The following is a 53,258-nucleotide window of genomic DNA, read 5'->3' on the forward strand; positions in this document are numbered from 1 at the left end:
GTATCAGCAGCTTTTACTACAAACTTTGATATGTGAAAACAAAGCTTAACTCTTTCCTTTGGCTGCTATTTTTAATCAGGTTTAATTGATTCATATCGCGTCCCTTAAGCTTACTTTTACACGCCAAGCCACTTTTATTTTTAGTGTTGTTTCACTTTATGATACTAATAAAGTGCCTTTGTACATTTGCATTTGGCAATGAAAAGCGTACTCCCCCGCTTGAAGTGCGGGTAGTTTTACGGTGTTATTTTCATTCATGGCCAGCGTTTTACTTATATCGAGTGCTGGAAATATAACCGTTTCGGCACACGGAGTGCCGTCTAGTCTATTAAAAGTCAGCTCTACTTCTTTATTAGCAGCCACTTTAATGTGTGCAGGCGAATAAACGCCGTTATTTACCGTTATGGTTATTTTATTATTAGTGCTTTGTACTTGTTGAGGCTTATATAACCAAAACCAGTAAATAATTGCGGCTATTAACAAGGCGCCTAGTATATTAATCATCAGCATAGTGATTACTCCTACCTATAAAATTACGATTTACTGGGTTTAAAAAAGCGTAAGCGGTTTGCATTACTTACTACGGTAAGTGATGACATTGCCATGGCAGCTCCCGCTACAACTGGATTTAGTAAAATACCAAAAAATGGGTATAACAGCCCTGCAGCAAGCGGAATACCGGCCACGTTATAAATAAATGCTCCAAATAAGTTTTGTTTGATGTTTACTATGGTGGCATTACTGACAGCAATTGCATCGCTAAGGCCATGCAATGAGCCACGCATTAACGTTATATCTGCACTTTCAATGGCGACATCAGTACCGGTGCCAATGGCAAAACCAACGTCGGCTTGCGCCAGTGCGGGGGCATCATTTATACCATCGCCGGTCATCCCTACTATTTCACCTTTGGCCTGGTGTTTGGTGACTTCGCTGGCTTTATCATCAGGCATAACCTCTGCTATAAAGTCATCAACGCCCACTTTTTTTGCCACTGCTTGTGCGGTTACTTGGTTATCACCCGTGAGCATAACAATGCGTATACCTTTGCTTTTCAGTCGCTTAATTGCTTTTTCTGAATCTTCTTTGATGGGATCAGCCACGGCTATAATTGCTTGCAGCTGTGTATCTGTTGCGAAGTACATAGGCGTTTTAGCGGCGTTGGCTAATTCCTTAGCTTGTGCTTGCGCTTCTTTGATATTGATATTGTGCTGGCTCATTAGCGCTTCGTTGCCAAGCAATAGGGTTTTTCCATCAAATTTACCGATGACACCTTGGCCGGTTATGGCTTCAAAGTCTGTGACTTTTTCAAGCGCTATATCATTGTTTTTAGCATAATTAACAATGGCTTCAGCTAAGGGGTGTTCAGAACCTCCTTCAAGGCTAGCGGCAAGCTTTAAGGTCTCTGCTTTATCGCTGTTATGAAAATTAATTACATCGGTAACGGTTGGCTGACCTTGGGTGATGGTACCTGTTTTGTCTAAAATCATAGTCGTTATTTTAGAGGTTGTTTGCAGCGCTTCACCATTACGAATAAGTATGCCCGACTCTGCGGCTTTACCAATACCTACCATTATTGACATAGGCGTTGCTAAACCCAATGCGCAAGGGCAGGCAATAATAAGTACTGTGGTAACGGCCACAACCGCATAAGCGATAGTGGGTTCCGGGCCAAAGTTTAACCAAGCAAGACCAGCTAACACTGCGATAATCATTACGGTAGGGACAAATACGCTTGATATCACATCAGCTAAACGGCCTATTGAAGGTTTAGAGTTTTGCGCGCGTTTTACCATATTAATAATATTGGCGAGAGTGGTTTCGCTGCCAATATGTGTGGCTTTGAATAACAATGTGCCACTTTTATTAATACTCCCGGCCACGACGGTGTCGCCTTCGCTTTTGTTTATGGGCATTGGCTCGCCAGTGAGCATTGATTCATCAACAGTGCTACTGCCTTCGAGTACTTCACCATCTACTGATATTTTTTCACCGGGGCGGACACGCACGGTATCATTTTTTAATACCTCACTAATATCAACATCTTGTTCTTGGTTATCTCGAACAACACGAGCTGTTTTGGGTTGTAAGCCAATTAAGCGTTTTATAGCCTCGGAAGTACGCCCTCTGGCTTTTACTTCAAAGGCCAGACCTAGACTTATTAAGCCAATGATCATCGCTGAGGCTTCAAAATAAACGTGTCTAGCGACCTCGGGTAATATACTTGGTGCAATAACAACTACCATAGAGTATAACCAAGCAGTCCCTGTGCCTAAGGCGATGAGGGTGTCCATATTTGCGGTGTGATTTTTAAAAGACTGCCACGCTCCGTTATAAAACTGTTTACCTGCAACGGTCATCACCGCTAAGGTAACTATGCCGACAATAAACCAACCAATACGCTGGACATGGGTTGTTACACTCATATCAAAAATAAGTCCATAAAGCATAAGAGGTACACCTACGCCTAAGGCTAATACCATGTTACGCATTAGCTTTTTGTAATGCGCGTTATCGGCTTCGGCTTTTTCATCAAGGGCGTCTTGCTCCGACTCGCTATTGATTGGCTTAGCTTTATAGCCTATAGCCTCGACCGCTTGTATAAGTTGATCTGAAGCTGTATTACCCTCAACTTGAACAGTACGATCAGCAAAATTCATTTCAACATGTTGCGCACCTTCCACAGCTCCAAGGGCTTTTTCAATTTTAGCAACGCAGCTGCCGCAGTTAGCGCCTTCAATCATAAAATTTTGCACTGTGTCTTTACTATGACTCATTTTGCTTCCTCGGTATTAACTTGTTCGTTAAGGGGATCAATAAAGGTTTCAATTAAGCTGCATACATCCGCACTAGCTACAGCATTGTCTGAGTTTTGCCATTGTTTTGCAGCGGCTTGCATGCGGGTTCTTAGTTTGAGTGTTTCTTGGAATAGCTGCTCTGTTTCTGCGAGCCGCTTGGTTATTATTTTACGAGTGAGTGGGCACGGGCAATTGCCTTGTTCCGACTCTGCAACTATTTGTTGAATATCTTTAATAGAGAAACCAAGTTGACGCGCACTTATAATAAATTTTAAACGTTGTTGGTCGTCTGTGGTATATATTTGATAACCATTACTTTCGCTACGAATTGGGTTAAGTAACTTTACACGGGTATAATGGCGCACAGTATCTTGGGTCACTTTCATGGTTTTAGCTAATTGTTTTACGTACATAACCTAACTCCATCGTTATTTAATGGTGATATAATAAACCTATGAGCAACACATAGGTCAACCACTATTTTAAAATGAATACTTTTGTTATTTTTGATTTATATATAAAATTTCATCATTTACTCATAGCATTAAGAATGCAGTAGTAACTTTGCAGTTACTGTTGAAATATGCGTGAACTCGGTGTTGATTTATAGCACAAATTAACTGTAGTTTAGTGTTCCTCACTACGCGATGTTTAAGTGTTAAACTTAATTGTTCTGTATCTTTTGAGCTTCAGGCCTAGAAACACCTCGCGCTGCACTAAAAGTGAAACTTTATAGGTTGGTTTTGACCGCAATAATGCGCATAAATGCCGTGTAACCGCCATGATCTGAAGTTCCAATATAAATTTTAACTTTTACGGGTTAGGCAATTACAGAAAATCCAACTCAGCCTTAATTTTCTAGGTTTTTCGTTCGATGTGGTGAATTGTTCTATCATAGCTAAAACGTTACACTATTTTTTCTTACTAGCTTTGTTTTAAACATTTAAAACAGTAAGTTAAATGTTTAAGTTGAACTAAGCATTGAGATTTTATCTTTGTGTCTTTTTTGGTTCTAAAAAAGGTAAAGTGAATTTAATTTACAAATAAATTAATAGGATGGTGATGTTTTAGGTTATTGTATGCCATGGACTTTAAATTTTTTAGAGTGGCAATTCTTACTTTAACTCACATAAGGGTATAAATTTACAGTATGTTTGTAATTGATAATATCATTCTCGTTAGTGCTATTTTAATTTTACTTGGGGTGATCTCGAGTAAGTTGTCGGCACGTGTGGGTTTACCTGTGCTAGTGCTATTTTTACTTGTGGGGATGCTTGCAGGTGAAGACGGTATTGCTGGTATTTCATTTAATAATGCAGAGGCTGCACATGCTCTGGGTACTTTAGCGCTTGCCATTATTTTGTTTGATGGGGGGTTACAAACGCCTACCAGTTCCATTAAACAAGTATGGAAACCAGCCTCTGCCTTAGCAACGGTGGGTGTGTTATTCACTGCTATTATCACTGGTCTTGTGGCAACTTACATTTTAGGACTTCCTGTATTACAAGGTATTTTATTAGGGGCGATCGTTGGTTCTACCGATGCCGCAGCGGTGTTTGCTTTACTACGAAGTGCGGGCATTCATTTAAATAAAAAGCTTAAGTCTACTCTAGAAATTGAAAGTGCCTCAAATGATCCTATGGCTATTTTTCTAACAGTTGGCTTATTAGAAATACTTATGAATGAGATGCCTATGGGCATGGGGTTACTCCTTTTATTTGTTCAGCAAATGGGTGTGGGCGCTATCTGTGGTTTGCTAACGGGTAAATTAGCTGTTTGGTTCGTTAATAGTATTAAGTTAAATGCATCGGGCTTGTATTTGGTTATGGTAACTGCATTTGGATTACTATCTTTTGGCCTTTCGTCAACGCTCGGTGGTAGCGGTTTCTTAGCTGTATTCATAACCGGTGTTATTTTAGGTAATAGTAAGTTTGTATATAAACGCGGTATTTTCCTTTTTCATGATGGTTTAGCATGGTTAGGGCAAATAACCATGTTTGTTGTACTAGGATTACTAATAAACCCATCATCGTTAGTTGATGTATGGTTAGAAGGGTTGCTTATTGCACTTGCACTAATTTTTGTTGCAAGACCACTGGCGGTTGCACCTATATTAAAATTATTTGGTTTTAATAATCGAGAAACCTTTTTTGTATCTTGGGTTGGCCTACGTGGCTCAGTGCCGATTATTTTAGCTATATTCCCATTACTGTTTGGCCTTTCGGGGGCTGATCTTATTTTTAATGTAGTTTTCTTTGTGGTGTTAATTTCAGCAACATTGCAAGGCTCAACGATGCCTTGGCTTGCTAATAAATTAAATCTTGTTGAAACACCGCCTGATTTAGCTGCTGCAACGCTCGAAATTACCGCTTTAAATGATATTGATATAGAGATTGTGGAATATACCTTAAGTGATGTTTCTCGCGCCTCTGGGCGTCGATTGTCAAGAGCAGCACTACCAGAAAGTGTGGTAGTGGCTATGATCACACGAGGGCCGTCAATCATCCCACCAAGGGGGTCAACTAAGTTAAAACCAAACGACCACTTGTTTGTTGTTTTAAAGCCAGCTAATAGACCTTTTGTAGATTTAGTGTTTACTGCAACGGATAAAACAAGTCATCAAGATAGCCACTTGGCTCACAACGAGCTTAGAGTTAAAGGCGTTACTTTGGTGGGGGATATATTTTACTCTTATAATATGAAAATAGATGAGCGAGAAGAGCTTAGCTTGGAAGAGGTCATTAACCAAAAAGTTTCACCACCGCTTTGCAAAGGCTCTATAGTGGTTATCGATAACATTCAATTAAGAGTCATAACTATGGTGCATTCACGTATTGTTACCATTGGTTTAAAGTATTTGAAGCAACCAAAAAAAATTCTTAAACTCAAATCATAAATGCATAACTTAACATGCATTAATTTATACGGTATTTGCCACTAAAAGGTGTGGTAAATTAAAAGGGTGAAATATTTTTAAAAAGCTTCGTCATTGCGTGCTCTGATTGGCTACAATGGCGACTCTGAATTTAGGTTTAATTTTACTAGGCTATTATGCAACTGATTGAAATTAATAAATCGCGTTATCGTAAGCATTTAAATCGCGTGATTGTTGGCTGTGGTCTTGCGTTAGCAGCTGGTAGCTTAGCTATTTCACAAACACTTATTACGTTATTCCCAGATGAAAGTGGTAGTCATTTTCATTGGAATTTGTTGGGCGTGATAGTGACAAGCCTTATGATTGCGTATGCGCTTAATAAATACCGTACACACAATTATATGACTGAGGTTGTATATGTGTGGGAGCTTAAACAGGCGCTTAATAAAATTACTCGTAAAATGGCTAAGCTAAAAGCAGCCGGGCGTGAGGGTGACCCACAAGCGCTACTTGCTATTCATTACAGTTATGCGGGCTCACGGTTATTGTGGCAGCTTGATGATAACACTATCACCATGGATGAATTAGCTATTAAACAGGCAGAGCTTGATAGTGTTGCTGAAAAATTTAATGTGACCTTAAACGCTGACGATTACAATGAAGCTATTTTAAAGCAATACTAACGCGGCTTGTTTAGCTAAACTTAATCAGTTTTATAAACGTACAAATATTCAACTACTATTTATAAGGTTTATAGAGCGGATGAAAAATAAAGTAGCGCCCAAAAAGCTCCTACATAGTAAATGGACGGCCGTAACACCTATCAATAAAGAAAAACACTTCATGATCACAGATATGGAACTTGATGACGAGGGTAATGTTTTATATTGTGAGATTGAGGCTGTGATGTCTAAGCGCACGCAAGCTATCGATTGGCAACAATTAAAAGAGCAAAGTTTGTGGTTACAAGGCTGGAAATAATAAGCTGTGGTATTATTAGGGCCTGTTGACCTTTCAAGATTGAATTTGCAGTAGTCTGTTTGGTATTTAGGCAAGGCAGCGCCTATGTGGTGTAGTTATTTCGCATAAATAGGCGGTAACGCAGCATTAATGTCAAACAGGCGCTGCCCGAAGGGTTCTGCCTAGGGGCGATTAACTCTTTGTTGCCTACATGGATGTAGGTAAGGGGCGTGAGCAGGACGCGTAAGCTTTGCTCGGCTTTTACTTAGCCCACTAGGTTACAAACCTCGCGCCGTGATTAAATCTCCCCTAGTTTGAACGAATTTTAATCCGCAAAGGTCAACAGGCCTTATATTTTTACTTTAAAAGGCTTTTTAAAAAATGTTGAATACTAAGCTTTACAAAAGCGTACTTAATTTAGCCGGCGATCTTGTTGAAGCCGCACAACGAAAAAACCAAACACAGTTTGATGCGCTTTACACCAGGCTAGAAAATATCTGTATTGAGAACGAAAATACCGATAAAGACCATCCAGTACAGTGGGAAACACTTGCTGATTTTACCGATGACTTTGCAAAAGCTATTCAGCTTTATGAAAAAGCTCTAGTAAAAGCCACGGCGATTAACGCTAAAGACTATATGTCATCAATTGGTTATTCACTGGCTACTATGCACGTTGAACTTGGCCAAACAGATGCGGCTATCGCCAGCCTTAAAGAAGCCAAAGTAAGTGCTAATAAAATTGCTGATAAAGAACTAAAAGCTGAAATTGATGAACTGTTAGCAGATCTAAAAAGTAAACAAACAAGGAGCTAACTCATGAAAAAGATACTTGTTGTGTGCATGGGTAACATTTGCCGCTCTCCAACGGCTGAAGCCGTATTAAAAGCCAAGGCCAGTCAGCAAGGAATACCCATAGAGATAGACTCAGCAGGCACTATTGGTTACCACCAAGGGAACCCGCCAGATAAACGTTCGCAAGAAGCCGCGTTAAAGCGAGGTTATGATTTTGCAGGGATCACGTCGCGTAAAGTAATTGATGATGACTTTAGTTATTTTGATTTAATACTCGCTGCAGACAAACAAAACCTAGCCGATTTAAAGGCGCGTTGCCCTGAGAACTTACACGATAAGTTAGGGTTGTTTTTAAGTTATGCTAATAGCAGTACGGATGAAGTTCCTGATCCCTATTACGGTGAAGGCGATGGCTTTGAACTGGTGCTCGATTTAATCGAGAGTGCCAGTGATGAGCTATTAAAAAAGCTGTAAATAACCCCTTTTGGGCTACTTACAGCAGGGTTTACTAATTGATTTTAAAATCTAATTTAACTTGGCTGGTGGCAACCACGGCTTGACCATTTTCAAACTTAGGTGCATAACGCCATTTTTTCATAGCATCCACGGCTTCTCGTTCAAATACGCTGCCGCCCTCAGAATTTAGCACTTTTATGTTTTCAACAAAGCCGCTTTTGGTTACATCAAACTCCATCTGTACTGAGCCACCTCTGCGTTGTTTTACTTTGCTCATTGGGTATTCAGGGTTTTGGCGATAAAGTGGGGTTTGCTCTTGGCTTTCTTGCCACGGCACCATTTTAGCAATAGCAATACAGTGCTTGGTAGCCTCGTCACCTTTGCCGGTACGTTCATAAAGCGCCACTAGTTTAGAATGAGCGGCGAGTTCGGTGCTGTGATCAAACTCAAGTGCTTGGTCAAAAACAGCCACTACTTTATTGAGCCTTAAGATAGCTTCATCATAATCTTTTCGTCCTTCAGCAAAGGCTGCGACTAAAAAGTTAGCTTTAACACGCTCAATCTCATTTTCAGGCAAATTAGCTTGATAGTATTCATCTGCTTCTAAATAGTTTCGGGCGGTTATAAATCGTTCAGCGGTGTGATTTCGAGCTAGGTGTTGCGCCGCTGCAAACTTCATATCCATAGCTAATTTAGGATTTTCATTTTGTTCCGCAATATCAATAAGCTCTTTAAAGTAATTATTAGACTTATACGCAGATGGCGCAGTTTCGGCCATGCCAAGCAAGGCATCCATAACTATTAAATCACTTTCATTATGGTTAGCAACAAGTACGGTGTAAGCTTGCTTATATAAAGCAAAGCGTTGCTCGATAATTTTATTATCATAAGTACCCATTTCATTAGCGTAATTAACCGCTAAATTTGCAGTGTTATCTGCTTGCACACCAAATAATTTTTTACCGCGTTGATAGGCTTGCTTTGCTTGCGCTTTAGCCCCTTCAGGCGCGTTTTGAGCTGTTAAGTAGCTCTGATAAGCGGTTTTAAATTGTGCTTGCAAGTTTTCGTCAGCAAATGTTGTCGCACTATAGGTAAGACCAAGGCAAAGCATTCAAATAGAGGCTTTCATAATATTCCTTATTATTATCAGGTTTTGAGATTAGAAAAGGGGGACATAGTTGTCACCTTTTGAGGCTAACCTCTCAAATTATTATAAGTTAAACTAAATTCAATATTCAGGCTTATCTCTATGGGTTATAATGCTTGAATTATCGGTAACTACCTCAATATAGTTATTCACTATTGCGATGAAAGTTCATTAAGTTTCATGTTGTGATACTATCACAATTAAGTTATCGCATTTATTTTCAAATTTGGATTTTTCGTGGCAGAAGTAAGAGCTAGAGTCCAGCTAAACGTTGGCAAAAACAGTGATATTCCCGCAGAAATTGTTTCTTTTAGCGGTTTAAACGATGGTCAAGAGCATGTTGCCTTTGTGTTCAACCAAGCTGATACAATGCAAACTGTGCCGCTAATTCGCATGCATTCAGAGTGTTTAACGGGTGATGTGTTTCATTCTTCGCGCTGTGATTGTGGCGAGCAACTTAATGAATCCGTTGAAGCTATGCATGAACAAGGCGGAGTGCTGTTGTATTTACGGCAAGAAGGGCGTGGTATCGGTTTATATAACAAGATTGATGCCTATGTATTGCAATCTCAGGGTATGAATACATATGAAGCAAATAACCATTTAGGCTTTGCTGATGATTTACGTGATTTTTCTGATGGGGTACTCATGCTTGAGGCGCTTGGCTTGAATCACGTAAAATTAATGACTAATAACCCTAACAAGCTTAATGCACTGCGTGACGCAGGTATTGAGGTTGATACCGTGGTGGGCACGCATGCCCATATTAAAGCGGGGTTAGTCGGTAATCGTGCTTATTTAGAAACAAAAATTAAACATGGTGCGCACATGTTAGATATTAAGAAGATTAAAAAACCTTAATTTTCAGCGCTTGTCTATGTAATCCCAATCCACGCCGAGTTATACTCGGCGTGTTTCGTCGTTAAGTTAAGAGCAATTATGTCAATTGAGTTACGGGTATTTAAGGCCGATGCAGGCTTGAAATGGTTTAAAGCAGGGTGGCTTATTTTTAAAACTCAGCCACTTACCTTTATTTTTATGCATTTATTTATCGGCATCATCGGATTAATTTCATTATTTTTACCGTTGCTGCAAATTGTCGCAGCACTTGCTACGCCATTTTTAACTGCGGGCTTTTACCAAGCAGTGATTACCAAACAGCAGGGCGGAAAAATTATGCTGGCCGATATTCTAAAGCCGTTTTCAAATAAAGGAAATCGCGTCGGTTTATTGCGTTTAGGGCTTTATCAAATGGCGGCAGGGGTTTTAATGGCTTTATTGGCTAACGGTTTATTTGCTGATGCTGTTGCGATTATGACCCAGCAAGATATTGACCCAAATGTCGCGCTTGAACAAATGCTAGCGTCCATATCCATGGCTAATGTTGTGCTGTTTTTAATTGCGTTAAGTATCTATTTAACTGCGTTTGCCTATGCTGTACCGCTGATTTACTTTAATCAGCAAAAGCGTATCTTTGAAGTTTTAAAGAGTTCATTTATGGTGTTTTATCATAATATAGGTGCGCTTAGTGTATATGGTGCAATATGTGCATTTTTTATGGTGTTGTCGATGTTCTTGTCGTTCTTGCCGCTGTTGATTTTAATGCCAATTTGCTACATTAGCTTTTTTGTATCGTATCAGGCTATTTTTATGCCGCTTGTACCTGCTGCACCAGAAGAAAACAGTACCAGTGACAATGACGATAATCAATCAGGCCGCTTTGACGCTTAATGGTTTATTAAATGGATGATGCACTAAAAAAGAAATTAAAAAATTATGTTTTGTGGTTGCTAGGTCGCCAAGATTATTCGCGCAGAGAGCTCACCACAAAGCTTAAGAGTAAAGAGGCAACCCCCGAATTTATCGAAAGCTTATTAGATTGGTGCGAAGAGCACAATTTTATTAATGAGCAACGTTATTGTGAAGGGTTTGTTCGCCGCCACCTAGCCAAATACCATGGTTTAAAGCGTATTAAAAGCGAAGCGGTGGGCAAAGGGATTGATACTTACTTGCTTGAGCAGGTAATTGAAAACCAAGAAGTTGACTGGTTTGAACTTGCGCAGGAAGCGTACAATAAAAAATATTCAACAACACAGACAGACTTCGACTACAAAGAAAAAACAAGGCGCGTACGCTACTTGATGTACCGAGGTTTTAGTTACGAACAAATCGATTTTGCAATGCAAGCACAGTAAAAAAACGGGTGAGACTTTCACATGCAACAAATAACTACCGCACAGATCAGGCAACAATTTTTAGACTTTTTTGCCAATAAACAACACCAAATTGTTCCATCAAGTTCGCTTATTCCGGGGAACGATGCCACTTTATTATTTAATAATGCCGGTATGGTGCAATTTAAAGATGTATTTTTAGGCGGCGAAAGTCGTCCTTATAATCGTGCAACCAGCTCACAACGCTGTGTCCGTGCCGGTGGTAAGCACAATGATTTAGAAAACGTAGGTTACACTGCACGTCACCATACCTTTTTTGAAATGCTAGGTAACTTTAGTTTTGGTGATTACTTTAAGCGTGAAGCGATTAAGTTTGCTTGGGAGTTTTTAACTGAGCAAGTAAACCTGCCTAAAGAAAAGTTACTCGTTACTATTTACCATGATGATGAAGAAGCTTTTGATATTTGGGCTAATGATGTAGGTATTGCTGAAGATCGTATTATTCGTATTGCAACGGCTGATAATTTTTGGTCGATGGGTGATACAGGCCCATGCGGGCCGTGCTCAGAAATATTTTACGATCACGGTGAAGATATTTGGGGGGGGCCTCCGGGAACGCCAGAAGAAGACGGCGACCGTTTCATTGAAATTTGGAATCTTGTCTTCATGCAATACAACCGCCATGGAGATGGTGAAATGGAGCCTCTTCCTAAGCAGTCAGTTGATACTGGTATGGGCCTTGAACGTATTTCTGCTATTTTACAGGGAGTACACTCAAACTATGAAATTGACTTATTTCAGGCACTAATTAAAGCTGCGGCACAGATCACCAATGCCCAAGATTTAGATGACAAGTCATTACGTGTAGTGGCTGATCATATTCGTTCGTGTGCGTTTTTAATATCTGATGGCGTAATGCCTTCAAACGAAGGGCGTGGTTATGTGTTGCGTCGCATTATTCGTCGCGCTGTGCGCCATGGTAATAAATTAGGTGCGCAGGGTGCGTTTTTCTACAAGCTGGTTGCGGCATTAATTGAACAAATGGGCCAAGCCTACCCAGAGCTTGCTAAGCAGCAAGAGATCATTGAAAAAGTACTACGTATCGAAGAGGAGCAGTTTGGTAAAACGCTTGAACGTGGTTTAGCTATTTTAGAAGAAAGCTTAAATGAATTAAGCGGTGATGTGATCCCCGGAGACTTAGTGTTTAAGCTTTACGATACGTATGGTTTCCCTGCTGATTTAACAGCCGATGTAGCTCGTGAACGCTGTATGAGTATTGACGAGCAAGGCTTTGAAGAGTGTATGGCTGTACAACGCAAAACAGCCCAGCAAGCGGGTAAGTTTGGTGCCGATTACAATCAACAGTTAAAGTCAGACAAGCATACTGATTTTAAAGGCTACGATAGCGAACATCACACCGGTACTGTAATTGAGCTATTTGCCGATGGCCAAGCGGTGTCTGCGCTCGAAGATGGTCAGCAAGGTATTGTGATTTTAGACCGTACACCATTTTATGCAGAGTCGGGCGGTCAAACTGGCGATACGGGTAGCTTAAAAGTAGCAGGCGGTGAGTTTGTCGTAACAAATACTACTAAACTAGGCAGTGCATTTGCGCATCATGGGCAAGTACAAGGGCGCATTGGTACTAACGACAAAGTCGATGCTAACATTGATGGCGCCCGCCGCGACCGAATTAAGAAAAACCATACCGCAACCCATATTTTACATGAAGCGCTGCGCAAAATATTAGGTGAGCATGTGAATCAAAAAGGTTCATTGGTAGAGCCAGATCGCATGCGTTTTGACTTCTCACACTTTGAAGCCGTAACTAAAGATGAACTGCGCCAAATTGAAGCTGCGGTTAATGATGAAGTGCGTCGTAACTTTGCACTTAATACTGAGTTAATGGCAATTGATGACGCCAAAGCAAAAGGGGCGATGGCACTATTTGGTGAAAAATACGATGACGAAGTGCGCGTCGTAACCATTGGTGATTATTCTATCGAACTTTGTGGTGGTACTCACGTTGAGCGCACCGGAGATATTGGCTTATTTAAAATAGTATCAGAAAGTGGTATTGCTGCGGGTGTACGCCGTATTGAGGCGGTAACTGGCGGTGATGCAATAGCCTATATTAGTGAGCAGGAGCAGCAGCTAAGTAAAGTGGCGGCATTGGTAAAAGGTGATAACGTTTCTGTACTTGAAAAAGTCAGCGCATTGCTTGAAAAATCAAAAGGCTTTGAAAAGCAAATTGCGCAGCTTAATGACAAACTAGCCAGCGCAGCAGGAGCTTCTTTGCTTGATAACGTAGTTGAAATCAATGGTATTAAGCTATTGGTTGCAAACGTCGAAGGCACTGAACCTAAAGCATTACGTGGTATGGTTGATGACCTCAAAAATAAGATTGGCTCAGGTGTTATCGCGCTCGGTGTTGCCAGCGGCGATAAAGTTAGTTTAATTGCGGGTGTAACTAAAGATTTAACTGGCAAAGTAAAAGCTGGTGAACTGGTCAATCATATGGCATCACAAGTAGGTGGTAAAGGTGGCGGACGTCCTGATATGGCGCAAGCTGGTGGCTCTGAGCCAGAAAACCTCGCCGCAGCACTTGATAGCGTCACTTCGTGGTTTACTGAGCGTACTTAAACTTAAGTGGCGCTTATAGTACAAAAATTCGGCGGCACCTCGGTGGGTTCAACAGAGCGCATTGAGGCGGTCGCCGATTTGGTTATTAAAACCAGGCAACAAAGTCACCAAGTCGTGGTGGTGTTGTCGGCTATGTCGGGTGAAACGAATCGACTAATGAGCCTTGCCAAACAAATAGATGCTCGGCCGAGTGCTCGTGAACTAGATGTTTTACTTACAGCCGGTGAGCAGGTTTCTGTTTCATTGCTTGCCATGGCGATTATAAAGCGTGGACATTCCGCAGTGAGTTTATTAGCCGATCAAGTAAACATTCGCACTGATAATATGTTTGGTAAAGCGCGAGTAGAAGAAATTGCTGCAACGCGTTTAAAACATGAACTAGAACATAACCGTATTGCCATAATAGCGGGCTTTCAAGGCCGTGATATCGAAGGTAATATTACTACGTTAGGCCGTGGTGGTACTGATACTTCTGCGGTTGAAATTGCCGGCGCTATCGGCGCTGATGAATGCCAAATTTATACCGATGTAGATGGTGTATACACCACTGATCCGCGTATTGAACCAAAAGCACGGCGCATGAGCCATGTTACCTTTGAAGAAATGCTTGAAATGGCAAGTTTGGGTGCAAAGGTATTACATATTCGCTCAGTTGAAGCTGCGGGTAAATATAACTTGCCTTTACGCGTGCTTTCAAGCTTTGCACCAGACGAAGGAACCTTGATAAGTTTTGAAGAAAGTAATATGAAAACCAATATTGTCTCAGGGATTGCCTTTAACCGCGATGAAAGCTTGCTCCAAATAAATAATGTACCGCAAGGCACTGCAAATTTAGCGATTATATTGAAACTTTTTGCTGATAATGGCATCGAAATAGATATGATTAATCAAGTTAATCAGAAGTTTGGAAAAGTAGATTATGCTTTAACAGTGCACACTATTGATTTTGAAGCCGCACTTGAAGTACTTAACAGTAATCACCATTATATAGAGAGTGAAGGTATTTTAGGCAATAATTCAGTTGCGAAAGTATCGGCCGTTGGTGTGGGTATGAAGTCACACTCAGGTGTGGCGAGTTTGTTTTTTGAAGCCCTTGCACAAGAAAATATTAATGTATTATTGGTGTCTACATCAGAGATAAAAATTTCTGTATTAATAGATGAAAAATACTTAGAGTTGGCAGTACGTGCATTGCACAAAGTTTTTTTAACAGAAAATGAATAGAATTGGAGTTTTTACTTACTTTTAAGGCTAATTTTATTTAATATGTGAACGCGGAATCTTTTAATTTATTGGAACATGGGAGCAAGAGAATGCTAATACTAACTCGTCGAGTAGGTGAGACCCTAATGATTGGTGATGAAGTCACGGTTACAGTATTAGGCGTAAAGGGAAATCAAGTTCGTATCGGTGTTAATGCACCAAAAGATGTATCTGTACATCGCGAAGAGATTTATATGCGTATCCAAGCTGAAAAGTCTAACCCAGATCCGGGCAATGCTTAATTAACTATTTTTATTTTAAAGATAAATAGAAAGCGTCACAGTTGTGGCGCTTTTTTTATGAAAAAAATAACCTCATCAGTTAATATTTGCTTTGAAATATATTGCATGCCGCGTTTATTTTTAAGTAATAGCCCTTGATGTGTTTCAATAACTTCATCAACTTGTTGCCAATTAAGCTGATAGCTTTTATATGGATTGCTAGCTGTGATGCCAACATCATTTATTACTAGTTCAACATCAGAACCAGAAGCACGGCTAAGCATTTGACGTGTTACCCACCATGGTCTGCGATAGTAAAATGCGACGCACTCTAAAACCGCCATCATGATCATAAAGCTACCAAGGTAATGTCTATTCAATACATAAAAGCTAACCAAACCCAGTATCGTTAATAGTACTAATAAAAGGTATTTGGGTTTAGCTTGGGTACTATAAGCTAATGACTCATCAAAACACTCGTAAAAATAAGGTTTATCCAGGGTATAAGTTGCAGTAAATAACATAGCCACTCTGAGAGTTTTTAGTATGGTGCTTATTTTAGCAAGGTAATGACAAAATAGCCGTTGTTTTTGGTATTCATTTAGCGTAATCGCGAAAGATTATATTTTAAACTGGGCATTAAGAGTCATAACTATGCTAGGTGTAGTGGCATTACTTACCAGTAGTGCTTTTTTAATGTCCCAAGAGGTTAATTAGCCAGTGATATCACTAAATTTTAAATGCTAAAACCCCAGAGAAAAGCGCGTTAAACTGACATTACTGCCGAGGTAACAGGGCTTTCGCTTATACGTTTGCGTCGTTAATACCGGCATCAAGCATTAAGTTCTCAAGCTCGTCTTGTAATTCAAACAATTCAGGTTCGACATGGCTTAACTCGCAGTTATTCTTAAGTGCTGTTTCAAGTGTTTCGGCCAGAGACTTCAATTTGGGTACGCCCGTGTAGCAACAAGCACCATGAAATTTATGAATAATATTGAGTACGTGTTCGCAATCTTGTTTTTTTATTGCCGTATTAAGCAGTCGCAGAGTTTCAGGTACACTGAGCAGTAGCATGTTGAGCATTTCAATAGCTAGCTCATGTTTGCCGCCTGCGCGTTGTAGCGCTAATGACCAATCCAGTCGAGTGCTCTTAAATGGTGGCTCAAAAGCAGGTTGCTCAGGCTTATTTTTATCTCGTCTAACAGGTAACTGCGGACTATGATCGCAAATGGTTTGCTTAAGCATGTCTTCATCAATGGGTTTTGTTAGGTAACCTTTAAAGCCATCTTTAAGCAGTTGTTCTTTTTCACCGGCTAAGGCATGAGCAGTGACTGCTATGATTGGTGTGTCTTCATTTAGTGATGATTCTTTAATCAGTTTACAGGCTGTAATGCCATCCATAATGGGCATTTGTATATCCATAAATATTATGTCGTACTTATGGCTTTTACTTAAGCTATAAGCCTGGGAGCCATTGTGAGCGGTGTCAATAAACTCTATTTGTTCGTTTAATAGCGTACAGATAAGTTTTAAGTTTGCATCGTTATCATCAACCACTAATGCTTTAAGGGGTAATAATTTATCACCTCCTTGTTCGATATTATGCACAGGGTGATCGAGGCGATAAGGCGCTGCGAGTATTTCACATAATTTACGGTGGTTTAACGGTTTACTCAAACAAGCATCAACGCCACTGCCAATATAAGCCTCACGCATATTATGCGAAACAGTGTTAAGCATTAAGTACAGGTAATCGGTCGAGCCGCGCACGGCTTTAACATAGCTTTTAATGCGCTGCATTTCATCGACCGAAGCCACGTGACCAATTAAGCAAATGTCATAATTAAAGTCGTTCTTAAGCTCGTTAAAAAAGGCTTTTTCGTTAAAGCACGCTGTAACTTTAGTGTCCCAATCGCCAAGAAGTTCAACAACAGCGTGATGGGTATGCTCATGGGGTTCAAGATATAAAATACGTTTATTTGCTAATGATTTACTGGGGAGATCGCTAGTGAATTTATGATTAGGCAACCTAAATACGCCATTAAAAGTAAAACAAGTACCATTTCCGGGTGCTGAGTTTAAGGTGATGTGACCATTCATCGCCTCGACAATATGTTTGGTAATAATTAGGCCAAGACCAGTGCCTCCAAACTTACGAGTAATACTCGAATCAGCTTGGCCAAACGGTGTAAATAGCGTGTCTTGTTTGTCCATCGGAATACCAACACCCGTGTCAGTGACGGAGACTAAGATTGAAACACGCTCTTCGTCTAATAAGCGATGGCTAATATCAATTTTAATGGCGCCTTTTTCAGTAAATTTAATGGCATTACTAATTAGGTTTATCAGTACTTGTTTAAAGCGAGTCGGATCACCGGTTAAGTGGTCGGGCACGTGGGAGTTGATATAAATCGACAATTCTAAATTTTTATCATCGGCGCTTGGTGCTAGTAAAGTCAGTACTTCATTGATGGTGTCACGTAATTGAAATTGAATAGATTCAAGTTCCATAGCACCGGCTTCAAGTTTAGAAAAATCTAAAATGTCACTGATAATGGTCATTAAGCTATTGGCTGATAGCTCAATAGTATCTAAGTAATCCTTTTGATGCTTATTAAGCGGAGTTTTATGTAGCTGACGAGTAAAGCCAATGACACCATTGAGGGGAGTACGCAGTTCGTGACTCATCTTGGCTAAAAAGTCAGACTTAACCCGGTTAGCGTCTTGGGCCTCTTTTTTGGCAAAGTTAAGTTGAATATTAGATGTTTCATATTGCTCTAGCGTTTCGCGGTAATCACTGGTAGCCAAATCAATTTGCTTTTGCATTTCATCTTTTTGCATCACCATTGAATCAGAAATGGTGTTTAAGCCTTGGCGTAATAAATCAAACTCTCCTATCATCGGCTCGCTTAGACCGGTTTCTCTTTTACCTTCTATCAATTTATCGGTAGCAAGTACTAGCTTATTAAGTGGGTAGATAAACATTCGGCTCAGTTTTATAGCCAGTAAAACGGCAAATACCAATGCAAAAACAATCACAATACCACTCACTAAAAGCGCCCGCTGTTGATTAATAATGGCTTGGTTTTTATTAAGCTGTATGACTAGTGTACCTATTGAAGTTTGAAAGCTGTCACTTCCCCATTGGGTGTCGGTAGTTGAATGATTAATAACAGGTGTAAAAAAGGTTATTAAGTCCTCACTTTCAATGACCTTGGTCATTTGTAATTGTTGAAGCTTTTTTGAATGCAACAAGTCATCAAAATCGCGATGGTAGTTACTGGTTAATAACAGTTTATTGTTTTGGTCAAAAATCGTGATCGACTTAATAGCGGGCGAATGTTTATTGTGGGTATGGCTAATTAAACTATTAAGTAGTTGTTTATCTTTAATAAGTAGTGGTTGCTCTATGGCAATGGCCAGTGGCTCTGAGATGGTTGTACCGTGCTGATATAAAATTTCATCGAGCTCTATATAACGATTTATAGTAAAATAGCTGCCTAATAGCAGCCCGATTAGTACGGTAGGAATTAATGTCAGCGCTAACACAGAATCGCGCAAACCAAGTTTAGTCATAATTAGGCATTGTTATCATTATTTATATGGTTAAAGAGTATATACTTATATCCAAGTAATCAATGTTATCAAACTACCTCGTATCATCAATATCTAAGGTGTTGCCCAATGGCGCAGTTCTTCCAAGCAAAAAAGAAACCCCTTGTAGCTCAATCTGTCACACTTAGCATTAGTGGCATGGACCACCAAGGCCGCGGTATAGCTAAGCATCATAACAAAGTTTGTTTTGTTGATGGCGCCTTACCCAACGAGCAAGTAAAAGCCAAACTCGTACAAGACAAGGCGCGTTTTAGCGTGGCTAAGACTCAAAAGCTACTTATTGCGAGTGAATATAGAGAGCCGCCTTTTTGTCCCCATTATAGTTTGTGCGGTGGCTGTCAGTTACAACATTTTCGCCTTGATAGACAGTTAGTTGAAAAGCAAATTGCGGTTAGCCAATTATTTGCAAAATTTAGTCGTATTGAAGACTTACCTTGGCAAGCGCCATTGCAAAGTAAACCAAAGCATTATAGGCGCAGTGCGCGATTGGCTGTAATGGCAGATAAAACGAGCAAGCGGATGAAGCTAGGTTATCGTCAGCAAGGATCAAAAAATATTATTAGTGTTACAGAGTGCGCTGTTTTAGATGAAGCATTTAGTGCCGTTTTTACGGTGTTTGATGGGTTATTGAATCAATATGCGGGGCTAAAATCGGTCAGTCATTTGCAGCTGTGTAAATCGGAGCAGCAAAGTATCATTATTATTCGCCATACTAAAACAATAAATGAGACGCTAAAAAGTATGGTTGCTGACGTTGCCGCAAACTATGATTGGCAATTGATTTGGCAAAATGAGAGTCATGTTATTGATCATCAACATATTGCTACACCATATTATAATTTGCCTGAGTTTGATTTGAAGCTCGAATTTAGCCTTAATAACTTTATTCAAGTGAATGCTGATGTAAATCACGCTATGCTTAAGCAAGCGGTTGAATGGCTTAAATTAAATGGCGACGAGCAAGTGCTTGATCTATTTTGTGGTGTGGGTAACTTTTCACTGGTTTTAGCTAAATATGTTGATTCGGTTGTTGGTATTGAAGGGGTTGACTCGGCAGTTGCAATGGCTAAGCAAAATGCGCAAACTAACAGTATTACAAATGCGCAATTTCATTGCTTTGATTTAACCGAAGACATGCAATCTGCGCCTTGGTTTAATCGAGGACTTAATAAAAACCCTAGAGGGTTTGATGTGCTCATCCTAGACCCGTCTCGTACTGGCGCAATAGCGATACTTGAACAATTACCATTAAAGCAATTTAAAACAATTTTATATGTTTCTTGCGACCCTGTTACTTTAGCCCGTGACAGTGCCATTATTACGCAAGCAGGCTTTTCAGTTGAAAAAATAGGGCTAATGAATATGTTTCCCCATACTGGACATATTGAAACAATGGCGTTATTTCAAAGGAGGTAGAACGTATTATGGTCGCTACTCGACAATCACACCAGCAAGATGAACTGGTTGATTTTGCTACACGCTTAAATGAGCTTAACGTTTCTCAAGACAAGCGAGAACTGTTAGAAAAAGCATATGCTCTTTGCGCTTTTTGTGAAAACCATAAGCACCAAAATAATGCTATTGAAATGGTCGAAATTTTGGTCGAGATGAATCTTGATGCAGACACTTTAGCGACCGCTTATTTAACGCCTTATTTTTTAGCTGACCTTATTACTATCGATACCGTTACTGATGAGCTTGGTAGCCATATTGCGATGCTATTGACGGGGGTAGGGCAAATGGTAACGATCAGTACACTTGCGCATCAAGGAAAGGGAACGGTTCAGGTGGATAATATTCGCCGTATGTTGCTTGCTATGGTTGAAGATGTCAGAGCGGTAGTGATAAAACTTGCCGAGCAAGTATGCCATTTACGTGAAGTTAAAAATGCAGATGAAGAAGAGCGAGTAATTGCGGCAAAAGCCACTGTGGATATTTTTGCACCACTAGCAAACCGTTTAGGAATTGGACAACTAAAGTGGGAGTTGGAAGATTTATCGTTTCGTTACTTGCATCCCGACACCTATAAAAATATAGCTAAGCAGCTAGACGATAAACGCTTAGGCCGAGAAGCCTACATGGCTGATATGGTTGAGCAAATTAAAACAAAGCTAGCCAACGCGGGGATCAAGGCTGAGGTATACGGCCGACCTAAACACATCTACAGTATTTATAAAAAAATGATGCAAAAGCATTATGAGTTTGATCAGCTATTTGATATTCGCGCTATGCGTATTGTGGTTGATGAACTACAAGATTGCTATGGAACACTGGGTATTGTGCATACAAACTGGCGTCACCTTAATAAAGAATTTGACGACTACATAGCCACCCCTAAACAAAATGGCTATCAGTCAATTCATACGGTCGTATTTGGTCCAGAAGGCAAAACCGTCGAAATACAAATTCGTACTCACGCTATGCATCAAGATGCGGAGCTCGGTGTTGCTGCCCACTGGATGTATAAAGAAGGCGCATTACCTGGACGTGGTTCGGGTTATGAACAAAAAATCAGTTGGCTGCGTAAACTATTGCAATGGCAAGAGGAAGTGGTTGATGGCAGTGACTTAGCTGATGAGCTTAAAAATCAAGTGGTTGAAGATCGTGTTTATATATTTACCCCGCGGGGTGATATTTTCGATTTACCGCTCGGTGCCACTCCTCTTGATTTTGCCTATTACATTCATTCTAATGTGGGGCATCGTTGTATTGGTGCAAAGGTTTTTGGCAAAATAGTGCCATTTACGCATCAATTAAACACTGGCGACCAAGTCGAAATTTTAACTCAAAAACAGCCTAACCCCAGCCGTGACTGGTTAAACCCATCTTTAGGGTATATTAAATCATCACGAGCACGGGCTAAAATTCATCATTGGTTTAAGCAGCTAGACCGCGATAAAAACTTAAGTGCAGGTAAAGAAATTCTCGATAGTGAATTACAAAAGCTTGACTTAACTCATAAAGATTTAGCTCCCGCTATTAAGCGTTATAACTTTAAAGAGTTAGATGACTTAATGGTCGCTATTGGCGCCGGTGATGTACGTTTAAATCAATTGCTTAATTTTATAACTGATCGTCATGAAAACGAACCAGTGATCCGTTTTAAAAATCCCACGAAAATGAGTGGTGATAAAAACGGCATAGTGGTTGATGGTGTCGGCAGCTTAATGAGCCATGTTGCTAAATGCTGCCGCCCAGTTCCGGGTGAACCCATTATTGGCTATATAACACAAGGTAGAGGCATTGCCGTACACAGGGATGACTGTGACTCATTTGAGCGGCTACATGAGAAACACCCAGAGCGGGTTCTGGCTGTCAGCTGGTCAGATGAAATTAACGGCTCGTATAGTTTAACAATTAAAGTTGAGGCCGATGATCGACCTGGTATTTTGCGGGACATTAGTTCGATATTAGCGAACGAAAAAGTTAATGTGCTGAATATGAATGTGAACACTTTAGAAGATAAGCAGTTAGCGCTATTTACTATGCAAGTTGAAGTGCATGATTTATCAAGCACCAATCGATTGCTATCTAAATTACAGCAAATTGATGGTGTACATAATGCTAAGCGTGGGCAATAAAAACGGGCTAACACCATTATCTATTTAAGAGTTAAATTATGGAGCGCTATTTTAAGCGGACAATGCTGTTGATCTTTTTATTGCTAAGTGGCTGCGTTGTTGTGCCTGCAGTTGATAATTTACATACCAGTCGATGTGAGATTTCTAGTGATCGTAAAACATTAAAAGTAATCGATTTAGCTAAACAAACTAATAGCTATTACTCCATAAGTGGCTTGGTTTTATACCCAATTACAGGCGTTATTTCTGGTGTATTTGTGGCAGTTAATAATGTTTATCATTATGGAGAAGAAGAAATTTTTTGTAGTTCCAAAAAAGAGATTGCGTGTAGCTCTTATGAAACGATTACCTGTCGCTCAAGTGCTACCCCATCTAAAGGCAGTGATATTTAATGAATGTAAACGACAGCGCCTCTATTGATAAACTACTTGCAATAATGTCTCAACTGCGCGATCCAAAAGTAGGGTGCGGCTGGGATTTAAAGCAAGATTTTAAATCTATTGTGCCTCACACCCTTGAAGAAGCTTACGAAGTTGCAGATTGCATCGAGCGGGGGGACTTCAGCGAGCTTAAAAGTGAACTGGGTGATTTGTTATTTCAAGTTATATTTTATGCGCAATTAGCCCATGAGCAGCAGTTGTTTGATTTTAATGATGTGGTCAGTTCGCTTAACGATAAGTTAGTGCGCCGCCACCCTCATGTTTTTGATAACCAGCAAACCTTAAGTGATGAACAGCTGAGCGCACAGTGGCAGGCGATTAAAGCTAAAGAACGGGCAGAAAAAGCCCCTAAACAGCCGTCACTTTGGCAAGATATTCCAGCGATGATACCTAGTTTAAGTAAAGCTAAAAAAATTCAGCAACGCGTATCCTCCCTTGGCTTTGATTGGCCCACTTACCACGGTGCTTTAGATAAAGTAGCCGAAGAAGTTGATGAAGTAAAAGAAGCCCTTGCTGTTAACCCACAATCAGATCATAGCGCAGAAGAAATTGGCGATTTACTGTTTGCCACCGTTAATGTTGCGCGCCATATTAAACGCGATCCAGAGCAGCTATTACGCAGTGCTAATGATAAGTTTTCAGCACGCTTTGAAAAAGTACAAGGCTATTTAATTGCCCATGGAAAAAACTTAGAAAGCGCAACTATTGATGAAATGAACGCGGCGTGGGAAGTAATTAAAAAAGACAGCCGTTAATAACTATTTTACCGTACTTTAGGTTACTTCAAAGTAAGTGTTCTTTTTATAGTCGGATATGCTATTTATCTCTGGATTGATGGCAGGGGCTTTGCTATAATTTCGCCCCGTCTTGATTATATTCCAAAATCACTTATTTGGGTATTATATTCCTTTTAATTCCTGATATTCTAGGGTTCGCATGAGTACAAAATTTATCTTCGTTACTGGCGGAGTTGTTTCTTCGTTGGGTAAAGGTATTGCAGCAGCATCACTAGCCGCCATTTTAGAAGCCCGTGGCTTAAACGTTACCATTTTAAAGCTGGATCCTTACATTAACGTTGACCCAGGCACAATGAGCCCAATTCAACATGGTGAAGTATACGTTACAGAAGACGGCGCAGAAACAGACCTTGATTTAGGTCACTATGAGCGTTTTATTCGTACCAAAATGACTAGTCGTAATAACTTCACACAAGGGCGTGTATATGAAGACGTATTACGTCGCGAGCGCCGTGGTGAATATCTAGGTGCTACAATTCAGGTTATTCCACATATCACAAATGATATTAAGCAACGTGTATTCGACGGTGCTGAAGGTCATGATATTGCTATTGTAGAGATTGGCGGCACGGTAGGTGATATAGAATCACAACCGTTTATAGAAGCGATTCGTCAAATGGGAACTGAAATTGGTCGCGAACGCGCATTGTTTATTCACTTAACGCTAGTGCCATTTTTAGGCCCTGCAGGTGAAGTGAAAACTAAACCAACTCAGCATTCTGTTAAAGAACTGCGTTCAATTGGTATTCAACCCGATATTCTTATCTGTCGTTCTGATCGTAAGTTACCACTTAATGAGCGTGCAAAGATCTCATTATTCACTAACGTGGAAGAAAAAGCGGTTATTTCATTACCTGATGTCGACAGCATTTATAAAATTCCAGCCTTGTTAAAATCACAAGAGCTAGATAATTTTGTATGTCGTCGATTCCACTTAGATGCACCTGAAGCAGACTTAGTTGAGTGGGAACAAGTGTTGTATCAAGAGTCAAATCCGACAGGGGAAGTGACCATTGGTATGGTAGGTAAATATATAGAATTACCTGATGCATATAAATCAGTTAATGAAGCATTAAAACATGCAGGCCTTAAAAACCGTTTAACCATTAATATTGAGTATGTTGATTCGCAAGACCTTGAAAACAAAGGCACTGAGCTGCTTTCTCATCTTGATGCTATTTTAGTACCAGGTGGTTTTGGTAGTCGTGGTGTTGAAGGTAAAATTTTAGCGGCTAAATACGCCCGTGAAAATAAAGTACCCTACCTTGGTATTTGTTTAGGCATGCAAGTTGCGCTTATTGAGTATGCACGTAATGTAGCCGGCCTTGTTGATGCAAACTCTACTGAGTTCAACTTAAAATCTTCTAATGCAGTTGTTGGTTTAATTACAGAATGGCAAGATGCTGAAGGCAAGATTGAAGTACGTGATGAAGGCTCGGATTTAGGTGGCACAATGCGTTTAGGCGCACAAAAATGCTATTTAAAAGCTGGTTCTAAAGTACATGATATTTATGGCAGTGACGAAATTGTTGAACGTCATCGTCACCGCTACGAAGTGAACAACAACTATGTTGAAAAACTTGAGCAAGCTGGGTTAAACTTCACTGGTTTATCAGAAGATAAAAAACTAGTGGAAATTATCGAAAATAAAGATCACCCGTGGTTTATTGCGGCGCAGTTCCATCCGGAATTCACCTCGACACCGCGTGATGGTCACCCGTTATTTGAAGGATTTGTAGCTGCGGCTCATATTCATCAAAAAGCGTCATCGTAATTTGAATAAGCCGTGCACTATGTACGGCTTATTTGTTTAAAGCGGCAGAATTAAGGAAAATTAATAAAGCCGACAAACTCATTATTTGGGAAAGAGGAATCAAAATGTCAAATATCGTAAAAGTGATCGGTCGCGAAATTATGGACTCGCGTGGTAACCCAACTGTAGAAGCTGATGTTCATTTAGCTGATGGTTCTTGGGGTCGCGCAGCTGCACCATCGGGTGCATCAACAGGTACTCGCGAAGCGCTAGAGCTACGTGATGGTGATAAAGCTCGTTATTTAGGTAAAGGTGTATTAAAAGCAGTTGGTTTTATTAATAATGAAATCGCTTCTGCTTTAGAAGGGCAAAGTGCATTAGAGCAAAGTGCTGTTGATAAAGTAATGCTAGATTTAGATGGCACTGAAAACAAAGAAAAACTAGGCGCCAATGCAATCTTAGCTGTATCACTTGCTACAGCCAAAGCGGCTGCCCAATCTAAAAAAGTTGAGCTTTATGAGCACATTGCTGATTTAAACGGCACACCAGGTGTTTATTCTATGCCACTGCCTATGATGAATATCATTAATGGTGGTGAGCACGCTGATAACTCAGTAGATATTCAAGAATTTATGATCCAACCAGTTGGTGCACCTAGCTTTCGCGAAGGTTTACGTATGGGCGCTGAAGTATTTCATAGCCTTGCTAAAGTACTTAAAGCTGACGGTCATTCAACTGCGGTTGGTGATGAAGGTGGTTTTGCACCAAATCTTGCCTCTAACGAAGCGGCGCTTGCTGCAATTAAAGTGGCTGTTGCCAATGCAGGTTACGAGCTAGGCAAAGATATTACACTTGCTATGGATTGCGCTGCATCAGAGTTTTATGACAAAGAAGCAAATATCTACGATCTTAAAGGTGAAGGTAAAAAATTCACTTCAGAAGAGTTTAACTACTTCCTTAAAGATTTGACTGAGCAATACCCAATCGTATCTATCGAAGACGGTCTTGATGAGTCAGACTGGGATGGCTTTGCGCATCAAACTAAATTAATGGGTGACAAAGTCCAATTAGTAGGCGACGATTTATTCGTAACCAATACTAAGATTTTAAAGCGCGGTATCGACAACGGTATTGCTAACTCTATCTTAATCAAATTTAACCAAATTGGTTCTCTAACAGAAACGTTAGCAGCAATTAAAATGGCTAAAGATGCCGGCTTTACAGTTGTTATCTCACATCGCTCAGGCGAAACTGAAGATGCAACAATTGCAGACTTAGCTGTAGGTACTGCGGCAGGGCAAATAAAAACGGGTTCATTAAGCCGCTCGGATCGTGTTGCTAAATATAACCAGCTACTTCGTATTGAAGAAGTACTAGGTTCAAAAGCTCCTTATAAAGGTCTTAAAGAAGTTAAAGGTCAGTAATTCTTTAATTAGAAAATGATTTTTTAATCTTAGGAAATCCTCACCTCGGTGGGGATTTTTTGTTTTTATAGGTGGGATCTCACATCGCGACTTTTATCAAGCAATAAACCAAAACATGCACGAAACAAGTTTCTGCCTATAAGGTAGTTGTGCTGGTAATTACAGTTGAAATTGCTGCTTTAAAATTTCTCTCGTAAAGCTGGTTTTTAAATAAAAACCGCGGGGTAGGGTTTTGATTATTTGTCCGTTTGGACCTATCGCGTCAGTGATGACTTTGCTGTTGGCAGCTTTTGGTCGTATTTGCATAGCATCGCCTAAGTGCCCTGATATTTCGCCAATTCGGCCAAGCGCGATTAATTCCATTTGTTCTTCCCAGTCACGTTGTAACTGTGCGTCCTGGCAGGGCGTGGGCTGCCACAAAAAACCACTGCCGATGGCACGCTCAAAAGGAGGAATTTCACGTTCACCTAAAATAGGTAACCATAGAACATGATTGAGCTTTTTACGTACATTACTTTGCTTCCAAGTCATGCCGGTCACATTTAATAGCGGTGTGACAGAAACAAATGTGGTTTCGAGTGGTTTACCTTTATACGAAATAGGCAATGTTTTTAGCTCGACGCCTAACTCTTCAAAATCAGGAGTCGGTTTAGAGCCTGCACTAGCACCTAATACGTACTCAATAAGTTGCCCAGTCCAGCCTTTCTCTTTAAGTAAATCTTCGGGAGTTTTAAATTGATACTGCTGTGCGACTTGGCCTAAAGTTAACCCTGCAATATTATTGACTCGGTTCATTAATTCATTGATTGAGTTTGGTTTTTCTGGACGCATAGCTTATTAATCGATTGTAAGTTTGACAGTACCATGATAGCAAAGTGACTACGCCGTGAATATATTTGTATTTGGGTGTTTTTTGCCCAGGGGGGTTCTGGAGCTATTTTAAACAGCGCTTAAATTGCTGTGATTAAGCTCAAACCTCTGTTATTTATGGTTTTTTTATTTTTATTGAGCTATTCATCGGCGATTTATATAAAACTTGTCTGGATAAATACAGTTATATAAACATGTTTATCCACAGAATCTGTGGAGAAAGGCATTTATCAGTAGCTGTATTGTGGATTCGTTTGCAAAATAAGCATAGTTAATAAAGGTTATGCACAAGCTGTGGGTAAGATGCGGAAAAAATGTAATAGTATTTGCCGTATTGCAGCTAATGTGGAACAATCATTAAAAATCGACTTACAAATGAGGCACTAAGGTGATTGATGCCGAAGGTTTTCGTGCCAATGTCGGAATTGTAATTTGCAATAATCAAGGACAGGTTTTTTGGGCTAGACGATATGGTCAGCACTCTTGGCAATTCCCGCAAGGCGGTGTCGACAGTGGCGAAACTCCCGAACAAACTATGTATCGAGAATTACACGAAGAGGTTGGTTTACGACCTGAAGATGTAGAAATTGTAGCAAATTCAAAACATTGGTTGCGTTATAAGTTACCCAAGCGTTTGATCCGCCGAGACTCAAGTCCGGTGTGTATTGGGCAAAAACAAAAATGGTTTTTATTAAAACTGCGTTGTAAAGATGAAGATGTAAACTTACTTAAAACCCATCATCCGGAATTTGATGATTGGCGTTGGGTTAGTTATTGGTATCCAGTAAGGCAAGTCGTGTCGTTTAAGCGTGATGTTTACAGACGTGTGATGAAAGAGTTTGCCCCATTTGCGATGCCGTTTAATAAACGTGAACAGCATAATGATACATGGCGTCATAAAGGTAGATGATGCAATAAGGGCTAATGAGAAGTTAAATACATAGGAGCAGCATAATGCTGGCAACACTGAGATCTATCGCTGAGTCGGTATCGCGTCAAGCGAGCCTAGACAGTGCGTTGTCATGCTTTGTGACAATGGTTAAAGATGCCATGCAAACACAGTGCTGTTCTATTTATTTTGCCGATTACAGTCAAGATAACTTTGTATTGATGGCTACCGAAGGTTTAAACCCTGACGCAGTTGGTAAATTTAGAATTGGTTTTACCGAAGGTTTAGTGGGCTTGGTTGCACAGCGTGAAGAGCCTATTAATATTGCATTTGCAAAATCACACCCCCGTTTTAAACTCTCCCCTGAAGTGAATGAAGAAGGCTATAATGCCTTTTTGTCTGTGCCGGTTGTGCATCAAAAAAAGGTATTGGGTGTTATTGTTGTTCAGCAAAAAATAGCTCGTGTATTTAGCCAAGACGAAGAGTCCTTTTTAATTACTCTTTCTGCACAGCTAGCCTCACAACTAGCACATGCTGAAATAAAAGAAGTATTACGGCTTGATGAGTCTTCTCATCAAACATCGGTTTTAAAAGGGGTTTCAAGTGCGCCAGGAATTGCAATAGGGCAAGCGTTTGTTGTGCTTCCTAAGCTTGATTTTAAATCTATCGAGCTTAAGCATGATGATAACACCACAGAACAGCGACGTTTATTTACGCAAGCCGTATCTGCTACGCGCAAAGAGTTTAATACTTTATCGCTCACTTTAAGTGACTCGATTCCCCAAGAAGCCCTTGCCGTATTTGATGTTTATCAGCAATTATTAGATGCAAAAAGTTTAGGCCAAAATGTTGAAGCTGAGCTTAAAGAAGGCTGGAGTGCGCAAAGTGCATTAAAAATTGTTATAGAGCGTTTAATTGCGCAGTTTAACGCCATGCAAGATCCTTATATTAAAGAGCGCGCAGTTGATGTTAAAGACATTGGCTTGCGGGTTTTACATCACTTAATTAATACTGAGCGTGCGGTTAAAGACTACCCCCAAGATACTATTTTAATTGCTAATACGTTAACGCCTGCCATGCTTGCCGAAGTACCCAAAGGGCATTTAGCGGGGGTGGTAAGTGTTAACGGTGCTGCTAATAGCCATGCCTCTATATTAACTCGTGCTATGGGTATCCCTGCTATTTGGGGTATTGAAGACTTACCGTTACTACAATTTAATGCCAAAGCGATGATCTTAGATGCCTACGCGGGGCGCTTATATATCTCGCCTTCGCAAATGCTTAAAGACGAATACACTCGGATGCAATATCAAGAAACAATCTTGAATGATAAGTTTGTTGCTGAACAAGATTTTGAGGCTATTACGCTTGATGGCGAACATATTAGCTTATTGCTTAATGCGGGGCTCGATCTTAATACTGATAACAATAACGACAAAATATGTGATGGTGTTGGCCTTTATCGAACTGAAGCATGGTTTATGCAAAAAGGACAATTCCCCTCGCAGTCTGAGCAAGAAAAATGGTATCGCGAAGTTTTAGCTAGTTATCATCCAGAACCCGTTGTGATGCGTACTTTAGACATTGGTGGCGATAAAGTACTTGATTACTTTGATATTAGTGAAGAAAACCCTTTTTTAGGTTGGCGTGGTATACGGATAACGCTTGATCATCCTGAGCTTTTTTCAGCTCAACTCAAAGCTATGCTAAAAGCAAATGTTGGCTTAGGTAATTTGAAAATTATGCTACCGATGATAAGCGGCGCAGAAGAGGTGGATGAAGCGTTAGGATTATTAGAGCAAGCCTATTTTGAACTTTCAGAAAAGTACCCAGAGACAGTTATTGAACGTCCTGAAATAGGTATTATGTTAGAAGTCCCTTCAAGCGTATTTTTACTGCCAGAATGGTCTAATAAAGTTGATTTTTGTTCGGTGGGTAGTAACGATTTAACCCAGTACATGTTAGCGGTAGATCGTTCTAATGCGCGCGTAGCTGAGCTATTTAATCCTTATCACCCTGGAGTATTACGAGTACTACATAAAGTCGCTAAAGAATGTTTAGCTCTTGAATTACCCTTTAGCTTATGTGGTGAGCTGGGTGGCGATCCTGAAGGTGCATTATTATTAATCGCCATGGGATATCGGCGCTTAAGTATGAACTATTCATCATTGAATAAAATGAAATGGGTAATTAGGCGCTTAAAAGTAAGTGATATGGAAAAATTGTTAGCTGAGTGTCTAGCACAATCAAATGCCAAACAAGTCTTAAGGCTTACCCGTAACTTTATGCTTGAACACCAGTTAGGTGACTTATTTTATACGCCTAACAAACAAACGAGTGACTAAAGGTAAGTAAAGTTTTCTTTTAAATAAGTGATATATTGCATTAGTATATGCATATAACTAAAAATAAAAGAGTTTGCTATGCATGACTCAGTATTACTTATAATTGGCTGCGCAGTACTTGGTAGCGTAGTTGGTTTTTTAGCGGGTTTATTAGGTATTGGTGGTGGACTTATCATCGTGCCAGTATTAAGCGCTTTATTAGTGCACTTTAATGTGGCCTCAATAGAGCATGTTATGGTGATTGCCATTGCGACATCGCTTGCCTCTATTATATTTACTTCAACATCTTCAGCTCTCGCTCATCATAAAAATAGTAACGTACCTTGGCATCTTGCTCCTTGGGTAATGAGTGGGGTGGGCTTAGGTGCTTTAATAAGTGGTTTTGCAGCCAGTTATATGCCAGAAAAAATGCTCCGTGTGGTGTTTGCTATAAGTGTTGTATTTATTGCAGCAAGAATGGTGCACTCAACACGCAGAAAGATTATTCACGAGCGCCCATTACCTAAAGGCCCCATATTAGGAAGCATTTGTGCCCTAATGGGCGCACTAGCAGGGTTAATTGGCATTGGCGGCGGGGCATTAATTGTACCGCTGTTAAATTATTTCTCAGTGGATATTAAAAAATCCATAGGCTGCGCTGCGGCTTGTGGTATCGTCATTGCGCTATTTGGTTCGGTTGGGTATATTTCTGCTGGTTGGAAGGTTACTGACTTATCGCATGGCTTTATCGGCTTTGTGTATTTACCCGCATTATTAGGAATTGTTACTACTTCGTGGTTTATGGCTCCTGTTGGTGCGAAGGCGACACATTATTTACCGGTTTCAACAATTAAAAAATTCTTCGCGGGGTTATTAATAATCATCGCGCTGCAAATGGTTTTTAGCTAAAGGTTTATTTATATGGCACTTGAGTTTCCAGAAATTGATCCGATCATTTTTTCAGTCGGGCCACTGAGCGTACGTTGGTATGGATTAATGTATTTAATAGGGTTTGCTTTTGCGATGTGGTGGGCGAACCGCCAAGCTGCCAAACCCAACTCAGGCTGGAGTAAAGAACAAGTAAGTGACTTACTCTTTTATAGCATGCTAGGGGTGATTTTAGGTGGTCGTATTGGTTATGTGCTATTTTATCAATTTAGTTACTTTTTAGAAAATCCGCTGTACTTATTTAGAATTGATCAAGGCGGAATGTCTTTCCATGGCGGTACTTTAGGGGTGATAACTGCTATATTTGTATTTGCTTGGACGCGTAAAAAATCAATATTTGCCGTCGGTGACTTTGTTGTGCCATTAGTACCTGTTGGCCTACTTGCTGGGCGTATTGGTAATTTTATTAATGGCGAGTTGTGGGGGCGCACCACTGACGTACCTTGGGCAATGGTATTCCCAACTGGCGGACCATTACCGCGCCATCCATCGCAGCTTTATGAAGCCTTTTTTGAAGGGGTAGTGTTATTTATTATTTTGTATGTTTTTGCTAAAAAACCACGCCCAGCGGGCAGTATTGCCGGCGTATTTTTACTAGGCTATGGGGTATTTCGCTTTGCGATTGAATACTTCAGAGAGCCCGATGCGCACTTAGGCTTATTTGCTGGGTTTATTTCAATGGGGCAAATTTTATCGCTACCTATGGTTGTTGGTGGGTTAGGTTTGATTATTTGGGCTTATAAAAAGCCACAGCCTGTTTTAGCAAATAAAGCTTAAGAGTTAAAAATGAAACAATATTTAGAGTTATGTCAGCGTATTGTTGATGAAGGTATTTGGGTTGAAAATAAGCGTACAGGAACGCGTTGTTTAACAGTAATTAATGCTGAACTTGAATACGATGTAGCTAATAATCGCTTTCCAATGATTACGACTCGTAAAAGTTATTATAAAGCAGCAATTGCAGAGCTACTAGGCTATTTACGTGGTTATAGCAGCGCTGCGCAATTTCGCGAGATTGGCTGTATGACTTGGAATGCTAACGCCAACGAAAACCAGGCTTGGTTAAATAACCCACATCGTAAAGGCGAAGACGATATGGGGCGTGTATATGGTGTGCAGGGTAGAGCATGGCAAAAGCCCGACGGCACGCCACTTGATCAATTGAAAAAAGTCATCGATAACTTAAAAAGTGGTGTTGATGATCGCGGCGAAATAATTACGTTTTATAACCCTGGTGAGTTTGAGTTAGGCTGTCTGCGCCCATGTATGCATACGCATACTTTTTCATTGTTAGGCGATACGTTGTATTTAACTTCGTATCAGCGCAGTTGTGATGTCCCGCTTGGCTTAAACTTCAACCAAATTCAATGCTTTGTATTATTAGCATTGGTTGCACAGATTACCGGCCATAAAGCAGGTAAGGCGTATCATAAAATTGTTAACGCCCATATTTACGAAAATCAGCTTGAGTTAATGCGTGATGTGCAATTAATACGTGAGCCGTTTGAGTCTCCAACGCTTAGCATTAACCCAGAGATTAAAACTCTTGAAGATATAGAAACCTGGGTTACCCGTGATGACTTTAAAGTAGATAACTATCAATGTCATGACGCAATAAAATACCCATTTTCAGTTTAAAATTTATCAATAATCACTTTTAAGGAAAAACACATGAAAGCAGTGATCCCAGTAGCAGGACTTGGCACACGTATGTTGCCAGCAACTAAAGCAATTCCAAAAGAAATGCTACCTATCGTAGACAAGCCATTAATTCAATATGTTGTTAATGAAGCGGTTGCCGCAGGTGTTAAAGAAATTGTATTAGTAACGCATTCAAGTAAAAATTCGATTGAAAACCATTTTGATACTAGTTTTGAACTTGAAGCAACGCTCGAAAAACGCGTAAAGCGTCAATTATTAGCTGAAGTACAAGCAATTTGCCCTGATGATGTGACCATTTTGCATGTACGTCAAGGTGAAGCTAAAGGGCTAGGTCACGCTATAAATTGCGCAGCACCGATTATTGGTGATGAACCATTTATAGTTATTTTACCTGATGTGATAATAGATGAAGTAGAAAGCGATCTTAAAAAAGATAACCTTGCTGAAATGATCTCCCGCTTTGAAGAAACCAGCGAAAGCCAAATTATGGTTGAAGCCGTACCAAAGGAAGATGTAGATAAGTTTGGTGTGGTTGATTTAGGGGATGTTAACTTAGAGCAAGGTCAAAGTTCAGCTATTTTTAACATGGTTGAAAAGCCACCAGTAGATAAAGCACCATCGAATTTAGCGGTTGTAGGGCGTTATGTGTTAAGCAAAAACATTTGGCCGCTACTTGCTAAAACACCTAAAGGCGCGGGTGATGAAATTCAACTGACCGATGCCATAGCTATGCTTATGAAAACAGAAACCGTAGATGCTTATGCTATCAAAGGCCGTAGCCATGATTGCGGTAGTAAGTTAGGTTACTTAAAAGCAAATATTGAATTTGCATTGCGTCGTGAAGAATTTAAAGATGAGCTTACGCCATTCATTAAATCACTGCTTTAATAGACTTACCTTATATAAAATAAAAAGAGTGCCATCGGCACTTTTTTTATTTTTAGGTTCAACTTTGAAAGCATACTTATAAAATATTGAATTATTTTAACCGCTTGATTTAAAAAATAAGTGGCGGTTATAATAGCCAAGGTATATCACTCTTCATGGCCTCTTAGTTAAATGGATATAACGGCCCCCTCCTAAGGGGCAGTTGCAAGTTCGATTCTTGCAGGGGCTACCAGTTTGGTAGGTACAAATAATAGATTTATGAATTCACAAATAAAGGAGGCTGTGGCCTCCTTTATTTAAGTAAATTGAGTTTAGTTACCAGGACCGCATTCTAGGCACTGATTAACAATGTCTGGACCAAATTTAAGCTTGGCGTTTACGTTACGAAGTGCAGTACGTAGGCCTTCTTCAATTACTGGGTGATAAAATGGCATGTCGAGCATTTGTGGTACGGTCATTTTGTTTTGTACCGCCCAAGCCAATAAATGAGCTATATGTTCGGCTTGTGGTCCGATAAACTCCGCACCTAAGAATAGTCCGGTGCCTTGCTCTGCGTAAACATGCATGTGACCTTTGTTTTTTAGCATTACGCGGCTACGGCCTTGATTTTCAAAGCTCACTTCACCAACTTCAAAACAACCACATTCACCTAAGCGATCAGTGATTTGTTTGTAGGTTTCACCGACCATAGCAATTTGCGGGTCGCTGAATACGGCGGAAATAGAGGCACGGCGTAAGCCATTACGTATATCAGGGAAGCGTCCGGCATTTTGTCCTGCAATAGTGCCTTGATCGCTTGCTTCGTGCAGTAGTGGCAGCATGTTACTGGCATCACCGGCAATAAATATATTTGAATCGCCGCACTGCATGGTGTGCTTATCAGCTAGAGGAACGCCACGTTCGTTAAGCTCTATGCCTGTGTTTTCAAGACCCAGTTTATCGGTATTTGGTACGCGGCCAGTGGCAGCGAGTACATAATCAAATTGTTCGGTTTGTTTGTTACCATTTTTATCTGTATAGGTAAGTTGTGCTTTATTGCCAACTTGTTTCATGTCAGAAACGTCAGAGTCAGTATCAACATAGAACTCTTCGGCAAATACGGTATTTGCGTAATCTTTAATAGCAGGGTCGGTTATGGGGCCTATTGCGCCACCAACCCCAAATAGTTTTACTTTAACACCTAAGCGGTGCAGGGCTTGGCCAATTTCAAGGCCAATAACGCCGGGACCAAATACAGCAACTGATTCTGGTAGGTCTTGCCAATCAAAGACATCATCGTTGATGATTAATCGATCGCCAAAGTTATTAAATACACCTGGGTAGGCTGGGCGAGAGCCGGTGGCGATTACAAAACGTTTAGCGGTAATAATAGTGTGATCGTCAATTTGTATACGGTTGGTATCTAAAAATGTTGCATGACCACGAATTTTATCTTCACTTGGAAGTTCCTCAACAGTTTCAACAACAAAGCCTGCAAAACGATCACGTTCGCTGCGTACGCGTGCCATAACCGCTTTACCGTCTATTTCTGGTGTTGAGCTATGAACGCCAAATGCCGGAGCTGCTTCAATTGCGTGCGCTGCTTCAGCCGCCGCAATTAACAATTTACTCGGCATACAACCAACGCGAGCACACGTAGTACCATAAGGACCTGATTCAATCATTAATACGTTGGCAGTATGTTGTTTTGCGTTACGGTAGGCGCTTAAGCCAGCAGTGCCTGCGCCAATTACTACTACGTCAGTTTGCAGTTCTTTCATTGTATTTCCTTAAAATAAAAAAGGGGCTAACAGCCCCTTTTAATAGCATTGGGAGTGTTAAATACTAAGCAAAGTATTTTTCTAAATCGTCAGAGCCACCGATGTGCTTACCACCAATAAATATTTGCGGTACTGTTTCACGACCTGAAATTGCTTTTAAGCTTGTTAACGAAGTGCCAGCACCCATGGTGATTTCTTCATAAACAAGGCCTTTGCTGTGTAATAGCTCTTTCGCTTTTTTGCAAAATGGGCAGCCTGGTTTAGTAAATACGCTTACTGCTTCTGGTTTAACTTGCTCAGGGTTGATGTAGTCAAGCATGGTATCAGCGTCTGATACTTCAAACGGGTCGCCTGGCTTCTCTGGTTCGATGAACATTTTTTCAATTACGCCATCTTTTACCAGCATAGAATAGCGCCAGCTGCGTTTGCCAAAACCTAGGTCATTTTTATCTACTAACATGCCCATGCCGTCAGTAAATTCACCGTTACCATCAGGAAGTAGGGTAATGTTTTGTGCTTCTTGGTTTTCAGCCCATGCATTCATTACAAAGGTATCATTTACGGATAAACATACAATATCATCAACACCATTTTGCTTAAGTACACCAGCTAACTCGTTATAGCGTGGTAAGTGTGTTGATGAGCAAGTTGGTGTAAATGCCCCCGGTAATGAAAACATAACAACCGTTTTACCTTTGAAAATGTCATCTGTAGATACTGATTTCCATTCGTCATTTTGGCGCGTTGCGAATGTAACTTGTGGTACTTTTTTGCCTTCAATATTGTTTAACATATTTTAGTTCCTCTTGATTTGTTGATAATCATTATGCGTTTAAATTAACGATAGGTCTAATCATTTGTTTGTATTAGATTGATTTGTAAAATCGATTGAATGATTGTTGTTATATAATTGGTGCTTTGCTGTTATATAACTGCGTTACTAAACGAATGTAAAGTAATAGCGTTTTTTTAGTTTAATTGCTAGGCAATATAATAAAACGACATGAAGATTTATTGACAATTACCTTAACAAACTGAGCTGAACTTAAACTTTATCAATGAGATAAGCTTAGAATAAGGAGGAATAATATCGAATGGTGCTAATGCAAAAATAGATTGAAGAGGAGTTAAAGCGGCTTATACCCATATATAGGTATAAAAGCCGCTACTTTATATTTAATGAGGTACTTATTGACTTACTAATTCAACCACATCATTTATTTGTACGTTGGGTAGCGGTTGGTCATCAATGCTTATCGCAATGGCTGATTGTTGATATAGCTGCATCACTTTAATTTTATTTAATGTGGTAATACGATTAGACACTTTATTACCTGCAGCGTCGGTTAAATAATTGCGATGAGCAATACTGAGTACTTGGCCTTGCTGTAAGCCATTGTAGATTGTAGGTGGTAGGCAATTGTTTGCTGAAAATATTTGCTGAACACATCAATCAATTCCACTTTCTCAAAAGCACTGATACCCCATCGTAATAGAGGGAGTCAGTATTTTCCCACAAGATATACTGAACGACTTGTTGAAGTAGGCAGTCTGCAGGTAACCCAATAACAAAATCGATAAATTATTGATTTAAAGTGGAAAATATTCATATTAACACCACGTGGAGAAACGTTGATGCTGTTGAATATGCGACCTTAGAGTGGGTCAGTTGGTTTAACAATCAATGGTTATATCTTCAATTAGGTCTGTTTCACTAGTTTAATGTGAAGCAAACTACTCGTTTTAATTTAAGCGAGTCAGGTAAAGTGGCCTAACTTAAATAAATGGGTCTGCGATAAACTCGGGGCGATTCATATTCGTATTACCCTACCATTATGGTAAACTAACGCCTAATTTTGGTTAAGAGAATAGTTATCTTGTTACACATTAAGTCCGTCTCCTGCATCAAGCAAGAACGTTGTTTGTTTGCGGATCTTAATTTTAGCCTGAAATCAGGTCAAATCATGCAATTGGCGGGGCCTAACGGCGCTGGTAAAACATCTTTATTGCGTATAATTGCGGGTTTTGCTACGCCTGATGAAGGGCAGATTTTGTTTCAAGATAAACCAATTGATTGTCACTATGATGAATTTGCCCGCGAGTTATTATTTATTGGCCATAAAACGGGAGTCAATACTCAGCTCAGTGCCATTGAAAATGTACGTTTTTGGTTACAGATACAAGGTTATACCTGCCCAGCGGATCTTTATCCGGTGATGGCTAAAATTGGCTTGGTTGGTTTGGAAGATGTACCTGTTAGAACTTTATCTGCGGGTCAGCAACGCCGAGTCGCGTTAACCCGATTATGGCTCAGTGATGCCAAGGTTTGGGTATTAGATGAACCTTTCACTGCACTCGATAAAGCAGGGGTAAGTTACCTTCAGCAGCGTTTTATTGAACATTTGGATAATGGTGGTGCTATTTTGCTTACTACTCATCAAGATTTAACCGCTCAGTTTAGTGAACTAAAAACTGTGACGTTGGAGTACCACCACTAATGATTCGTCAGCATTCATATTGGCGCTTATTTTGCGCTGTATTGAACAAAGACTTACGTTTGGCGTTTCGCAAGCGTGCAGAAATTGTTAATCCCATATTATTCTTTTTAATTGTTATTACTTTATTTCCGTTAGCAATTGGCCCAGAACCCGGTCTACTTGCTCGTATGGCGCCGGGTATAATTTGGGTTGCGGCCTTATTATCGACTATGTTGGGGCTTGATAAGTTGTTTCGTGATGATTACCACGATGGCAGCTTAGAGCAACTTATTGCCTCGTCCTATCCATTACCTGTTACTGTATTAGCTAAAGTGACAGCGCACTGGGTCATTACTGGTTTGCCGTTGGTACTTATGACGCCAGTGTTTGCATTATTACTCAATTTAGAGACAACGGCGCTCAGCGCTACAGTACTTACCTTGTTGCTAGGCACACCATTATTAAGTTTTATAGGTGCTATTGGTGCAGGGCTTACTGTGGGTCTACACAAGGGGGGCATTTTAATGAGTTTACTCGTCTTACCTTTGTATATTCCGGTACTTATTTTTGCAACATCTGCTATTGATACCAGTGCAATGTCATTGGATTACAGCGGACAGCTTGCCATCCTTGGTGCTATGTTAGTGGTTGCAACCCTTAGCGCACCAATCGCCATATCGTCAGCATTGAAAGTGAGTGTAAGTTAATATGTGGAAATGGTTACATCCCTATGCAAAAGCAGAACGTGCCTACCAATTGTGTAACACGTTGTTGCCTTATTTTGCCGTTGTTACGGTGATCTGTATGTTAGTTGGTTGGGTGTGGGGACTTGCCTATGCCCCTGCAGATTATCAACAAAAAGACAGTTACCGAATTATTTTTATTCATGTGCCTTCAGCTATATTATCAATGGGAGCGTACTCGTCGATGGCGATTGCTGCGGTGGTTGCGCTAGTGTGGCAGTTACGTAATGCCGAGCTTGCGGTGATAGCGATCGCGCCAGTAGGTGCTTGTATTACGGCTATCGCACTTATTACCGGTGCTGCGTGGGGAAAGCCTATGTGGGGAGCTTGGTGGGTGTGGGACGCGCGTTTAACCTCTGAGCTTATTTTGTTATTTTTATATTTAGGGGTGCTGTCTTTATATCATGCTTTTGAAGATAAAAAAGCGGCAGGGCGTGCCGCATCAATACTCGCGATTGTTGGAGTAATTAACTTACCTATCATCCACTTTTCAGTGGAGTGGTGGAATACCTTACATCAAGGTGCCACTATCACTAAATTTGATACAGAAGCTATTGATTCTAGTATGTTTTGGCCATTAATGGTTAACATTGTTGCGTTTGCAGCCTTTGTTGGTACGGTGACATTAATGCGCTTAAAAAATGAGATTCTTCAACGTGAGAAACAACGCCCTTGGGTGCGTCAGCTTGCGGATAAGGGCTAATTATGCAGTTTGATTCTTTTTCTGATTTTATTGCCATGGGTGGCTATGGCTTTTACGTATGGTTATCGTTTGGTAGCTGTGCATTAATTTTATTAGGTATTTTGTTTATGTCTCGTAATGATACCAAACGTATTTTAACCGATGTTAAGCAGCAAATGATTCGTGAAGAGCGTATCAAAAAGGCCAAGCAGGAGCAGCAATTATGAACCCAAGGCGTAAGAAGCGTTTACTAGCGGTTGTGGCTATTATTTTTGGGGTTGGCGCAACGATTGGTTTAGTATTGTATGCTTTACAAGAAAATATAAATTTATTTTATACCCCAAGTGAGCTTATAGAAGGTAAAGGCCCAAATAAAGAAAAGCCATTTGTAGGTCAAAAATTACGTATTGGAGGCATGGTTGTACCAGGCTCTGTGGTGCGTAATGAAACGAGTCTTAACGTGAGCTTTAAACTTATTGATACAGGCCCGCTTGTGACTATTAAATACCAAGGGATTTTGCCTGATTTATTTCGTGAAGGACAAGGTATTGTTGCACAAGGTGTGCTGATAGAACCAAATGTAATAGAAGCATTTGAAGTACTTGCTAAGCATGATGAAGAGTATATGCCTGCAGAAGTCGCCGAGGCTGTTAAAGGCATTAAGCACGAGAAACCGAAATATAATATAGATTACGGTAATTAAATATGATCCCAGAAATCGGATATTTTTCCTTAACACTAGCGATGGTGCTCAGTGTTTTACTGTGTATTTTTCCTTTATGGGGAGCTCATACGGGTAACTTACGGCTAATGCGAGCAGCGCCCTCGTTGGCAATTGGTCAATTTGGCTTTGTGGTTATTGCATTTGCGGCGCTTATATATGCAAGTTTAACGGATGATTTTACTGTTTCTTATGTGGCCTATCATTCAAGTAGTACCTTACCTTGGTATTATAAGATCACTTCAACATGGGGTGGCCATGAAGGCGCTATTTTATTATGGCTGGTGATGCAAGCTGGCTGGACAGCACTTGTTGCTGCGCGTTCTAAATCATTACCTTGGGTACTGCGTGCTCGAGTACTCGGTGTACTGGGCTTTTTAGGTGTGGGCTTTATGCTTTATACCTTATTGCTTTCTAGTCCATTTGAACGTTTATTACCCTATTTTCCTGTTGAAGGGCGTGACTTAAATCCATTATTGCAAGATCCTGGGATGATAATTCATCCGCCACTTTTGTATATGGGTTATGTTGGCTTATCTGTTTCATTTGCATTTGCTATTGCTGCTCTATTAACTGGTAAATTAGATAATACGTGGGCTAAGTGGTCACGTCCTTGGACAATGACAGCATGGGGATTTTTAACCTTAGGTATTACTATTGGCAGCTGGTGGGCTTATTCTGAGCTTGGCTGGGGTGGCTGGTGGTTTTGGGATCCTGTCGAAAATGCATCATTAATGCCTTGGCTTGTAGCTACTGCATTACTGCATTCGCTAACGGTGACTGAAAAGCGGGGGGTGTTTAAGTCGTGGACGGTATTACTAGCCATCGCTGCATTTTCATTAAGCTTATTAGGCACGTTTATTGTACGCTCAGGTATTATTGTATCGGTGCATGCATTTGCTACCGATCCTGATCGTGGTTTATTTATCTTGGCCTTTTTGGGCATCGTAGTGGGTGGGGCTTTAACCTTGTACGCCTTACGTGTATCACAAGTGCGCAGTGAAGGACGCTATAAATTTATGTCACGCGAAGTGGCGTTATGGCTCAATAATATATTTTTAATTGTGGCCACATTAATTGTTTTACTAGGTACCTTATTACCGATGGTTCATAAAGAAATGGGGCTGGGTAGTATATCAATTGGCGAACCGTTCTTTAATAAGATGTTTGCGATTTTAATTGTGCCATTCGTTATTTTAATGGGTATTGGTCCATTACTTCGCTGGAAGCAAAATAAACTTATTTCACTACGTAATAAACTGATGTTCGCAGCATCTATGAGTGTGATCGTTACTGCTACGTGGTTATATTCAAGCTATGACGTAGTTGCACCACTGACTATGCTGGCAACAACCTTGGCCGTTTGGATTTTATTCGCTACTGGTGCTGATCTGTATAGTAAAGTATCGGTGCAAACAAGCCTAAAAGAAGGCTTTAAGCGTTTAACACTTAGCTACTGGGCAATGGTACTTGGCCATGTTGGTTTAGCGTTTGTGATTGCTGGTGTAACATTAACCTCTGCTTATTCTGTCGAGCGTGATGTGGCAATGGACCCCGGCGATGTTGTGCAGTTGAATCAATATGAATACCGTTTTGAAGGTGTAAACACCATTCGTGGCCCTAATTACAGTGGTCATGCGGGGGAAGTGAGTGTGCTTAAAAACGATAAGCTAGTAACCGTTTTACACGCTGAGAAACGCCGTTATGATATTGGTATGCAATTTATGACTGAAGCCGCAATTGATGCCGGCTTTACCCGCGACTTATATTTAGCGCTTGGCGAACAGCTAAGCCATGGTGCATGGTCATTACGTATCTATCACAAACCTTACGTTCGCTGGATGTGGATTGGCGGTATTTTAATTTCACTAGCAGGCTTTTTAGTCTTGGGTGATAAACGTTATCGCACGAAACTCAAAACGCGACAGGAGCGTGATGTATGAACCGTAAAGCTGTCGCTATTTTACCGTTATTAATTTTTGCCTTTTTGTGTGTGTTTTTATATCAAGGTTTATTTGCTAATCCAAGGGAGTTACAAACAGGGCGGATTGGCCAAACTATGCCAGAATTTAATTTACCTGACTTAATGCAAGATGATAAGCGCTGGACACAAAATGACTTAGACGGTGATGTATACTTGCTCAATGTATGGGGCACTTGGTGCCCAACGTGCTTAGTGGAGCTTGACTATTTAACTCAGCTACGTGAGCAAGGGGTTAATATTATTGGTTTATATTATGTACAAAGCTATGATTCTGACTTTGACGGTCCATTTGATATGCAAGCACTACGAAATGATGTATCAAGCATGCTCGCGCGAACAGGTAACCCTTATCAGTTTAACATTTTAGACTTAGACCGAACCCTAGCTCTTGATTTAGGAGTCTCTGGTGCACCTGAGACATTCTTAGTAAACAGCGAAGGGGTGATTTTGTTGCATCACACTGGCGATATTAATCCACGTGTTTGGCGCGCTAAATTTGCACCATTAATGCAGGAGCTCACACCATGAAATATATTTTAGCCTGCTTTTTACTCGTTATGAGTATTACAGTTCATGCTGAACAAGACCGTTATCAATTTGCTAATGATGAACAAGCTCAGCGCTTTAGTGAACTAACAAAAGAGCTACGTTGCCCTAAGTGTCAAAATCAAAATATTGCTGATTCTGATGCTGTAGTAGCAAAAGATTTACGTGATAAAGTGCTTGCGCTAGTTCACGAAGGTAAAAGTAAGGATGAAGTGATTGATTATATGATTGATCGCTATGGTTACTTTGTGCACTACGATCCACCAGTTACCCCTGCTACTTTGGTGCTGTGGGTATTACCTGTATTGATAGTTATTGTGGGCTTTGGTTTTATTGTTATTCGTCAGCGTAAAGCGTCTGTTAAACAAACGTGGAGTGCTGAGGATGAAGCATTACTGGCAAAACTTATCAAACAAAATCAACGTCAGGAGCAAAACTAAATGGCATTAATGTGGGCTTCTTTTGCATTACTCACTCTGCTGGCATTGCTCTTTGTTTGTGTGCCTTTTTTGCGTAAAGAAAAGGTACAGCAGTTAGATGCTAATGCGAACTCAGAACTAATTAATATTTATCATCAACGTTTAGAAGAATTACGTGCAGATCTTGAAAATAAACGTATTGAACAGCAAAGCTATGATGAGTCAATAATCGAATTGAAATGCCGCTTACTCAATGAGCTATCATTCGAAAAATCATTGAATAGTAAAGGTAATAATCGTATTTTCGCGCTTACGGGTAGTGCCTTTTTAGTGGTGTTGACGGGAGTGTTTTATAGTTTTACTGGCAGTGAAACACAAATAAAAAACTGGCATGATGCAATGGCTAACTTAGCAAGTTTCGGTGAGCGTGCTGTTATGCAACAAGGTGAGCCCCTTACCCCTAATGAATTACAAGCGTTTGCGCTTGGCCTTAGAACTAAACTTGACCAAAGTGGTGACGACGAAGTCGCGTGGATGTTATTAGGCCGTGTTGCCATGTCGTTGAATGAGTATGATATGGCGCAGCAGTCATTTGATAACGTGTTGCGTATGAATCCAGATAACCAACAAGTATTAGTGAGCTATAGTCAAGTATTACTACTTGAAGGCAATGAAGCTAATATGACCCGTGCAGCAGGTATGTTGTCAAAGGTTTTAAAAGATGATCCGACTAATTTAGATGCTATTTCATTATTAGCGTTGATTGCCTATGAACGTAAAGATTGGCGACAAGCAAAGTTAGCTTTTGAAGTGCTGTTATCGAGTATGGACAAAAGCGACTTACGTTATTCCATGATTAAACAACGAATTGAAGAAATTGATCAGCAAATTACCTCACAAAGTGATACACAAGCATCGGAATCTATATCGGTCAAAAGCAACCCAGTCAGCCATACTGCAAAAATAGCTATCACTGTAGATATAGCGCAATCACTCATTGAACAGTTGCCCACAGAAGGTACTTTATTTGTATTTGCTAAAGCAGCAAATGGGCCACCCATGCCGCTTGCGGTAGTAAAACTTACAGAGTATCAATTCCCACTAACTGTTGAGCTTAGTGATAGTAATGCGATGGTTGAGGGACTTACTTTATCAAGCGTTGAAGATATTATATTAACGGCGCGTATCTCAAAAGATGCCACGGTAATGCCATCAGCAGGAGAGCTTGAAGGGCTGTCAAAAACCCTAAAACGCAGCGAAACGACTAACTATCAGTTAAAGATTGATACCGTAATACAATAAGGATAGAAAATGTTGATACGAGGACTTTTTTTGAGCGCAATAATGATACTGAGTGGTTGCGCTCAAGTTCCAGACGAAAAGGTCGATGAGCGGGATCCTTTACAGTCTTTTAATCGTCCTATGTACGATTTTAATATGGATGTGCTGGATGCTTATTTATTGCGTCCGGTGGCTGTAGGTTATGTGGCGGTCACTCCGGTAGCGGTCAGAAGTAGTATTGTTAACTTCACTGATAATATTTCTGCCCCTACCGATGTGATCAATGCATCTCTTCAGGGGAAAGCTGGTAATGCGGGCATTAGTATGGCGCGCTTTTTAGTAAATTCTACGGTGGGTCTTTTTGGTTTATTTGATGTTGCAAGTTCGCTCGGGTTGAATATAGTCGATGAGGATTTTGGGCAAACTCTAGGGGTATGGGGCGTTGGCGATGGTGCTTATCTAATGCTACCTGGTATGGGGCCGTCAACAGCACGTAACCTAAGTGGCGATGTGGTAGATGGCTTTATACTGCCTAAAATCACACTAACTACACCAGAAACAGTGCTCGTGTTTGCACTAAAAGCTGTTGAGGCACGAGCATCACTTATTCCACAAGAAAGCTTATTAAATGAGTCACTCGACCCGTACATATTTATGAAAGATATCTATTTTCAACGCCAGTTATATGAACTGCACGATGGTAACCCACCGATTGAAAAAGAGCCTGATGACTTTGATGAAGACTTTTTAGATAGTCTATAATTAATACGCAAGTATAAAAAATGCCAGTAAATTACTGGCATTTTTATTTATATCCCTTTGCAGTGATATAAATTTATTAGTCACCGAATACAGATATTTGCTCACTGGCCCAGTTTAACGCATCGTGATAAGCGTCAGTCACTTTTTTATCCGCTAACCTGTTGAATAGACTCTAAAATTTAAACTGCAATTTTATCTTTATCTAATAAGGTAGGGGAGCCCTTTTTTAGAGTTGCCTTTTTTAGAGTTTCAAGGGTAAAGATGGTATAGGCTAGCTTGCTATCAGTTAAATCTTCTAAGGCGAAGTTAAATTGGCTTCCTTCGTTCTTTTTTCAGGTGGCTTCATCACCGTCAATGCCTGGGAAAACATTATCTATCCCATCACGAAAAAGTAACTCGTAACCTATTAGCTTTTTATCACGGGCTTAAGTTTGTTGGCGAGCAGCATAAAAATACATAAAAAGTCGATCCAAATCAGTTAATCGATACACCTGCAACATATTGTAAAATATTTTAAATTGCATTAATAAAAAGGTTAAAGTAAATCTATAGTGCTGAACTATTTATAATTATTGTTATAATTTTGGGTAAGCAGAATAAAATAACCATTACCTTGCGATAAATATAAATGTTTGTAATTATTAATACAAAGTGAATAGTGTTAAACGCAGCCGAGTGGAGTTATCGGCTAAAGCCATGATATAGTCAGATACTGAGTTGGTTTTTATACCAATAATGTCTTTTATAGCAGCAATGTGAGTCATTATTAGGATTAAGAGCCAAATTTTAAACGTCTACTGCTTAGATTGGAGGCAAATTTGGAAATTGGAATGATAATTTCGCTAGGACTGTACTTTGTAGTCATGCTGGGGATAGGTTTTTACGCATACAAACAATCTACCGGTGATGTATCAGGCTATATGCTAGGTGGTCGTAATCTGCCACCGAGTGTTGCTGCGTTGTCGGCAGGTGCGTCTGATATGAGTGGCTGGTTGCTCATGGGCTTACCCGGGGCAATGTATTTATTTGGTTTAAGTAAAGTATGGATTGCAATTGGTTTAGTTGTGGGTGCTTGGGCAAACTACTTTTTAGTGGCGCCAAGGCTTCGTGTTTATACTGAAAAAGCTAATGATTCTATTACCATTCCAGACTATTTTTCTAATCGCTTCGCCGATAATAAAAATATTCTTCGTGTAATTTCAGCTATTGTGATCATCGTTTTCTTCACCTTATATACATCATCCGGCGTAGTTGCAGGTGGTAAGTTGTTTGAAAGCTCATTTGGTATGAGCTACGAAATGGGTCTTTATGTTACTACCAGTATGGTGGTGGTTTACACCTTGTTTGGTGGTTTTTTAGCCGTAAGTTTAACTGACTTTGTGCAAGGGTGTATTATGTTTATCTCTTTGCTTGCGGTGCCAATAGTTACTTACACCATGCTTGACCAGCCGGTATTAGATACACTGTCCAGTGCAAGTTATGATTTATTACTGAGCTCGCCAAAAGAAGATGAAATACATTCATTAAATATGCTGGATTGGTTTGCCGGAGGCTCAACAATTGCAATTATTTCAGCGTTAGCGTGGGGCCTAGGCTACTTTGGCCAACCGCATATTATTGTGCGTTTTATGTCAGTACGTTCCGTGAAAGATATGCCCGCAATGCGTCGTATTGGTATGTCTTGGATGACTTTATCAGCAATCGGTTCTGTGCTTACTGGTTTATTTGGTGCAGCATTTATAATAGAAAACCAAATGCCACTTGAAGATAAAGAAACAATCTTCTTAGTTTTATCGGAAGTAGTGTTTCATCCACTAATCGCTGGCTTTTTATTAGCTGCTATTTTAGCGGCCATAATGAGTACCATTTCGTCTCAGTTGCTGGTTTGTTCAAGCTCATTAACTGAAGATTTTTATAAAATATACTTGCATCGTGATGCGTCTCAAAAAGAGCTTGTGTCAGTGGGCCGAATTAGTGTGTTATTAGTGGCATTATTTGCAATATATTTAGCTTATGACCGTGATAGTTCAATTTTAGACTTGGTGAGCAATGCATGGGCTGGCTTTGGTGCCGCATTTGGTCCATTGGTGCTGATCAGTTTATATTGGAAGCGTATGAACTTTTATGGTGCGTTAGCGGGTATGGTTGTTGGTGCATTAACAGTATTGGTGTGGATATACGCGCCAATAACCATCGATGGCAAAGCATTAAGTTCGGTTGTTTATGAAATTATACCAGGCTTTATTTTATCTAGTATCGCCATTGTTGTGGTAAGTCTGGCAACCCCTGCGCCTGATGATGAAATAGTTGAATTATTTGATGAAGTAGAACGTTTACTTTAATAAAAATATAACAGCATAAAAAAAGGGACAACACTTGTTGTCCCTTTTTTATATTGCTTGTCCTTATTTGTGCTACACATTTAGGACTTAAAAGTAAATTAATTGGCCGGTTTATCTTTGGCTTCTTTGGTAGACTCGGCGGTTGGTGCTTTGGTTTTTTCGGCTTTTTTTACCGATTCTTTATTGCCTTTTAATACGGCCATAAACTGATCTTTTTCTTTTGCTATTTCAAGTGCTAACGACTCTATTTGCTGTTCACTTAATGGCACATCGACTTTTTCAAGTATTACTTCAAGTGATTCTGCAATATCGAGCATTTTATCATACGCATCCGCTTCTTTTTTGCTTGTAAACGTCATACGCTCGACTCCACTTCTTTCTACCACATATTTAATAACAACAGCCATGATCTCTCCTGCCAGCTTAGAAGGTAAATAACTACCTCAATTGAATACTGTTTTTTTATACAGTAAAGGTTTGCTGTCATTTTTGCAAGTGAACATTTTTATTTTTTATTATAGGTACATTGACAAAAAAGCGTCAGTCTACTTTAGTTAGTAAGGTCGAGCTTTTAGCTGACTTTATTTGGCGTTAGTCTAAAAGTAAGGCTTTTATTTTTAAATTTGCAACTATTAACAGTGTCCATGTAAGGACATCACGGAGGAAGAACATGAAGTTTATAACTTTAATAGTGGTATTACTACTGAGCTTATCATTTTCACATGTAGTAACAGCTGAGCCGGCTAAAAGTAAACCGATGAGTGAAATGAAAAGTGACAAAGTGAATATTAACAGCGCAAGTGCTGAACAATTGGCTATGCTGCCTGGAATTGGTGAAAGTAAAGCACAAGCAATTATTAATTATCGCACGAAGAAGGGAGAATTTAAGTCAGTTGAAGAACTGACACAAGTAAAAGGAATTGGCGATAAGCTACTGAGCAAGTTAGAAGGTAAAGTGACGCTCTGAGAGCTGTATAGCACAGGGCGAATTATTCGCCCTGTTTAAATTGCTGTATTGCTTTTGTTAAATGAGGTTTTGCAAACATGATCTCTACAGGTACAGTTAAAAGTGGGTAGCATAGGCCCGCTAAAAGTATAAAAGGTAATAATAACCAACCTTTTATACAAGCAAGTACAAAAAATACCGGGATAAGCAAAAATAGCTTAGCAATTCTCAACAGGACCTTACTACTTGCGCTGAGCTCACTTAATGCAATTGCAATGATTTGCTGACGCTCACGTATTTTAAACTCACTAAGAGCAGGAAGTTGGCTTGAAAAAAAGACCCACATATTAAATCGATTTCTTAGTAATTAGCCGACTAGCTAATATTGCGATGAAACTTAGTGCAAACAGTGCAAAAATAATTTCCATCCATGCTGGCATGCTAAGCCCTAAAAATTGCCAGTCAATATTACCGCAATCACCTGTTGCAGCAAAAAAGCTAGGTAGCCATTCATGTAATGGTATGATGCTTGGAAAGTTTGGTTCAAATTCGCAGCTAAATGCAAAAGGGTCGGTCGTGGTTTGCATTGCAATGTGCTCACGAGCAATTAAGAATCCCCAAATACTTGCAAGGCCCCAGCTAGTAAAGCCCATTACTCTAAATATTAATTTTGTTGGGTTAATCGCACCAACTAAGCCTGCTGCTAATAAACCTAGCATGGCAGTGCGTTGATAAATGCACATAATGCACGGTGCCAAATTCATTTGATATTGGAAAAATAAAGCGATAACTTCAAAGATAAAAGCACTTGCGGCCAATGATAACCAACTGGCGCGTTTTTGTGATAATTCTGTCAACCAATTCATAGTTTGTCCTGTAACAATTTAAAGTCTGATTATCACTTATCTATGAAAGCCTCTGCAAGCTAAAAACGGCTAAGTGGTGAGTCTTAATACTTAATAGTGGCTTTGTGTCGTAATTTAAATACAGAGAATTCTATGGTTACAATATTGTCGTTGACTTTGCTTGTTAGTTTGGTTTCGTCTGGTACAATCAGTCAGTTAATTTAAAATAAAACTGTGCGAATACGTGAGTAGGAAGTGAATGAGAATTTTTAAAGCTAAAAGCCCGGCTGGATTTGCTGAGGAGTACATTGTCGAATCTATTTGGAATGGTGACTTCCCCCCTGGATCTATCCTTCCTGCTGAGCGCGAACTTTCAGAGTTAATTGGCGTAACGCGCACTACTTTACGTGAAGTACTCCAGCGTTTGGCACGTGATGGTTGGTTAACTATTCAACATGGGAAACCAACACGAGTAAATAATTTTTGGGAAACTTCAGGGTTAAATATATTAGAAACGCTGGCTCGTCTTGATGAAGATAAAATGCCAGAGCTGACAGATCAGCTGTTATCAGCACGTACTAATATTAGCGCTATTTATACTCGCGCAGCGATCAAGCTTGCACCTGATCGCGTTATTGAAATTTTATCTCAAAGTCATGAACTAGAAGATAGCGCTCAAGCATTCGCAGACTATGACTATAAAGTACATCATGAGCTTGCTGCTGCGGGGAATAACAGAATATATGTACTCATTCTCAATGGGTTTAAAGGATTTTACTCTAAGATTGGCTGCCATTACTTCTCAGATCCAGGCACGCGTGAATTAGCGCGTCAGTTTTATAAAGACTTAACTATCTTAGCTGAAAAGCGCGAGCATGATGGTGCTATTTCTATGATGCGTAAATATGGTCACCAAACAGGTGAAATTTGGCAGAGTATCCGTGGTGATATGCCAGAAGATATAATGGATTAACTCTTAATTTTTAAATAAACCTGCTATGGCAGGTTTTTTTGTGCCTACAATTTAAGCCATTATAAGCATCAAAATTATTAATGGTAGATATCGAAAAATTCGATTGTCATTTTAAATCAGTTAATTTTAGAATAATGTCACTTTTATGTGATTTTGCCCTTGGAATTGATGTTTTCAATCCCATATATTAGGCAAGTATTGCGTAAGCAATTGGAAATAAACTCAACTATTTGGAGAATAACATGGGTGTATTAGTAGGCCGTCAGGCACCGGATTTTACCGCAGCAGCTGTACTTGGTAACGGCGAGATCGTAGATAGCTATAACCTTCACGAAGCAATCAAAGGTAAAAAAGCAGTTATCTTCTTTTACCCATTAGATTTCACTTTTGTATGTCCTTCAGAGTTAATCGCGTTTGATAAGCGTTTTGAAGAGTTCCAAAAGCGCGGCGTAGAAGTAATTGGTGTGTCTATCGACTCTCAGTTCTCACACAATGCATGGCGTAACACTTCTGTTGCAGATGGTGGTATTGGCGAAGTTAAATACCCACTAATTGCAGACACTAAGCACGAAATTTGTAAAGCGTATGATGTTGAGCATCCTGAAGCGGGCGTTGCATTTCGTGGTTCATTCTTAATCGATGAAGAGGGTAATGTTCGTCATCAAGTAGTTAACGATTTACCGCTTGGCCGTAACATTGACGAAATGATCCGTATGGTCGATGCACTTGCATTTCACAGCGAGAATGGCGAAGTATGCCCTGCTGGTTGGACTGAAGGTAAAAAAGGTATGGATGCAAGCCCTGAAGGCGTTGCTAAATTCCTTTCTGAGAACGAAGGCGACCTATAATTATATAGGCACTTGTTAATTGATAAAAAACCTGCCAATTGGCAGGTTTTTTTATTGGTTATTCAAACTAAAACGAAAAAGAAACTTTAGTATAGAAGTAACGACCACGAGGGTTATGTACCGCAGAGGCGTAGCCATATAGATCAGAATCACCATCACCAATAACAAAAGGGGGCTTTTCATCAAATAAGTTATTTACACCCAACGATAATCTTGTTGATTCAGTTATGTGATAAGCGGTTTGTAAATCGACCAACACTTGTGAGTCAACCATTCGTGAGGTTTCTGTATCAAAGTCCAAGTTGCCGTCAAAATCAATATCTGGGGTATCCTCAAACTCACCAACATAACTGATATTCATATTGGTATTAAGCTCACCTAGTTCCCAATTAGTTGAAAATATCCAGCGGTGCTCAGGATAGCCATATTCTCCAGTATAATCGCGGCCATTTTTTTCAAACTTGTCTTGATACGCCCATTCTAGATTAAACTTTAACAAGCCTAAATCATCCAATGAATGGTTGTAGTTAACTGAAAAGTCTATTCCTGACACTTCTTGTGAGGAGACGTTTTCGAATGTGCTATATATTTTTTGGATAACACCAAGACTATCACTACCTGATGGAGGTAAGCGTACGCATACCGTGCTGTTTTGATCATTACATTCGGCATCATAAATAGGGCCAAACTCTTGTTCGTCTATCTTATTATCTTGAGTGATACTCCATACATCAACACTCAAACCAAATTCGGCTGTTGGAGCCCAAATAAAGCCGACATTCCAAGATTCTGATTCTTCTGGTTGCAGGTCTGGGTTACCCGCAAATTGAATGTTGTAATCAAGAGCATTACAATCAAGGCCAGTAGCTTCACAGCGATAGTTATCAACAAAGAATTGACTCTTTTCTGAAGGGCCTAAACCTATTTGTGCAAGTGATGGCGCTCTAAAACCTTGTGCCCAAGAGCCTCGTACTGTGATTTCATCTGTTGGCGCCCAACGAAGTGCTACTTTTGGGTTTGTTGTGGTGCCAAAATCACTGTAATCATCGTGGCGTCCTGCTAGTTGCAGTTCTAAGTTATCGGCAAGTGGTATTGAGAACTCAACGTAAGCAGCATACTGATCACGTTCAGCCGCAGCAGAAACAGACTCAGTACCAAAAATTAACCCTCGTTGAAATTGGTCGTCAGGAATATCACTAACATCTTCTTCTCGATACTCTATACCCGCAGCCATCATCACAACATCATCGCCAAAAGTGAATGCTTCGCCAGTAATATTAGCATCGAAAGAGGTCATATGTGACTCTCCACGACGTGTTAAACTTGTGGTAATACGGTCAATCACCGCAGGATCATTATAAGTACCACCAAATGGATTATAATTACCTGCATTAATTTCTTGTTGC

General features: G+C 40.1%; 50 protein-coding genes, 1 tRNA gene and 2 pseudogenes. 38 read left to right on the plus strand and 15 right to left on the minus strand.

The features are described 5' to 3' along the window. Positions 1 to 156 precede the first annotated feature (156 nt). Genes ACT3RM_RS03150 through ACT3RM_RS03160 form a run of 3 tightly spaced genes read right to left on the minus strand, consistent with a single transcriptional unit; the run spans position 157 to position 3,211 of the window. Complete coding sequence (locus ACT3RM_RS03150; RefSeq protein ID WP_441836060.1) at positions 157 to 510, minus strand: cupredoxin domain-containing protein; 354 nt, start codon at positions 508 to 510, stop codon at positions 157 to 159. A 23-nt stretch (positions 511 to 533) separates the two neighbouring features. Beyond that, complete coding sequence (locus tag ACT3RM_RS03155; protein WP_441836061.1) at positions 534 to 2,777, minus strand: heavy metal translocating P-type ATPase; 2,244 nt, start codon at positions 2,775 to 2,777, stop codon at positions 534 to 536. Next, positions 2,774 to 3,211 (minus strand): MerR family transcriptional regulator, encoded by a 438-nt coding sequence (locus tag ACT3RM_RS03160; protein WP_441836062.1) that lies wholly within the window; start codon positions 3,209 to 3,211, stop codon positions 2,774 to 2,776. Before ACT3RM_RS03160 ends, ACT3RM_RS03155 begins: the two co-directional genes overlap by 4 nt. Positions 3,212 to 3,948: 737 nt before the next feature. On the opposite strand from ACT3RM_RS03160, the gene ACT3RM_RS03165 reads away from it, so the two are divergent. From ACT3RM_RS03165 to ACT3RM_RS03185, 5 genes are all read left to right on the plus strand, one after another. Continuing rightward, positions 3,949 to 5,694: a potassium/proton antiporter gene (locus ACT3RM_RS03165; RefSeq protein ID WP_441836063.1), complete on the plus strand. Its 1,746-nt coding sequence runs from the start codon at positions 3,949 to 3,951 to the stop codon at positions 5,692 to 5,694. 155 nt (positions 5,695 to 5,849) lie between these two features. Beyond that, complete coding sequence (locus tag ACT3RM_RS03170; RefSeq protein ID WP_441836064.1) at positions 5,850 to 6,356, plus strand: DUF3087 domain-containing protein; 507 nt, start codon at positions 5,850 to 5,852, stop codon at positions 6,354 to 6,356. A 79-nt stretch (positions 6,357 to 6,435) separates the two neighbouring features. Next, on the plus strand, positions 6,436 to 6,654 hold the full coding sequence (locus ACT3RM_RS03175) for a TIGR02450 family Trp-rich protein (RefSeq protein ID WP_441836065.1): 219 nt from the start codon (positions 6,436 to 6,438) through the stop codon (positions 6,652 to 6,654). Between the two features lie 360 nt (positions 6,655 to 7,014). Continuing rightward, positions 7,015 to 7,449, plus strand: a complete 435-nt coding sequence (locus ACT3RM_RS03180; protein ID WP_441836066.1) for a tetratricopeptide repeat protein — start codon at positions 7,015 to 7,017, stop codon at positions 7,447 to 7,449. Positions 7,450 to 7,452: 3 nt separating this feature from the next. Next, entirely contained in the window at positions 7,453 to 7,902 is a 450-nt protein-coding gene (locus tag ACT3RM_RS03185; protein ID WP_441836067.1) for a low molecular weight protein-tyrosine-phosphatase, read from the plus strand. Positions 7,903 to 7,936: 34 nt separating this feature from the next. On the opposite strand, the gene ACT3RM_RS03190 is transcribed toward ACT3RM_RS03185, so the two are convergent. Beyond that, positions 7,937 to 8,995, minus strand: coding sequence for an energy transducer TonB (locus tag ACT3RM_RS03190; RefSeq protein WP_441836068.1), 1,059 nt, complete (start codon positions 8,993 to 8,995; stop codon positions 7,937 to 7,939). Between the two features lie 273 nt (positions 8,996 to 9,268). Here ACT3RM_RS03190 and ACT3RM_RS03195 point away from each other — a divergent pair, with 273 nt between their 5' ends. The 6 genes from ACT3RM_RS03195 (at position 9,269) to csrA (ending at position 15,353) form a co-directional block, all read left to right on the plus strand. Next, a complete protein-coding gene (locus tag ACT3RM_RS03195; protein WP_441836069.1) occupies positions 9,269 to 9,892 on the plus strand; it encodes a GTP cyclohydrolase II in 624 nt (207 codons plus the stop codon). A gap of 78 nt (positions 9,893 to 9,970) precedes the next feature. After that, on the plus strand, positions 9,971 to 10,762 hold the full coding sequence (locus ACT3RM_RS03200; protein WP_441992900.1) for a BPSS1780 family membrane protein: 792 nt from the start codon (positions 9,971 to 9,973) through the stop codon (positions 10,760 to 10,762). Positions 10,763 to 10,773: 11 nt separating this feature from the next. Continuing rightward, a complete protein-coding gene (locus ACT3RM_RS03205; protein WP_441835672.1) occupies positions 10,774 to 11,226 on the plus strand; it encodes a regulatory protein RecX in 453 nt (150 codons plus the stop codon). A 21-nt stretch (positions 11,227 to 11,247) separates the two neighbouring features. Continuing rightward, the gene (alaS, locus tag ACT3RM_RS03210; protein WP_441835671.1) at positions 11,248 to 13,848 is read left to right on the plus strand and encodes an alanine--tRNA ligase; all 2,601 of its coding nucleotides are present in this window, start codon (positions 11,248 to 11,250) and stop codon (positions 13,846 to 13,848) included. A gap of 6 nt (positions 13,849 to 13,854) precedes the next feature. Then, complete coding sequence (locus ACT3RM_RS03215) at positions 13,855 to 15,072, plus strand: aspartate kinase (protein WP_441835670.1); 1,218 nt, start codon at positions 13,855 to 13,857, stop codon at positions 15,070 to 15,072. Positions 15,073 to 15,161: 89 nt separating this feature from the next. Next, on the plus strand, positions 15,162 to 15,353 hold the full coding sequence (gene csrA / locus ACT3RM_RS03220; protein WP_441835669.1) for a carbon storage regulator CsrA: 192 nt from the start codon (positions 15,162 to 15,164) through the stop codon (positions 15,351 to 15,353). 35 nt (positions 15,354 to 15,388) lie between these two features. Here csrA and ACT3RM_RS03225 read toward each other — a convergent pair whose 3' ends face one another. After that, positions 15,389 to 15,856, minus strand: coding sequence for a YcxB family protein (locus ACT3RM_RS03225; protein ID WP_441835668.1), 468 nt, complete (start codon positions 15,854 to 15,856; stop codon positions 15,389 to 15,391). Positions 15,857 to 16,136: 280 nt separating this feature from the next. After that, entirely contained in the window at positions 16,137 to 18,908 is a 2,772-nt protein-coding gene (barA, locus tag ACT3RM_RS03230; protein ID WP_441835667.1) for a two-component sensor histidine kinase BarA, read from the minus strand. Positions 18,909 to 19,016: 108 nt separating this feature from the next. On the opposite strand from barA, the gene rlmD reads away from it, so the two are divergent. From rlmD to eno, 6 genes are all read left to right on the plus strand, one after another. Then, on the plus strand, positions 19,017 to 20,363 hold the full coding sequence (rlmD, locus tag ACT3RM_RS03235; RefSeq protein WP_441835666.1) for a 23S rRNA (uracil(1939)-C(5))-methyltransferase RlmD: 1,347 nt from the start codon (positions 19,017 to 19,019) through the stop codon (positions 20,361 to 20,363). An 8-nt stretch (positions 20,364 to 20,371) separates the two neighbouring features. Next, on the plus strand, positions 20,372 to 22,528 hold the full coding sequence (gene relA / locus ACT3RM_RS03240) for a GTP diphosphokinase (protein ID WP_441835665.1): 2,157 nt from the start codon (positions 20,372 to 20,374) through the stop codon (positions 22,526 to 22,528). A gap of 38 nt (positions 22,529 to 22,566) precedes the next feature. Then, on the plus strand, positions 22,567 to 22,920 hold the full coding sequence (locus ACT3RM_RS03245) for a hypothetical protein (protein ID WP_441835664.1): 354 nt from the start codon (positions 22,567 to 22,569) through the stop codon (positions 22,918 to 22,920). Further along, positions 22,920 to 23,723 (plus strand): nucleoside triphosphate pyrophosphohydrolase, encoded by an 804-nt coding sequence (gene mazG / locus ACT3RM_RS03250; protein ID WP_441835663.1) that lies wholly within the window; start codon positions 22,920 to 22,922, stop codon positions 23,721 to 23,723. The genes ACT3RM_RS03245 and mazG overlap by 1 nt, the downstream gene beginning before the upstream one ends. Before the next feature lie 181 nt (positions 23,724 to 23,904). Then, entirely contained in the window at positions 23,905 to 25,539 is a 1,635-nt protein-coding gene (locus tag ACT3RM_RS03255) for a CTP synthase (RefSeq protein ID WP_441835662.1), read from the plus strand. Positions 25,540 to 25,643: 104 nt separating this feature from the next. After that, positions 25,644 to 26,942 (plus strand): phosphopyruvate hydratase, encoded by a 1,299-nt coding sequence (gene eno / locus ACT3RM_RS03260; RefSeq protein ID WP_441835661.1) that lies wholly within the window; start codon positions 25,644 to 25,646, stop codon positions 26,940 to 26,942. A gap of 159 nt (positions 26,943 to 27,101) precedes the next feature. On the opposite strand, the gene mutH is transcribed toward eno, so the two are convergent. Then, the gene (gene mutH, locus ACT3RM_RS03265; protein ID WP_441836350.1) at positions 27,102 to 27,773 is read right to left on the minus strand and encodes a DNA mismatch repair endonuclease MutH; all 672 of its coding nucleotides are present in this window, start codon (positions 27,771 to 27,773) and stop codon (positions 27,102 to 27,104) included. A gap of 427 nt (positions 27,774 to 28,200) precedes the next feature. Here mutH and rppH point away from each other — a divergent pair, with 427 nt between their 5' ends. From rppH to ACT3RM_RS03300, 7 genes are all read left to right on the plus strand, one after another. Further along, entirely contained in the window at positions 28,201 to 28,722 is a 522-nt protein-coding gene (gene rppH / locus ACT3RM_RS03270; protein WP_441836349.1) for an RNA pyrophosphohydrolase, read from the plus strand. A 44-nt stretch (positions 28,723 to 28,766) separates the two neighbouring features. Beyond that, positions 28,767 to 31,046, plus strand: coding sequence for a phosphoenolpyruvate--protein phosphotransferase (gene ptsP / locus ACT3RM_RS03275; RefSeq protein WP_441992890.1), 2,280 nt, complete (start codon positions 28,767 to 28,769; stop codon positions 31,044 to 31,046). Positions 31,047 to 31,124: 78 nt separating this feature from the next. Further along, the gene (locus tag ACT3RM_RS03280) at positions 31,125 to 31,934 is read left to right on the plus strand and encodes a sulfite exporter TauE/SafE family protein (protein WP_441836347.1); all 810 of its coding nucleotides are present in this window, start codon (positions 31,125 to 31,127) and stop codon (positions 31,932 to 31,934) included. 12 nt (positions 31,935 to 31,946) lie between these two features. Further along, on the plus strand, positions 31,947 to 32,750 hold the full coding sequence (gene lgt, locus ACT3RM_RS03285) for a prolipoprotein diacylglyceryl transferase (RefSeq protein WP_441992891.1): 804 nt from the start codon (positions 31,947 to 31,949) through the stop codon (positions 32,748 to 32,750). 9 nt (positions 32,751 to 32,759) lie between these two features. Beyond that, positions 32,760 to 33,611, plus strand: a complete 852-nt coding sequence (locus tag ACT3RM_RS03290; protein WP_441992892.1) for a thymidylate synthase — start codon at positions 32,760 to 32,762, stop codon at positions 33,609 to 33,611. Between the two features lie 33 nt (positions 33,612 to 33,644). Next, the gene (gene galU, locus ACT3RM_RS03295) at positions 33,645 to 34,523 is read left to right on the plus strand and encodes a UTP--glucose-1-phosphate uridylyltransferase GalU (protein WP_441992893.1); all 879 of its coding nucleotides are present in this window, start codon (positions 33,645 to 33,647) and stop codon (positions 34,521 to 34,523) included. A gap of 157 nt (positions 34,524 to 34,680) precedes the next feature. Continuing rightward, positions 34,681 to 34,755, plus strand: a tRNA-Arg gene (locus ACT3RM_RS03300). Between the two features lie 79 nt (positions 34,756 to 34,834). Here ACT3RM_RS03300 and ACT3RM_RS03305 read toward each other — a convergent pair. From ACT3RM_RS03305 to ACT3RM_RS03315, 3 genes and pseudogenes are all read right to left on the minus strand, one after another. Beyond that, entirely contained in the window at positions 34,835 to 36,283 is a 1,449-nt protein-coding gene (locus ACT3RM_RS03305; RefSeq protein WP_441992894.1) for a dihydrolipoyl dehydrogenase, read from the minus strand. 64 nt (positions 36,284 to 36,347) lie between these two features. Continuing rightward, on the minus strand, positions 36,348 to 37,076 hold the full coding sequence (locus tag ACT3RM_RS03310) for a glutathione peroxidase (protein WP_441835296.1): 729 nt from the start codon (positions 37,074 to 37,076) through the stop codon (positions 36,348 to 36,350). 395 nt (positions 37,077 to 37,471) lie between these two features. Beyond that, positions 37,472 to 37,681 (minus strand): annotated as a pseudogene (locus ACT3RM_RS03315) (FlgT C-terminal domain-containing protein); the annotation flags it as partial. Positions 37,682 to 38,160: 479 nt separating this feature from the next. Here ACT3RM_RS03315 and ccmA point away from each other — a divergent pair. The 10 genes from ccmA to ACT3RM_RS03365 are packed head-to-tail and all read left to right on the plus strand — an operon-like array spanning position 38,161 to position 45,898. Then, on the plus strand, positions 38,161 to 38,781 hold the full coding sequence (ccmA, locus tag ACT3RM_RS03320; RefSeq protein WP_441835297.1) for a cytochrome c biogenesis heme-transporting ATPase CcmA: 621 nt from the start codon (positions 38,161 to 38,163) through the stop codon (positions 38,779 to 38,781). Continuing rightward, positions 38,781 to 39,467, plus strand: coding sequence for a heme exporter protein CcmB (gene ccmB / locus ACT3RM_RS03325; protein ID WP_441835298.1), 687 nt, complete (start codon positions 38,781 to 38,783; stop codon positions 39,465 to 39,467). Before ccmA ends, ccmB begins: the two co-directional genes overlap by 1 nt. A 1-nt stretch (position 39,468) precedes the next feature. After that, entirely contained in the window at positions 39,469 to 40,206 is a 738-nt protein-coding gene (locus ACT3RM_RS03330) for a heme ABC transporter permease (protein ID WP_441835299.1), read from the plus strand. 2 nt (positions 40,207 to 40,208) lie between these two features. Next, a complete protein-coding gene (ccmD, locus tag ACT3RM_RS03335) occupies positions 40,209 to 40,412 on the plus strand; it encodes a heme exporter protein CcmD (protein WP_441835300.1) in 204 nt (67 codons plus the stop codon). Further along, positions 40,409 to 40,888: a cytochrome c maturation protein CcmE gene (gene ccmE, locus ACT3RM_RS03340; protein WP_441835301.1), complete on the plus strand. Its 480-nt coding sequence runs from the start codon at positions 40,409 to 40,411 to the stop codon at positions 40,886 to 40,888. Before ccmD ends, ccmE begins: the two co-directional genes overlap by 4 nt. A gap of 2 nt (positions 40,889 to 40,890) precedes the next feature. Further along, positions 40,891 to 42,849: a heme lyase CcmF/NrfE family subunit gene (locus ACT3RM_RS03345; protein ID WP_441835302.1), complete on the plus strand. Its 1,959-nt coding sequence runs from the start codon at positions 40,891 to 40,893 to the stop codon at positions 42,847 to 42,849. Beyond that, positions 42,846 to 43,418, plus strand: a complete 573-nt coding sequence (locus tag ACT3RM_RS03350; protein WP_441835303.1) for a redoxin family protein — start codon at positions 42,846 to 42,848, stop codon at positions 43,416 to 43,418. Before ACT3RM_RS03345 ends, ACT3RM_RS03350 begins: the two co-directional genes overlap by 4 nt. Further along, entirely contained in the window at positions 43,415 to 43,876 is a 462-nt protein-coding gene (locus ACT3RM_RS03355; RefSeq protein ID WP_441835304.1) for a cytochrome c-type biogenesis protein, read from the plus strand. Before ACT3RM_RS03350 ends, ACT3RM_RS03355 begins: the two co-directional genes overlap by 4 nt. After that, complete coding sequence (gene ccmI, locus ACT3RM_RS03360) at positions 43,877 to 45,157, plus strand: c-type cytochrome biogenesis protein CcmI (RefSeq protein WP_441835305.1); 1,281 nt, start codon at positions 43,877 to 43,879, stop codon at positions 45,155 to 45,157. Positions 45,158 to 45,166: 9 nt separating this feature from the next. Then, positions 45,167 to 45,898 (plus strand): MlaA family lipoprotein, encoded by a 732-nt coding sequence (locus tag ACT3RM_RS03365; RefSeq protein WP_441835306.1) that lies wholly within the window; start codon positions 45,167 to 45,169, stop codon positions 45,896 to 45,898. 182 nt (positions 45,899 to 46,080) lie between these two features. On the opposite strand, the pseudogene ACT3RM_RS03370 reads toward ACT3RM_RS03365, so the two are convergent. After that, positions 46,081 to 46,305 (minus strand): annotated as a pseudogene (locus ACT3RM_RS03370) (EAL and HDOD domain-containing protein); the annotation flags it as partial. 423 nt (positions 46,306 to 46,728) lie between these two features. Between ACT3RM_RS03370 and putP the strand changes: the two are divergent. Beyond that, the gene (gene putP, locus ACT3RM_RS03375) at positions 46,729 to 48,240 is read left to right on the plus strand and encodes a sodium/proline symporter PutP (protein WP_441835307.1); all 1,512 of its coding nucleotides are present in this window, start codon (positions 46,729 to 46,731) and stop codon (positions 48,238 to 48,240) included. 98 nt (positions 48,241 to 48,338) lie between these two features. On the opposite strand, the gene ACT3RM_RS03380 is transcribed toward putP, so the two are convergent. Beyond that, entirely contained in the window at positions 48,339 to 48,647 is a 309-nt protein-coding gene (locus ACT3RM_RS03380) for a YebG family protein (protein WP_441835308.1), read from the minus strand. A gap of 263 nt (positions 48,648 to 48,910) precedes the next feature. Between ACT3RM_RS03380 and ACT3RM_RS03385 the strand changes: the two genes are divergently transcribed. Next, the gene (locus ACT3RM_RS03385) at positions 48,911 to 49,207 is read left to right on the plus strand and encodes a ComEA family DNA-binding protein (RefSeq protein WP_441835309.1); all 297 of its coding nucleotides are present in this window, start codon (positions 48,911 to 48,913) and stop codon (positions 49,205 to 49,207) included. A gap of 22 nt (positions 49,208 to 49,229) precedes the next feature. Here the strand turns inward: ACT3RM_RS03385 and ACT3RM_RS03390 are convergent, their stop codons facing one another. Both ACT3RM_RS03390 and dsbB read right to left on the minus strand, forming a co-directional pair. After that, positions 49,230 to 49,532 carry a DUF6170 family protein gene (locus tag ACT3RM_RS03390; RefSeq protein WP_441835310.1) on the minus strand — a complete coding sequence of 101 codons (303 nt, stop codon included), beginning with the start codon at positions 49,530 to 49,532 and terminating at the stop codon, positions 49,230 to 49,232. Between the two features lies 1 nt (position 49,533). Then, entirely contained in the window at positions 49,534 to 50,052 is a 519-nt protein-coding gene (gene dsbB, locus ACT3RM_RS03395) for a disulfide bond formation protein DsbB (protein WP_441835311.1), read from the minus strand. A 238-nt stretch (positions 50,053 to 50,290) separates the two neighbouring features. Between dsbB and fadR the strand changes: the two genes are divergently transcribed. Then, positions 50,291 to 51,004, plus strand: coding sequence for a fatty acid metabolism transcriptional regulator FadR (fadR, locus tag ACT3RM_RS03400; RefSeq protein ID WP_441835312.1), 714 nt, complete (start codon positions 50,291 to 50,293; stop codon positions 51,002 to 51,004). Positions 51,005 to 51,246: 242 nt separating this feature from the next. Continuing rightward, complete coding sequence (locus ACT3RM_RS03405; protein WP_441835313.1) at positions 51,247 to 51,852, plus strand: peroxiredoxin; 606 nt, start codon at positions 51,247 to 51,249, stop codon at positions 51,850 to 51,852. A 67-nt stretch (positions 51,853 to 51,919) separates the two neighbouring features. Here ACT3RM_RS03405 and ACT3RM_RS03410 read toward each other — a convergent pair. Further along, positions 51,920 to 53,258, minus strand: a 1,339-nt coding sequence (locus ACT3RM_RS03410) for a TonB-dependent receptor domain-containing protein (RefSeq protein ID WP_444511336.1), incomplete at its 5' end; no start/stop codon positions are given.

The sequence above is a fragment of the Pseudoalteromonas sp. AOP7-A1-14 genome (genome assembly GCF_052376275.1).
Taxonomy (GTDB): Bacteria; Pseudomonadota; Gammaproteobacteria; order Enterobacterales; family Alteromonadaceae; genus Pseudoalteromonas.

Bases quoted from the DNA above. Each gene is read 5' to 3' on its own strand.
- ACT3RM_RS03150 (WP_441836060.1), bottom strand. From the start codon at position 510: ATGCTGATGATTAATATACTAGGCGCCTTGTTAATAGCCGCAATTATT.
- ACT3RM_RS03155 (WP_441836061.1), bottom strand. From the start codon at position 2,777: ATGAGTCATAGTAAAGACACAGTGCAAAATTTTATGATTGAAGGCGCT.
- ACT3RM_RS03160 (WP_441836062.1), bottom strand. From the start codon at position 3,211: ATGTACGTAAAACAATTAGCTAAAACCATGAAAGTGACCCAAGATACT.
- ACT3RM_RS03165 (WP_441836063.1), top strand. From the start codon at position 3,949: ATGTTTGTAATTGATAATATCATTCTCGTTAGTGCTATTTTAATTTTA.
- ACT3RM_RS03170 (WP_441836064.1), top strand. From the start codon at position 5,850: ATGCAACTGATTGAAATTAATAAATCGCGTTATCGTAAGCATTTAAAT.
- ACT3RM_RS03175 (WP_441836065.1), top strand. From the start codon at position 6,436: ATGAAAAATAAAGTAGCGCCCAAAAAGCTCCTACATAGTAAATGGACG.
- ACT3RM_RS03180 (WP_441836066.1), top strand. From the start codon at position 7,015: ATGTTGAATACTAAGCTTTACAAAAGCGTACTTAATTTAGCCGGCGAT.
- ACT3RM_RS03185 (WP_441836067.1), top strand. From the start codon at position 7,453: ATGAAAAAGATACTTGTTGTGTGCATGGGTAACATTTGCCGCTCTCCA.
- ACT3RM_RS03190 (WP_441836068.1), bottom strand. From the start codon at position 8,995: ATGCTTTGCCTTGGTCTTACCTATAGTGCGACAACATTTGCTGACGAA.
- ACT3RM_RS03200 (WP_441992900.1), top strand. From the start codon at position 9,971: ATGTCAATTGAGTTACGGGTATTTAAGGCCGATGCAGGCTTGAAATGG.
- ACT3RM_RS03205 (WP_441835672.1), top strand. From the start codon at position 10,774: ATGGATGATGCACTAAAAAAGAAATTAAAAAATTATGTTTTGTGGTTG.
- alaS (WP_441835671.1), top strand. From the start codon at position 11,248: ATGCAACAAATAACTACCGCACAGATCAGGCAACAATTTTTAGACTTT.
- csrA (WP_441835669.1), top strand. From the start codon at position 15,162: ATGCTAATACTAACTCGTCGAGTAGGTGAGACCCTAATGATTGGTGAT.
- ACT3RM_RS03225 (WP_441835668.1), bottom strand. From the start codon at position 15,856: ATGTTATTTACTGCAACTTATACCCTGGATAAACCTTATTTTTACGAG.
- barA (WP_441835667.1), bottom strand. From the start codon at position 18,908: ATGACTAAACTTGGTTTGCGCGATTCTGTGTTAGCGCTGACATTAATT.
- rlmD (WP_441835666.1), top strand. From the start codon at position 19,017: ATGGCGCAGTTCTTCCAAGCAAAAAAGAAACCCCTTGTAGCTCAATCT.
- relA (WP_441835665.1), top strand. From the start codon at position 20,372: ATGGTCGCTACTCGACAATCACACCAGCAAGATGAACTGGTTGATTTT.
- ACT3RM_RS03245 (WP_441835664.1), top strand. From the start codon at position 22,567: ATGGAGCGCTATTTTAAGCGGACAATGCTGTTGATCTTTTTATTGCTA.
- mazG (WP_441835663.1), top strand. From the start codon at position 22,920: ATGAATGTAAACGACAGCGCCTCTATTGATAAACTACTTGCAATAATG.
- ACT3RM_RS03255 (WP_441835662.1), top strand. From the start codon at position 23,905: ATGAGTACAAAATTTATCTTCGTTACTGGCGGAGTTGTTTCTTCGTTG.
- eno (WP_441835661.1), top strand. From the start codon at position 25,644: ATGTCAAATATCGTAAAAGTGATCGGTCGCGAAATTATGGACTCGCGT.
- mutH (WP_441836350.1), bottom strand. From the start codon at position 27,773: ATGCGTCCAGAAAAACCAAACTCAATCAATGAATTAATGAACCGAGTC.
- ptsP (WP_441992890.1), top strand. From the start codon at position 28,767: ATGCTGGCAACACTGAGATCTATCGCTGAGTCGGTATCGCGTCAAGCG.
- ACT3RM_RS03280 (WP_441836347.1), top strand. From the start codon at position 31,125: ATGCATGACTCAGTATTACTTATAATTGGCTGCGCAGTACTTGGTAGC.
- lgt (WP_441992891.1), top strand. From the start codon at position 31,947: ATGGCACTTGAGTTTCCAGAAATTGATCCGATCATTTTTTCAGTCGGG.
- ACT3RM_RS03290 (WP_441992892.1), top strand. From the start codon at position 32,760: ATGAAACAATATTTAGAGTTATGTCAGCGTATTGTTGATGAAGGTATT.
- galU (WP_441992893.1), top strand. From the start codon at position 33,645: ATGAAAGCAGTGATCCCAGTAGCAGGACTTGGCACACGTATGTTGCCA.
- ACT3RM_RS03305 (WP_441992894.1), bottom strand. From the start codon at position 36,283: ATGAAAGAACTGCAAACTGACGTAGTAGTAATTGGCGCAGGCACTGCT.
- ACT3RM_RS03310 (WP_441835296.1), bottom strand. From the start codon at position 37,076: ATGTTAAACAATATTGAAGGCAAAAAAGTACCACAAGTTACATTCGCA.
- ccmB (WP_441835298.1), top strand. From the start codon at position 38,781: ATGATTCGTCAGCATTCATATTGGCGCTTATTTTGCGCTGTATTGAAC.
- ACT3RM_RS03330 (WP_441835299.1), top strand. From the start codon at position 39,469: ATGTGGAAATGGTTACATCCCTATGCAAAAGCAGAACGTGCCTACCAA.
- ccmD (WP_441835300.1), top strand. From the start codon at position 40,209: ATGCAGTTTGATTCTTTTTCTGATTTTATTGCCATGGGTGGCTATGGC.
- ccmE (WP_441835301.1), top strand. From the start codon at position 40,409: ATGAACCCAAGGCGTAAGAAGCGTTTACTAGCGGTTGTGGCTATTATT.
- ACT3RM_RS03345 (WP_441835302.1), top strand. From the start codon at position 40,891: ATGATCCCAGAAATCGGATATTTTTCCTTAACACTAGCGATGGTGCTC.
- ACT3RM_RS03350 (WP_441835303.1), top strand. From the start codon at position 42,846: ATGAACCGTAAAGCTGTCGCTATTTTACCGTTATTAATTTTTGCCTTT.
- ACT3RM_RS03355 (WP_441835304.1), top strand. From the start codon at position 43,415: ATGAAATATATTTTAGCCTGCTTTTTACTCGTTATGAGTATTACAGTT.
- ccmI (WP_441835305.1), top strand. From the start codon at position 43,877: ATGGCATTAATGTGGGCTTCTTTTGCATTACTCACTCTGCTGGCATTG.
- ACT3RM_RS03365 (WP_441835306.1), top strand. From the start codon at position 45,167: ATGTTGATACGAGGACTTTTTTTGAGCGCAATAATGATACTGAGTGGT.
- putP (WP_441835307.1), top strand. From the start codon at position 46,729: ATGATAATTTCGCTAGGACTGTACTTTGTAGTCATGCTGGGGATAGGT.
- ACT3RM_RS03380 (WP_441835308.1), bottom strand. From the start codon at position 48,647: ATGGCTGTTGTTATTAAATATGTGGTAGAAAGAAGTGGAGTCGAGCGT.
- ACT3RM_RS03385 (WP_441835309.1), top strand. From the start codon at position 48,911: ATGAAGTTTATAACTTTAATAGTGGTATTACTACTGAGCTTATCATTT.
- ACT3RM_RS03390 (WP_441835310.1), bottom strand. From the start codon at position 49,532: ATGTGGGTCTTTTTTTCAAGCCAACTTCCTGCTCTTAGTGAGTTTAAA.
- dsbB (WP_441835311.1), bottom strand. From the start codon at position 50,052: ATGAATTGGTTGACAGAATTATCACAAAAACGCGCCAGTTGGTTATCA.
- fadR (WP_441835312.1), top strand. From the start codon at position 50,291: ATGAGAATTTTTAAAGCTAAAAGCCCGGCTGGATTTGCTGAGGAGTAC.
- ACT3RM_RS03405 (WP_441835313.1), top strand. From the start codon at position 51,247: ATGGGTGTATTAGTAGGCCGTCAGGCACCGGATTTTACCGCAGCAGCT.